The sequence below is a fragment of the Collinsella sp. AF20-14LB genome (assembly GCF_003459505.1).
GTDB lineage: Bacteria > Actinomycetota > Coriobacteriia > Coriobacteriales > Coriobacteriaceae > Collinsella.
The window spans coordinates 21,459-65,575 of record NZ_QRWD01000015.1 but is presented as its reverse complement, the minus strand read 5'-3'; the positions used below and the strand labels follow the sequence as shown (position 1 = coordinate 65,575).

Annotated in this window: 48 protein-coding genes; 2 read left to right on the top strand and 46 right to left on the bottom strand. The window is 58.9% G+C overall.

Annotation, left to right across the window (positions count from 1 at the left end):
- Both DWX63_RS08390 and DWX63_RS08385 read right to left on the bottom strand, forming a co-directional pair.
- The coding region (locus tag DWX63_RS08390; protein ID WP_117843420.1) for a hypothetical protein at positions 1–2,427 on the bottom strand (2,427 nt) is incomplete at its 3' end.
- Positions 2,420–2,851 carry a hypothetical protein gene (locus DWX63_RS08385; protein ID WP_117843419.1) on the bottom strand — a complete coding sequence of 144 codons (432 nt, stop codon included), beginning with the start codon at positions 2,849–2,851 and terminating at the stop codon, positions 2,420–2,422. The genes DWX63_RS08390 and DWX63_RS08385, both read right to left, overlap by 8 nt.
- Before the next feature lie 167 nt (positions 2,852–3,018).
- Between DWX63_RS08385 and DWX63_RS08380 the strand changes: the two genes are divergently transcribed.
- Positions 3,019–3,228 carry a hypothetical protein gene (locus DWX63_RS08380; protein WP_158559662.1) on the top strand — a complete coding sequence of 70 codons (210 nt, stop codon included), beginning with the start codon at positions 3,019–3,021 and terminating at the stop codon, positions 3,226–3,228.
- A 23-nt stretch (positions 3,229–3,251) separates the two neighbouring features.
- On the opposite strand, the gene DWX63_RS08375 is transcribed toward DWX63_RS08380, so the two are convergent.
- From DWX63_RS08375 to DWX63_RS08215, 33 genes are all read right to left on the bottom strand, one after another.
- Positions 3,252–3,680: a hypothetical protein gene (locus DWX63_RS08375; protein WP_117843417.1), complete on the bottom strand. Its 429-nt coding sequence runs from the start codon at positions 3,678–3,680 to the stop codon at positions 3,252–3,254.
- A 2-nt stretch (positions 3,681–3,682) separates the two neighbouring features.
- Positions 3,683–4,318: a DUF3846 domain-containing protein gene (locus DWX63_RS08370; RefSeq protein ID WP_158559661.1), complete on the bottom strand. Its 636-nt coding sequence runs from the start codon at positions 4,316–4,318 to the stop codon at positions 3,683–3,685.
- Positions 4,318–5,517: a hypothetical protein gene (locus tag DWX63_RS08365; protein WP_117843415.1), complete on the bottom strand. Its 1,200-nt coding sequence runs from the start codon at positions 5,515–5,517 to the stop codon at positions 4,318–4,320. The genes DWX63_RS08370 and DWX63_RS08365 overlap by 1 nt, the downstream gene beginning before the upstream one ends.
- On the bottom strand, positions 5,514–6,008 hold the full coding sequence (locus tag DWX63_RS08360; RefSeq protein ID WP_117843414.1) for a hypothetical protein: 495 nt from the start codon (positions 6,006–6,008) through the stop codon (positions 5,514–5,516). The genes DWX63_RS08365 and DWX63_RS08360 overlap by 4 nt, the downstream gene beginning before the upstream one ends.
- A gap of 10 nt (positions 6,009–6,018) precedes the next feature.
- A complete protein-coding gene (locus DWX63_RS08355; protein ID WP_117843413.1) occupies positions 6,019–6,774 on the bottom strand; it encodes a hypothetical protein in 756 nt (251 codons plus the stop codon).
- Between the two features lie 150 nt (positions 6,775–6,924).
- Complete coding sequence (locus DWX63_RS08350) at positions 6,925–7,434, bottom strand: hypothetical protein (protein ID WP_117843412.1); 510 nt, start codon at positions 7,432–7,434, stop codon at positions 6,925–6,927.
- An 85-nt stretch (positions 7,435–7,519) separates the two neighbouring features.
- The gene (locus tag DWX63_RS08345) at positions 7,520–7,957 is read right to left on the bottom strand and encodes a hypothetical protein (RefSeq protein ID WP_117843411.1); all 438 of its coding nucleotides are present in this window, start codon (positions 7,955–7,957) and stop codon (positions 7,520–7,522) included.
- 2 nt (positions 7,958–7,959) lie between these two features.
- Positions 7,960–9,168 carry an ArdC family protein gene (locus DWX63_RS08340; RefSeq protein WP_158559660.1) on the bottom strand — a complete coding sequence of 403 codons (1,209 nt, stop codon included), beginning with the start codon at positions 9,166–9,168 and terminating at the stop codon, positions 7,960–7,962.
- A 229-nt stretch (positions 9,169–9,397) separates the two neighbouring features.
- On the bottom strand, positions 9,398–10,495 hold the full coding sequence (locus DWX63_RS08335) for a hypothetical protein (RefSeq protein ID WP_117843409.1): 1,098 nt from the start codon (positions 10,493–10,495) through the stop codon (positions 9,398–9,400).
- Positions 10,496–11,017: 522 nt separating this feature from the next.
- Entirely contained in the window at positions 11,018–11,461 is a 444-nt protein-coding gene (locus DWX63_RS08330) for a DUF5684 domain-containing protein (protein ID WP_117843408.1), read from the bottom strand.
- 15 nt (positions 11,462–11,476) lie between these two features.
- Positions 11,477–12,364 carry a type II secretion system F family protein gene (locus DWX63_RS08325; RefSeq protein WP_117843407.1) on the bottom strand — a complete coding sequence of 296 codons (888 nt, stop codon included), beginning with the start codon at positions 12,362–12,364 and terminating at the stop codon, positions 11,477–11,479.
- An 11-nt stretch (positions 12,365–12,375) separates the two neighbouring features.
- On the bottom strand, positions 12,376–13,305 hold the full coding sequence (locus DWX63_RS08320; RefSeq protein ID WP_117843406.1) for a type II secretion system F family protein: 930 nt from the start codon (positions 13,303–13,305) through the stop codon (positions 12,376–12,378).
- A 2-nt stretch (positions 13,306–13,307) separates the two neighbouring features.
- Positions 13,308–14,621, bottom strand: a complete 1,314-nt coding sequence (locus tag DWX63_RS08315) for a CpaF family protein (RefSeq protein WP_117843405.1) — start codon at positions 14,619–14,621, stop codon at positions 13,308–13,310.
- Positions 14,622–14,623: 2 nt separating this feature from the next.
- Positions 14,624–15,511, bottom strand: a complete 888-nt coding sequence (gene cpaB / locus DWX63_RS08310; RefSeq protein WP_158559659.1) for a Flp pilus assembly protein CpaB — start codon at positions 15,509–15,511, stop codon at positions 14,624–14,626.
- A gap of 54 nt (positions 15,512–15,565) precedes the next feature.
- On the bottom strand, positions 15,566–16,177 hold the full coding sequence (locus tag DWX63_RS08305; protein WP_117843403.1) for a hypothetical protein: 612 nt from the start codon (positions 16,175–16,177) through the stop codon (positions 15,566–15,568).
- On the bottom strand, positions 16,178–16,654 hold the full coding sequence (locus tag DWX63_RS08300) for a TadE family protein (protein ID WP_117843402.1): 477 nt from the start codon (positions 16,652–16,654) through the stop codon (positions 16,178–16,180).
- On the bottom strand, positions 16,651–17,127 hold the full coding sequence (locus DWX63_RS08295; protein WP_117843401.1) for a TadE family protein: 477 nt from the start codon (positions 17,125–17,127) through the stop codon (positions 16,651–16,653). The genes DWX63_RS08300 and DWX63_RS08295 overlap by 4 nt, the downstream gene beginning before the upstream one ends.
- Before the next feature lie 4 nt (positions 17,128–17,131).
- Positions 17,132–17,944: an A24 family peptidase gene (locus tag DWX63_RS08290; protein ID WP_117843400.1), complete on the bottom strand. Its 813-nt coding sequence runs from the start codon at positions 17,942–17,944 to the stop codon at positions 17,132–17,134.
- A gap of 89 nt (positions 17,945–18,033) precedes the next feature.
- On the bottom strand, positions 18,034–18,291 hold the full coding sequence (locus DWX63_RS08285; RefSeq protein WP_117843399.1) for a Flp family type IVb pilin: 258 nt from the start codon (positions 18,289–18,291) through the stop codon (positions 18,034–18,036).
- A gap of 222 nt (positions 18,292–18,513) precedes the next feature.
- The gene (locus tag DWX63_RS11290) at positions 18,514–18,687 is read right to left on the bottom strand and encodes a hypothetical protein (RefSeq protein WP_158557012.1); all 174 of its coding nucleotides are present in this window, start codon (positions 18,685–18,687) and stop codon (positions 18,514–18,516) included.
- A gap of 11 nt (positions 18,688–18,698) precedes the next feature.
- Positions 18,699–19,079 (bottom strand): helix-turn-helix domain-containing protein, encoded by a 381-nt coding sequence (locus tag DWX63_RS08280; RefSeq protein WP_117843398.1) that lies wholly within the window; start codon positions 19,077–19,079, stop codon positions 18,699–18,701.
- Between the two features lie 180 nt (positions 19,080–19,259).
- Positions 19,260–19,475, bottom strand: coding sequence for a hypothetical protein (locus tag DWX63_RS08275; protein WP_117843397.1), 216 nt, complete (start codon positions 19,473–19,475; stop codon positions 19,260–19,262).
- A 12-nt stretch (positions 19,476–19,487) separates the two neighbouring features.
- Positions 19,488–19,883 (bottom strand): HNH endonuclease, encoded by a 396-nt coding sequence (locus tag DWX63_RS11530; RefSeq protein WP_117843396.1) that lies wholly within the window; start codon positions 19,881–19,883, stop codon positions 19,488–19,490.
- A gap of 235 nt (positions 19,884–20,118) precedes the next feature.
- Positions 20,119–21,213: a DUF6273 domain-containing protein gene (locus DWX63_RS08265; RefSeq protein ID WP_117843395.1), complete on the bottom strand. Its 1,095-nt coding sequence runs from the start codon at positions 21,211–21,213 to the stop codon at positions 20,119–20,121.
- 433 nt (positions 21,214–21,646) lie between these two features.
- Positions 21,647–22,213 carry a hypothetical protein gene (locus DWX63_RS08255; protein WP_117843393.1) on the bottom strand — a complete coding sequence of 189 codons (567 nt, stop codon included), beginning with the start codon at positions 22,211–22,213 and terminating at the stop codon, positions 21,647–21,649.
- Positions 22,214–22,221: 8 nt separating this feature from the next.
- The gene (locus tag DWX63_RS08250; RefSeq protein WP_117843392.1) at positions 22,222–22,734 is read right to left on the bottom strand and encodes a hypothetical protein; all 513 of its coding nucleotides are present in this window, start codon (positions 22,732–22,734) and stop codon (positions 22,222–22,224) included.
- A 21-nt stretch (positions 22,735–22,755) separates the two neighbouring features.
- The gene (locus tag DWX63_RS08245; RefSeq protein ID WP_117843391.1) at positions 22,756–23,307 is read right to left on the bottom strand and encodes a hypothetical protein; all 552 of its coding nucleotides are present in this window, start codon (positions 23,305–23,307) and stop codon (positions 22,756–22,758) included.
- A gap of 9 nt (positions 23,308–23,316) precedes the next feature.
- Entirely contained in the window at positions 23,317–23,526 is a 210-nt protein-coding gene (locus tag DWX63_RS08240; protein ID WP_117843390.1) for a hypothetical protein, read from the bottom strand.
- 105 nt (positions 23,527–23,631) lie between these two features.
- Positions 23,632–24,168 (bottom strand): hypothetical protein, encoded by a 537-nt coding sequence (locus DWX63_RS08235; protein ID WP_117843389.1) that lies wholly within the window; start codon positions 24,166–24,168, stop codon positions 23,632–23,634.
- Between the two features lie 10 nt (positions 24,169–24,178).
- Positions 24,179–25,327, bottom strand: a complete 1,149-nt coding sequence (locus tag DWX63_RS08230) for a hypothetical protein (protein WP_147336080.1) — start codon at positions 25,325–25,327, stop codon at positions 24,179–24,181.
- Positions 25,328–25,593: 266 nt separating this feature from the next.
- Positions 25,594–27,576: a hypothetical protein gene (locus DWX63_RS08225; RefSeq protein ID WP_117843387.1), complete on the bottom strand. Its 1,983-nt coding sequence runs from the start codon at positions 27,574–27,576 to the stop codon at positions 25,594–25,596.
- Positions 27,577–27,752: 176 nt separating this feature from the next.
- Positions 27,753–29,081: a hypothetical protein gene (locus DWX63_RS08220; protein ID WP_117843386.1), complete on the bottom strand. Its 1,329-nt coding sequence runs from the start codon at positions 29,079–29,081 to the stop codon at positions 27,753–27,755.
- A gap of 2 nt (positions 29,082–29,083) precedes the next feature.
- Positions 29,084–30,037 carry a hypothetical protein gene (locus tag DWX63_RS08215; RefSeq protein WP_147336079.1) on the bottom strand — a complete coding sequence of 318 codons (954 nt, stop codon included), beginning with the start codon at positions 30,035–30,037 and terminating at the stop codon, positions 29,084–29,086.
- Between DWX63_RS08215 and DWX63_RS11145 the strand changes: the two genes are divergently transcribed.
- A complete protein-coding gene (locus DWX63_RS11145) occupies positions 30,008–30,841 on the top strand; it encodes a hypothetical protein (RefSeq protein ID WP_147336078.1) in 834 nt (277 codons plus the stop codon). The genes DWX63_RS08215 and DWX63_RS11145 overlap by 30 nt on opposite strands.
- Positions 30,842–30,887: 46 nt before the next feature.
- Here the strand turns inward: DWX63_RS11145 and DWX63_RS08210 are convergent, their stop codons facing one another.
- From DWX63_RS08210 to DWX63_RS08165, 11 genes are all read right to left on the bottom strand, one after another.
- Positions 30,888–31,133: a hypothetical protein gene (locus DWX63_RS08210; RefSeq protein ID WP_117843384.1), complete on the bottom strand. Its 246-nt coding sequence runs from the start codon at positions 31,131–31,133 to the stop codon at positions 30,888–30,890.
- Between the two features lie 59 nt (positions 31,134–31,192).
- Positions 31,193–31,834 carry a hypothetical protein gene (locus tag DWX63_RS08205; RefSeq protein ID WP_117843383.1) on the bottom strand — a complete coding sequence of 214 codons (642 nt, stop codon included), beginning with the start codon at positions 31,832–31,834 and terminating at the stop codon, positions 31,193–31,195.
- A gap of 112 nt (positions 31,835–31,946) precedes the next feature.
- A complete protein-coding gene (locus tag DWX63_RS08200) occupies positions 31,947–32,489 on the bottom strand; it encodes a DUF5067 domain-containing protein (RefSeq protein ID WP_117843382.1) in 543 nt (180 codons plus the stop codon).
- 121 nt (positions 32,490–32,610) lie between these two features.
- A complete protein-coding gene (locus tag DWX63_RS08195; RefSeq protein WP_158559658.1) occupies positions 32,611–33,240 on the bottom strand; it encodes a CPBP family intramembrane glutamic endopeptidase in 630 nt (209 codons plus the stop codon).
- Entirely contained in the window at positions 33,237–33,659 is a 423-nt protein-coding gene (locus DWX63_RS11285) for a hypothetical protein (RefSeq protein WP_158559657.1), read from the bottom strand. Before DWX63_RS11285 ends, DWX63_RS08195 begins: the two co-directional genes overlap by 4 nt.
- Before the next feature lie 69 nt (positions 33,660–33,728).
- Positions 33,729–35,828, bottom strand: a complete 2,100-nt coding sequence (locus DWX63_RS08190; RefSeq protein WP_117843380.1) for a DNA topoisomerase — start codon at positions 35,826–35,828, stop codon at positions 33,729–33,731.
- Complete coding sequence (locus DWX63_RS08185; protein ID WP_117758858.1) at positions 35,794–36,177, bottom strand: helix-turn-helix domain-containing protein; 384 nt, start codon at positions 36,175–36,177, stop codon at positions 35,794–35,796. Before DWX63_RS08185 ends, DWX63_RS08190 begins: the two co-directional genes overlap by 35 nt.
- Positions 36,178–36,182: 5 nt before the next feature.
- The gene (locus tag DWX63_RS08180) at positions 36,183–37,373 is read right to left on the bottom strand and encodes a type IV secretion system protein (RefSeq protein ID WP_117843379.1); all 1,191 of its coding nucleotides are present in this window, start codon (positions 37,371–37,373) and stop codon (positions 36,183–36,185) included.
- The gene (locus DWX63_RS08175; RefSeq protein WP_117843378.1) at positions 37,370–38,263 is read right to left on the bottom strand and encodes a hypothetical protein; all 894 of its coding nucleotides are present in this window, start codon (positions 38,261–38,263) and stop codon (positions 37,370–37,372) included. The genes DWX63_RS08180 and DWX63_RS08175 overlap by 4 nt, the downstream gene beginning before the upstream one ends.
- Before the next feature lie 24 nt (positions 38,264–38,287).
- Positions 38,288–41,284, bottom strand: coding sequence for a phage tail tip lysozyme (locus DWX63_RS11280; RefSeq protein WP_158559656.1), 2,997 nt, complete (start codon positions 41,282–41,284; stop codon positions 38,288–38,290).
- Positions 41,285–41,392: 108 nt separating this feature from the next.
- Positions 41,393–44,117, bottom strand: a 2,725-nt coding sequence (locus tag DWX63_RS08165) for a VirB4-like conjugal transfer ATPase, CD1110 family (RefSeq protein ID WP_199411162.1), incomplete at its 5' end; no start/stop codon positions are given.

Genomic DNA, 44,117 nt, shown 5'->3' with positions numbered 1-44,117 from the left:
ACATTTGTCGAGCAGGCTCATGTCCTGCCCCTCGTCGCGCATGACCTGCTCGAGCGCCGCGCGAGCGTCCGAGAAATCGCCTTGGCGCTCGCTCGTCCTGTAGTCGGTGTTGAGCTTGATGTAGACCGTGTGCACCTCCTGCGTATTGCCGAGGGTATCGACCAGCATAAAGTGGACGACGGACTGCAACCGAGTCGGAGGATTGGGCGGTTCGTCATCCTCAGTCTTCGGCATACCGCTACCGACCACGACGGTACCGAGCAGGCGGTCGCTCCAGAAACGTTTCTCATCTTCCGGTAGGGTCGTGATGCCCATCATCGCCGCCGACCACAGCCAAACGGCATCATTGCCCTTGGAGATATCCTCGGCGATTTTAATCGTGTCATCGAAGGAAAACTCCTTGACCACGCGAGCCCCGCGCGGCTTGCGGATGAGATGCACGTTGAGGCCGCACATCTTTGCGGAACCAATGCTACCGCAAGACGGTGCCGCCGATCCATCGTTATCGGAATGACCGCAAGAATAGACGGTATCCGTCCACTTGCCGTCGAGCGGGATGGAACGATAGCACAGGTCATAGTTCTCGGCCAGCTCGCCGGTAAGCCAGATCTTGACCTCAGCGATAGGGGAGCCACAGATCTCCGCGCCATCCCGACCAGTCACCCAGACCGAGGAATCCCAAGCCCTAGCCGCGTAGCAGATCGAACCCGCGAATTGCGACCCCTCGACATGCAAGGCAAGGTTGTAGATGGAATGCCCACCGTGCGGATATCCGATATGGCGGTGTGCGGCGGCCTCGGTCTGCTTGCCCCAAGTAGATACCCAGCAGCCTGCCATGATGACCGCATCATCGTCATCGGGGATATCGACCACATCGCGGGTCACATACCAGCGATACATCGGCTGCGGCGGCAGCTCCTTGCGGTTTGTGACATTATGCGCCCATCCGTTAGGAGACAGCGTGGGTGTCTCATTTGAATCGGGCATGAACCCGACACAGGTGACGCTATCGCCGATCTTGGCGGTCTTCTTACTGTTTTTCACGTAGCCGCCGCAGCGTGCCTCGATAAGTTTGAACTGGGCGTTCTTCTGACCACCCCAAACGCCTGGGCAAGCATAGCTCGACACGCGGACGGCAGCGCCGTTCGCAGAAGCGCCGAGGGTGTCGAGGCGCTGGCCATCAGCATCCGAGGTGAGGAAATAGCACGTATGGTCGGTTTCGTTCGTGGCAGACGGTTCATGATCAATCCACCAGGAATTTTCTCTACCTGCTGCCTTTCGAATGTCCCAAATGACGGCACTGCCCGTCTCCATAGTACCGTTTTTCCAAGAGCTATTGGCGTTAACATGACCGTTATTGTTGAGCGTCTGGACCAATTTGGGACCGATGAGGCTCCCGAGGGCGAACGTGAAGGCGCCCACCCCGTCATCGAGATAAGGCTTGAAGGCCCACATCTGGTTGGCGCCATCGTAGTCCTTCCAGAAACACAGTCCTCGACCGTTGCCCCATTGGGTAATAGGCTTACCGCTGACATAGCCGCCCTGCCCGACATCCACCATGGCGTTGGGGAACGCCAAAGGCGAGAGCTTGAAGACACCGCCGTAAAGCGTCACGTCGTTCCTGATATTGATTTTCTCGGTATCGATATCGATGTCACCCGTGACCTCGCGGAGGTCTTTTTCGTGGTCCGGCGTGCCATCCCTGTTGTTCCTCATCACGTTTTTGACGTCGACCTCGGCTCGAAACGTGTTCACGGCCTCGTTGGCGCAGCGGCGCATGAACAATTCCGGTTTTTCATACGAATAGTCATCGTACCCGACGATATACCAATGCCCGTTATTCTGGCTGACTCCCGCGCCCGCGTCCGTATCGAGCATGTCTCCGCGAAAAGTCGAAAGCCGGTTGTTGTTCAGGAAAAGCTGGCCGTCATTATCATCGGCATGAATGTTCTTCCACAGGCGGTTCGCAGTTTGGCGGTTTATGTCCGCGCAGGCCATATAGGGATGCGCTTTGATATGGTCGTACAGCTCGTTCGAGTAGTCGCACTCGACGAGCAGGCACAGGGAGTAGCCGAGCGCTTGGAGATAAGGGCTATCCCAGCCTTGATAGGTAAACCTATCGGCGGAAACCCAAGTTATCCATCCGTGTGCGAAGCCGCGGCCGTAGTTATTCGCACCCTGTGTTCGGTCTGGATGCGTAACGCAATGTGTGTAGCCGTTGGAAGTGAAGCAGCCGCCGAAATAATACGAATTCGGCTGCGGGCTGATGTGCTCACCGCGAAACCACAGTTCCTTTGCCATGGCAGACCGTGCAGGCACCGCGCCGAGGCCAGCAACGACCGCCAGCGCCGCGAACAACCCGCGGCGCGAGAAGGAAATGTCTTTATACGGGTCTTTTGCGAGATTCTTACCGTTGCCCTTACTCATCGATATCCCCCAAGTCATTAGAAGCGGCAGTGTAATTCGAAATGCCCAACACCGCGACCGCCGCGATAATCAGTTCGAGAAACGCCTGCGTGTCCAAGCCGCGGTTGATGTTGATGACGGCACCGGCGACCTGAAGGCAGGCGATCGCGATGCGCGCCGCCTTGTTATTCCTCACTGCCGGCACGAGCAAAAGAAACCCCGTGAGCGGAAGCCATAGGGTATTGATGTTCGAAACGGAAATCATTCCCGAGATTCGTCCTTCGCCTAGACGGCCGTCCGTGGCGAAATCGATGCCATGGGTGACATTTATAAAGAGGTACTCGGCACCCAACCCGATCGTCGGTAGAAGTCCGAAAAGACTGGCCAGAAGCCCTCCCTTGAGGGCATCAGGGCTTGAGATATACCTTTTGAGATTGAATTTCATATCATCCTCCGCTAGCTCTGGCGATTATTCCCGAGGATACTCATTGCTCAACCGCCCCGCTCAGACTTGCCGCTGCGGCAACACCCGTGCCTTCCGCAACCTGCCGAAACTGCTAGAATGTGCTCGAAATAAGATTCACTTGGAGGAACTCGTTGGCTTACATCCTCATGGCGGTAATCGTCCTTTTAGCAATCGCCTATATCGTCTACCTAATCCTCGACCTCATGTCGCGCAGAAAGTTTGCCGAGCAGTACAGCACATGGAAGCCAGACCTTGACAGCTACTACAAGCAGGAGCTTGAGAGGGAGCAGCAGGCCAAAGACGCGAAAATCTGTGAGATTCTAGAAGACCTGCTCCGAAAGCAGGGGATGATATAGGGGGCGGATCTCTGCAAATCCGCCTACCGGCAGCCTGACTCCCTCACTAGCCCGACTTCCTCCGATAGCCCCGCCTCTACGCTTTTGGCTTCAAGTAATCCGTCTATTCCAATCTCATCTCGCTCGGTAACTTGATCTGGTCCCACCTCGGGGAAGGCCGCGCAGACCGCATCCTCATCCAATCCGAAAAACTCGGTCCCGCGTGCGAACCGCCCCGTATGGTGCCAGGACTTATATTCGAGATACCTATCGGCGAGCTGCGCCCTGGTCATCGACTCGATCTTAGAATCGTAGGCAAGGTCGAAATCGTCGCAGTAGTCCTTGATGGCCGAAATGATGGCGCCGCGCGTCCACTTCGACATCGGCATCTCGCCCGACTCATATGCCGCCCGGGCGCGGACGCTCATGGAGGTTCCCACGTACCCGGCCTGTCCGTAGCTCACAGCACCCATGGCTACCACTCCGTATCGTCGTACGAGTTCTGCCAGCTATCGTCGTACGAGTTGGAATATTCGTCCTCGAGACGTTGGTTGTACAGTGCCGCCTCGTCCTTCTTATAGCAGATGAACTCATCGATCTGCGAGGACTCGTTGTTCCACTCGTCCTGCTCCCTGAGCTTTGGGTCGGGTTTCATGCATTCCATATAGCCGAGCGCCGACACGCCCGAGTACGGGCCGCCGCGACCGCTGAACAAATCAACGACGTCCTGCACTTCCTTATCGGAAAGGGAGCATTCCGTCCCCTCATACGGGTCATAGCCCACCACAACGAAATCGCCGTACAGCACATCGGCCGGGTCGCCCGCCACTACGGTCTGGCCGGTGAAAGGGGACTTACGATCCTCGTCCGCCATCTCCTGGGTGGCCCAGATTGCACGGTTGGCAGGACAAGCCGCCCGCCCTTCAGCATTGACATAGACGCAGACCGCATCTCCCAAAGACTTGTCGGGCAGCTCTTGGGATACATTGACGGCCCGCTCGCCGACAATTCCCTTGAGTGCGGCGCCACAGCTCCCATTCTCATCGACCGGCAGCTCGACTTCGCGGCATTCGGCATTAACGGGAACCAGCACGGCGCGAATCGTATCCATCATCGTTCACCGCCCGCAAGAGCGTCGGCGCCGATAGTCCCGATACCCTCATTGACCATCTCCGCCTCATCGCCCTTCGCTTCAGCGAGGTTATCGAGGCACAAATCCCCATCTGGCGCCCCCTGCGAAGCAATCATCTTCTCAGCGGACTCGATGATGGCGTCGATGTCATAGATCTCATGGTCGTCATTGTAGTAGAAGAGCTCCCCGACGCTGAGCTCGGGGTTGTCCACGACAATCTGCGCGAAACGGTTCATATCGGCAATTGAATCGTCCGAACCGAAATCATGCCAGGAATATTCACGGAAGCGCCCGTGAAGTTCATAATCGCACATGACGAGCTCGCCAGCATCGACCCCCTCCATTTCCGCTATGTCCTTGAGGGTGCCTTCGAGCTCGGCGGCATCCATCGGCAGTGTCAGCGGCAGGGAGATATTGAGTCCCAGATCGGCAGCTTCGCGATCCTCAGCATAGACGACGATACGGTCGGCCGCGAAATCGCGGTCGCCCTCGAAAGCCGCCTGCTCGAGTTCATCCAAATCGAATTTCATCAAGTCGACCTCATTGGAGTTGCGGTCGAAATAACCGCTATGCCCGAGACACACGTCCCCGCCAGCCGCCATCCTGGCACCCAGCGCCTCGGCAGGCACATTGCCGAGCAACTCGCCGATGTTCAAGAGGCTGGCCTTCGAGGCAGGGGAGAGACGATTGTCGTTCACGCACGACTCGAGCTCTTCGCTGGCTTGGTCGAGGAGCGTGAGGCCGTATGCCCGCCACAGGTCGCTGGGCAGCGAAGCCTCGCTATCGACAGCGACCGAATAGCCGCAAAACGGCATCTCATCGGCCTGCATGATGACGTTGCCGACCATGAGCGGGTCGACCGGGACATCGAAGTTATCGCAGTAGTCGCAGACGGCATCGTAATCAATGTCGGGATTGCGCTTAACGCACTCCGCCATGGCGTTGAGTGCTCGCAGGTCCACGAGCTCGTCCTCAGCGAAGTGCAACTTGTCGAACTTGCCGGAAGTCCGAATATCCTCGATGGCATAGTCGTGCCTGCCGAAATAGGTCACCTTGTCGATGACCTTTTGCAGATCATCAGGCGCCATCGGCAGGGTAATGCTGTCATGCGGGGCGTAAGCGTAATAGGCCGCATCGCTTGCTGCGACGTCAACCCTGATGTTTCCGATTTTGCTCATCGTCCGCTCTCCTTATGCTCGAACTGCCCATCGCGGTCAGCCGTCCCCTCGGCCAAATCCGCTTCGGCCTGCTTCTCGTCGCAAAGTTCATCCAGCCCGCGCTCGCTGCCGCCCTTGATCGGCTCCAGGCGAAGCGTAGACCCGTCGATTATGATTGGAGTGGCATCCACGCGACCGCCCTCGGGCATCTTCGCCTGACCGCTCGCGATGGCGATGCCCTGGGCGCAGGCGTTCTCGATGCACATGTGTCCGAACTCGTGGGCAGACTCGTCGACGTCGATGCGAATGCTGGCCCTAGGGATATCGAAGCCGGCGCTGCGCAGGGCGCAGCGGATAGCTGCCTTCTCGCACACGCGAGCGGTGTTGTAGCCGACGGCTCCGTGTCCGTGAAGTCCGGTAAAACTGATGCTGGGCATACTCGGACTGCCGCCGATACTGACGGAGACCTTTCCCTTGCCCTCGATATAGAGGCTGCAAGACCCACCGTTCATATCGTCCTCCTTATTTTTCGTTTTCGATTCCTACGCGCTCGACCTCATTTCCGTCAGAAATAAGGGCAGCTTCCTCGCTTTTCGCCGAACAGATATCATTGAGACCCTGTTCCCCTCGTTTGTCCTCGATATATCCCATCTCCAGCCCCGCGTTGAATGCGATCCCCGCGGCGAGATCGTCCCGTTCGATGCGCTGTTCTGCTTCCGCAAGACTAACGGCTACCTTCTCGAGGGCGGCAGGTTTGAGCGTCTCTTTCATATGCTCGGAGCCGAGTTCGTTGACCGTATCCGCTACATCCTGAACGGAGACGAAACCGATGGGGAACTTGATATCGGGATTGACTCCGGCAAGCGCATATTCATCCGCATCACGACAGCTCGATTGCAGTTCAGACATGCCGAGATCAGAAAGCTCAATAAAGGCTCGAGACTTGAACTCCTGATCGAAATATTCAATATCAGCTCGAGCTTGAGATGCCGCACCAAGAGCGATAGCAGAACCGAGAATGAACTCAGAAGAAATCTTGCCGCCGCCGTGGTCCTCGGCAGTCAATTGAGAATCGAGGACAGCAGCATAGTTCTCGATTATTTCGCAGCATCTGGAATCCGTATAGCAGTCGATGTTTTCGGATGCGAGTGCATATACCGAGCTACGGGTATCGCCTTTACGTTTATCCAGCTCGTTGTGGGCAATTTTGTTGACGAGCCACATATCCAGACCGCCGGACTCATACAGCTCCGAAATACTCGGCTTGACCTCAGGCATAGCTACTCCATCTCTCTAGGCTTCTGATGTATCCCAGCGTACTTTTGACGTCCCGCGCACGCCGCAAAGGGGACGAAAGTAGCCTTTGCGCCAAAAGAAAAGGGGAGAGACGGAATTCCGTCTTTCCCCGCATCCAATGGCTATCGGCGATTAGCGCTGGACGTTCTGGGCGCTGCGATCCTGAGAGCCGCCATCGCGCTCACTGGCCTCGGCGGTCTTCTGCTCGCAAAGCTCATCGAGACCGGTCTCCTGCTCCTGGGATCGGTCGTGGCTCTGGTGCTGCTCGCGGTACTCCGCACGGGCGGTCTCGACGGCATCGGAGAGCTTCTGCGGCTCGACGGACTCATCGTGGCGCTGGCCGTCCTGGTCGTACTTGAAGAGGCTCACATTGCGATCGGCATTGACGAAGACGCCCGTGCCCTTGCCGGCCTCGATATCGGTCTTGTTCCACGGCTTCTGGAACGTGGTGAAGCTGAAGCCGGAGAGGTCCTTGCCATCGACCTTTGTGCCGCTAGGAAGGGTGCACTTGACGGCAGGCCAAGACTCGCCCTTGCCGTTGGAGATGGTATACGGCTCACCGTTGGCCTTCTCAGCAGTCACCCACTTCGGCGGGAAGTCAATGCGGACCTTGCCCTTGTTCATGTTGTTCTGCTCGCTCATGGTTCCTCCATCACGCGAATTGATAACTTAATGACTAGCATGAAGCCCTGTCCGGCCGAGTCGCCCCAGGGGACAGAAGTAGCATCTACCTCGGGATGCCCTCCGTATCGCGCGAGCCGCAGCTTTCTTGGCAAGCACCCTCATCGCCATACGCTTCAGCAAGGTCGTCGAGACTCGTCTCTTCGCAACGAGAGTCATGACGCGCATCCCGCACGCACTTGACCTCGGCTTTGATTTGCCCCCAAGCCACATCGTTGATGTCGTCATATCCACCCGAGTTCCATAGGTTCTCGTTGGCGTTATCGCGCACTTCGCGGGCTTCATCGAGCGACAGGTTCGGATAGTATTCCTTGATGTCATTGGCGGATATGGCGAGAAACACGTTGTCGATATCCATGCAGAGGACTTCGAATCGCTCCATCAGGTAATCTGCCGCCTCAGGTGAAGCCGCGCCATTGTGCAGAGCCTCACCTAGTGCGGTTTTCAGATCATCGAACGAATTGATTTCCAGATCCTCAAGCATGGCTATCGTCCTTCCTCATAATTAACGGATGCCGTATCGCTCCGCCCAGTGCCGTTGGCGATGTCCGCTTCATCGCATTTGGACTCACACAGCTCGTCGAGACTGAACCCATCGTCTCCCTGCTCGACCTCAGCCTCAGCGTCGCGTTCCATATCGACGTCGGCTACCGCCTCGGTAGCGTGTTCCGGGGACTTGAAGTAGTCCTTGCCGAGCTTCGGGATGAAGCAGTCTTCCACGAGGTAATCGGTCGCCTTGCTCGCCCGCGATGCGGCCTTCAGTAGCTCGCCGCCCGGATCCTTGAACTCCTGGGACCAACTCTTGAGGTAGGCAGCCGAGTTCGACATGGCATCGACCTCGTTGGCGGCAAGGGGTTTGTCGTCGTCGACGTTACGGAGATCGAGACCGATGGCGTTCGCGGTGAACACACTCGAGAGCTCGGCGATGAGTTCCTCGAAGGCGTACTTCTGCCGATCCTTCTTCAATCCGCACTGCTCGCGGTTGTTTCTGCTCGGATGGCCCGTGGCGTGCCCCATCTCGTGGAGCAGCGTTCGGCAGAACGACTCCACGTTCGTAAACTGGTTGCGCTGCGGGACGTAGATCTTGTCTGCGCCGGGCAGGTAGAACGCCTCGGCGTTCGGCGTCTCGATTACGGGGCAGGGCGATGCCTTGACGATGCCGTCGGCCACGCGATCGGGCTCGATGGGTTTGAAGCCCTCAACGGAGACGAGGTTTTCCGTGTTCTCCATCTGCTCGGCATTGAACACCGTGAACGTGCCGACGCAGCGCGGCTCGGCCTTGTATTCGGGATTTGCGAGGGCGATATCCCATTCCTCTTTGGTCTTGGGCTGCTTGAGGCGGGCGGTCGGGTCCGTCCTGCTTACGAGCATGCGCTTCCAGCGTTCGATGGGGTAGCCGTGCGACCCCTTGATGATATGGCAGCCCTTATCCGATGCCATCTTGAACGTGGCGAATCGCGGGTCCCTGAAGCCTCCGTCCCTCATGGCGTACATGAGCATGGCGGTATTTCGCGGCCCGTAGCCCTCACCTGTAGCGCCGTTCATGGGCGGGTGTGGGAACGACCACTCCTTGACCCATCGGGAGCCCTCGCGCTCCATGTCCGCGAGAAGCGCATCGAAGAGCGCCTGACGGGCATCCGTCAGCTTCTCGGTCGGACTCTTTCCTTGATATTTGCCATAGGTTCTCTTGGCCATAGGTAGCTCCCATTCACGCTCGGACAATCCATCTCGAACATAAACGGATGTCTCCCCATCGACCCACTGAGGGACAGAAGTAGCCTTTTCCGGGGACTTAAGCAACCACATGTCTATCTAGCTACGCAGCTACCGCGCTACACGGCTACACGTAAAACACCCGGTAAAGCAAACGGGACGTCCCCAAAAGACGTCCCGCGTCAATGCAGCTTGTTATTATCCTTATTCCTTAGCGTTCCCCGTTGGATACGTCCAGGTCCTCGCCAAGTTCGTTTCCCTCAGCTACCTCGACCTTCTGCTCCATGAGATCATCGAGCGACTCGACGTTATCGCGAACGTCAACAACCTCCGGTCCGTTAGGGAAGTCATGAGTAAGCGACTCCCTCAACTCGCCATACAGACCGTTTTGGACAACAAGAGCGACCTCGCGCCCGCTGCCGCGGGGGCTTTCGCGCTGGAAGTAATTCATGACATCCATCATCTCGCCATCGGTGAGAGACCTGTCACAAGCGCGGTCGGGATCGAAGCCATTGACGACGATATTTCCGTAAAGCACGGACATGGGCAGACCGGCGACCACGGGTTTGCCATCAACTGAAGAACGGCAGCCTTCTTTTTCCATGCTCTCGGTTGCATAGAAGGCACGGTTAGGCTGACAGTTAGGCTGAGGAACGGAAAGAGACCTATTAGGAGAGATAGTCCTACCATTGACGTATATCGAGACATTGAATGGAAAGACATCCAACGGCACGATTCCCTTACCCCTATCGCAGGGCATGTTTCCCGTGGCCTCGTTAAAGAAACCTCCAACGTGATTCATAATGTCTTGCCCGCTGCTGATTCCAATGGCAACGGGATCGGAGCCCACAGGCACAAGTACGGCTCGGAATTTTCCAGATGCTTTTTCCGTTTTCCCAGTTTCGAGCTCCGGGATATCCCCACCGAGATACTTCTCGATTTCAGCGCGACACGCCTCTGCGTTGCCCGCATGGGTCAAATCGACAGGCGCATAGCGGGCAAATAGCCGTACGACCGTACTGGCCAACTTATCCCCGATCATTTGCTCGAACCGCCTGAACCCATCGAGGTCGTTGTCTTCAAATAGCTCACCTGCGGATTTCAAGAGCGTCTCCACCGAAACGCCGTTCAACTCACTTTCGAGACTGAGTTTCTTCGGTACCTCCATGGTGAGGCTGCGCCAGCCGCCGGCAGAAGCTGAAGGCCATGCCATCGCAACGCGAACCGACTCGCCGCAATCCACCTGGTATCCGATACCAGGGTATTGGTCTCCGCAGATAGAGGGGATTTTAGTGATTTGAGAACCCATCCGGCTCATCTCCTAAATCAAGGGGATTCATTTCCTCTCTCGATTCTCAAACCCCACTCATGCCGTCAACTTGCGCGGGACACAAGTAGAACCTGCCAAGCATCTATCCCGCCGACCGTCTTTCACCAAGATAATTTGCCCAGCTCCCTGACATCAGATAGATATATAAGGCGGACAACCGTCTGTCACCGTGCAAAATCCGGATTACCTAGCTACACCGCTACGGCCCTACACTCATCCATCTAGAAGCCACCATGCCAAAACAAAGGGGTGCCCATCATGGCACCCCGCAGGATAGCTACTTGTTATTATCATTTTTCACCCGCACATCCCCGAACCTCTCTTTGTCTTTCTTCTTATTATTCTTCTTATTATCCTTGTCCTCATTCACCAACCTACACCGCTACCGAGCTACGCACCTACATCCCTACACAGTCTCCCGCCAATCACCCAGCAAACCAAACGGGGCGCCCCTAATGAGCGCCCCGCAGCAAAGCAGCTTGTTATTATCCCTCATAACCCCTAGAACTCATCGTCCGCATCGCTATCCAGATTGACAGGCTCGCTGGAACCAAACCCGAGCATCGTCCAGAAGATGAACCCAGCGATGGCAAGCCCGATCGTGTAGCCGGTCTCCTTCCCGAAAGCATGGGACAGATCGTTAAGCACGATGATATTCATCACGAGCTGGACCAACGCAAGCAAACAGCCGACCGTATCGACCCAGCAGAACGCCCACGAGCAGATAAGCACGATGAGGTACGCCATGAGAAACGTCCTTGTACCGTCGCCGCGGTGTACGCGCTCGCATAGCTTGTAGTCTGCATAGACCGGGACAATCGAGTACCAGCCGGGCATACCGAGCTTCCCATAGACCTTCCATTTGCCGGCGATAGGTACGAGCCAGATAAAAGCCAGCAAGACAAAGAGAAGAACGAGCAGAGCCGATTCAATAGCATCGAGCATCTGAAATCCCCTTCCCTACAGGCTGCCCATAGCCTGGATAGCCGACATGGCCGCAGGCGACAGAAGCACGCCGAACAGGGCGGGGAAGATCAGGAAGATGATCGGGATGAGCATCTTGGTGCCGATCTTGTTGATTTCCTCCTCCAGCTTCTGCCTGCGGTACGTGCGCACCGTCTGAGCCTGATTCTCGAGCACCTCGACAAACTCGGCTCCGGTCTGGCGTGCCTGGATAAGGGAGGCCACGAAGATGGTGAGCGGCTGCACGCCGGCATTGGAGGCGAACTGCTTGAGCGCATCGGTGATATCCATGAAGCGGGCGTTGGCCAGTACGTCGCGGAAGCCCTCGGCAAGCGCTCCCTCGGAGTTCTCGGCCACCGTGCGCACGGCATCGTCGAACGTTGAGCCTGCGGCCATCGAGATGGACATGAGGTCGAGCGCATTGGGCAGCTCGCGCTCGATGTTATTGCGCCATTCGCGGCGCTTCTGGAGCAGGTAGAGCTCGGGCAGGATATACCCGACCATGCCGCCCAGACCGCCAGCCGCAACGGTCGCAAGTCCGTTCAGCTTGGTGCCGATAAGCACGCCGACCATGATGCCGACGGCGATGCAGATGATCTTGGAGGCCCAGAACATCAGCGCCGAGATTTTAAGGCCCGAGCGTTTGATTGCATCTCGCTGGCGCTCCTCCTGCTCGCGCGACATGGCACCGAAGAGGGCAGACCCCTGGAACGGCTGGCCGAACTTGAAGCGGTCCTGCATCTCCTCGCTGCGCTGCTTGAGCGTCTTCTGGTTGAGGTTGCGCACCTCGATGCCGAATTTCTTCTGCACCGCCAGCGTGGTGCTGAGACCCGCCGCGAGCGACCCCGCGCCGATAAGGCCGATAGTTGTTCCGTCTACGATCATATGAACCACTCCTAGTCGGTCTTGATGTCGAGCATCTTGTTGGCGATGAAATAGCCGAGGACCTCGAGCAGGGCGCAGATGCAAATGACGACCAGTCCCATGGCGCTCGAATAGAACTCGCGGTACATGTCGTTGCCGATATAGAAGACAAGTCCCAGCGCGGGCGGCACGCAGACCATGAGGATGGCCGTGAAACGCGCCTGCGAGGTGCGGGAGCGCACCATCTGGCGCATCTCGCAGCGCTGCTGGATGGTGTTGCCCACCGAGTCGACGATGTCTGCGAGCGAGCCGCCGGTACGCATCTGGGCGCGGACGGCCGAGGCGAACAGCTTGAGGTCGGCCGATTTGTTTCGCTCGGCCAGCTTGTCGAGAGCCTTGTCCACGGGCATGCCGCGGTCCATATCGCGACGGAGCTGTTCGAACTCGCTCTTGATGGGCTCGTCCATGTTCTCCGCGACGGGGCGGATTGCCTGCGACAGCATCGCGCCGCCGCGAAGGTTAGCCGAGATGAGCGGCATGGTCTGACCCAGAAGCTCCTCGAATCGCTTCTCGCTGTGCTTTTTCTTGGCAGACAGGAAGAACAGGGGCAGGAACGCTCCGAGTGCCGCGAGCAGCATGACGACGAGCGCGTTCATACCCATGACGATGCCGAGCAGGGGCGGCACCGCAGTGCAGGCCGCCCAGATGCTCATGAACTCGTTCAAGGAGAACTTCACGCCGCTGCCCTCGATATGCTGGCGTGCGACCTCACGGAGTTCGACGAGGATGCTGGAATGCTTCTTCTTGGAAACCTCTTCGCCCTCATGGTAGACGTTGCGGCGCTCGGAGAGGACGCGCAGCTGCCTGGAGACGAGAAGCGCCATGACGCATAGCGTCAGCACCGCGATGATCAGGACGTACGTGACGCCGTAGAAGAAATAGCTGACCAGAGTTTGGCTCATGGCTACCACAACCCTCCGTTGTCGAACCAGCTGGGCTTGATCTCGACGCCGTTGGAGTAGAAGCGCTCCTTGTGGTCCTCGGAGACGATGCGCGAGCCGGTGGGGCGGAACTCGCCCTTGATGCGGCCGTTGGAATCGACGCCCGTTTTCTGGAACTTCATGATGGAACCGACGGTGGGCACATTGCCCTGCATGCCGCAGACCTCGCAGATGTTATTGACGCGGCGGCTGCCGTCGGGGAGGCGCTTGATCTCGACCACGAAGTCGACGGCCTCGGTGATAATCTTCATGATGGCGTCGGGGGGCATGTTTGCGCCTGCTCTGCTCATCTGCACGAGGTTTTGCAGGCGGTCGAGGGCGGCGCGGGGATTGTTCGCGTGCGTGGTCGTGAGCGAGCCGTCATGACCCGAGTTCATGGCCTGGAGCATGTCGAACGCCTCCGGTCCTCGGCACTCGCCGACGACGATGCGGTCGGGGCGCTGGCGCAGCGTGTTGATGACCAGCTGCTGGAGCGTGATCTCGCCCTTGCCCTCGTTGTTGGCGGGGCGGGACTGGAGCGACAGGACGTGGCTCTTCGCCAAGTTGAGCTCGGCGGTGTCCTCGACCGTGATGATGCGCTGGCCGTCGGGGATGAAGTTGGAGAGTGCGTTGAGCAGCGTGGTCTTGCCCGAGCCTGTGCCGCCCTCGATGACGATGTTCATGCGTGCGAGGACGAGTGCCTGCAGGAAGTCCGCCATGTTCTCGTCCATGGATCCGTTGGCGATAAGCGATTCGGGCGTGAGGGCGTCGTTGCGGAACTTACGGACGTCGAGCGTCCAATGTTTTGCGATACCGAAGGCCACGGCGTTGACGCGGCTGCCGTCGAACGGCGCCCCCGTGCGGTGCAGCATGCAGTCGCAAAGCGGGCTCTGGTTGTCGCACCTGCGCCCGTCCGAGGAGACGATTCGCGCGATAGTCCTCTGGACATGCTCCTCATCGAAGAAATGAACGCCCGAGAGCGTGATTTTGCCGCGGCGCTCGACCATGACCTGATCGGGCGAGTTGACCATGATTTCCGACACTTCCGGGTCCCAGAGCAACTCCTCGATGGGGCCGAGCTGGAACAGGTCGTCTACGACGAACTTGGCCGCTTGGCGCTTCACGTCCTCATCCGCGTCCTCGAAGGCCGGCGAGCGGCTGACGTATGCGAGAGCGCGGTCTTGCAGGCGCTCGATGCCGTCGGACACCTCTCCGACGAGGGCCACCTGATTTTGCAGGTCGTTGGCGCATCGCGACATGACCTCGGCGACGGCGTTGTCGTACATCTTATCGAGCATGTTTACTCCTCAGCCGGGGTATCATCTGCGTCCACGACAGGCGCGGTGCCGGAATCGCTATCGCTCTGCGCATCGAGGGCATCGGGGTCGGAATCGTCCTTCGGGTTCTCACTGAGCGGCTGGGCGGCGAGGCTAATGGAATCGGCGGTGCCGATTTCAGAGAGTTGCTCGGGCGTCAGCTCAAGGGTGACGGTCGAGTAGCCGGCACTCTGCGAGGAGCCGTCGGAACTCTGGAGCGTGGCATCGGTTGCGAGGACCTTGACGTTCTGGTAGGCGACGGTCTGCTGCGTGGAGCCGTTGCCGGACTTGAAGGTCGCGGTCACGGTGACATAGTCACCCGGCTTGAGCAGCGGCGACATGCTGGCAGCGGCATCGAGCGAGAAAGTTCGCGCGACATGGCCGGAAGCGAGAGCGAGCGAGATGGACGACGGGTTGGACGAACCCTGCACGGTACCCATGGAGATCGGCACGCCGGCCGACAAGTCGCCGACGGGAGCCTTGCCGATAAGATCGGACTTGCTCGACCCATCGGCCGCATCGGCGGGCACGTAGCGCTTGGGCACCTGTGCCTCCTCGAGCATGTCGGCGGTGATGGGGGTTCCCGCCTTGATGGTCTCCTTGGGAACGACGATTTCGATCATGTCCGCCTGGCTTTTGGCGACCGTATCCTGGGCTACGGTGAACTCCACGGCCGCAAATGCCAGCGAGCCGACCGCGACCGCAGCGCACGCACCGCAGAGCCAAGAGAGCTGGCGGCGGCGTTTCTCGGGCGTCACGATTTTTGCCGCAGGGTCTTTCTCCTTCTTGCGACCGAACGCGGGGAATCCCTTTTTCTTGACCTCCTCGCCCTCCAGAGGCTCAATGGGATCCTTATCCTTCTTGTTGAACATGGTGTTCCTTTCCGGCGCCGCGAGCGCCTGTCTCATCGCTTATGGCTCCGGCACTCACGAGAGTTCCGCGAGTCCCTTGTTAATTGCATCGTTCAGCGCATCGGAGATATCCGAGGCCATGCTGAGCGTCGTATAGGTTTCCTGACCCACCGACTTGTCTGCAGACTTGACCAGCCTGCAGCCATGGCCGGCGGAGTTCTGCCGCCAGACCTCGGTAGATGAATACGGGTTGATGGTGAACGTGATGGTGTTCTTGACGGGGACCGAGGCGAACCCGAACGTCTGGGCGAAAACGCACCTGTACGTGCCGGTAACCGAGACCTCGACTCCGATAAGCCTGTTCATGCTACCGGTCTTGGTTTCGGGTACCTCCCACGAGGTCACGGAGACCTCTGAGCTGTCGAGGCCGCGAAGGTTCTCCGTCAGGGACGAATAGATGATCTCGTCGAGGGCGCGGGTCGAATCCGTGGCATTGAACTTGATTTCGTTGCTGCGCGAAAGGGCTGATTCCTTGGCGATTTCAATCGCATCGTTTTGACGCTGCGATTTCCACCAAGCGCCCGACGCATCGATCGCCAACCCCAGCACCATGACGAGGACGGCGGCAACTAGGACGAACATCACGAGCGCCTGCCCGCGTGTGGTTCCCTTGCCGAATCGTTCCATCTATGCCACCTCCCAACGACGCTCGACGGTGAAGCTCTGCCTGACGGATCTCCGGTAGGGGATACCACCGGCACCCGCAAATCCGATACCTCGACCCAGGTGGACGGTGATATCGGCGCAGATGTCGAGATAGCTGGCGGTCGTCGTCTTCAGCTCGCTTCCGAGCTGCACTGCAGTGCTGTTGCCGAGGTCGGTACTGCCTTTGTCCTCGAGATGAATCTCGGCGGAGTTGACCTCGATATCGTCCTCGGAAAGCCCCGAGGCGGCCGCGACGCAGCTCTTGACGACCCGCTTGGCATCCATGGACTCCCAACCGCTGGGAAGCTCGTCTGCCATATGCGATACCTGGTAGTCGAATGAGGACTTCTGGAAGGTGATGAAACCGAAGCACAGCACGGCCATCATCAAGAGGATGAGCCAGATGCCCGCAAAGGCGAACTCTACGGTCGTCTGGCCGCGAAGGTGATGGAATCTCATCGCAGCACACCTTCTTCCGAGGAGCTGCCCACCACGGTCGCCGTGGCGGTGGCGGTATTCCCCTCGCCGAAAAGCGAGGGCAGGAAGGTCTTAATGGTCTTCTTACAGGTGAACGCCTTGCTTTTCGTAACGGTCTTCACATCCGCAATCTTCCAGCCGCTGGACTGCTTGACGCGCATCGTATAGTCGCTCTCCGTGGTGCCTGCGTCCTCCGCGCTGAAGGAGAACTCGATGCCTTCGGTTCCCTTGACGCAAGCGAGTACATGGGCCTTGACATCGGCATCGGATGCATCGGGCTGCTTCGTGTAGAACGTGGCCGCTTCGGTGGCTGCCGTGCGCACGCACATGGCGCTGCGGTAGTAGGCCGACCCGTCGAGCAGGGCGAACAGCATAATGATGAGCAGCGGGGCGCACAGGACGAACTCAACGAGCGACTGTCCTCCGCATCGATGGCAATTTGGAAAACGTTTCATGGCATCACGCAGCTAGGACGAAGGCGAGAGCAGGCAGAAAGGCGAGGGGAGCGAAAGGCAGCGCCGTATCCGATTTCCTGATCTTCAGCACGGCGAGGATAATGGAACATTCGGCCAGCAGGGCAAGGCATGCGGCCAGAAGGGCGCTTGAACTGTACACGGCCGATGCGCCCACTGCTCCGAGCAAAAGGACATCGCCTAGGCCGAACGCCTCTTTCCCGCAAACCATTTCCGCGCCGCAAGCTGCCAGATACAGGACCACGGCAAGGCAGACCCCCTGGGCGAGCCTCTGCGGGATATTCGCGCCGCCGCCCATAAGAAGTCCGAAGAGGGCGAGAAAGGCGATCGAGTAGAGGTCGATGCGGCGGTACCTGAAATCATTGATGCAGATACTGATGAGCGTGGCGACCCAGAAGCCGAAGGAGGGCTCTGTCAAGGCGCTGGCGATGGCACCGGCGGCGACGCCGCCGACAAGGCCAACCCCCAGCAGCCAATCCGAACAACCCGTATCGAAGCGGCCGTCTTCGCGGCCGCCCCAGAACTTATAGGATTTCTCGATACCCACGAGGTCTTCATCGCTGAAATCGCAGACGGAGCAGGCGGCGCGGGCGACAGAAGGGCTGACGAGCCCCTTGAACGCCCCGTCGCGGATCTCCTCGACCCACTCGGCGTCCGTCTCAAGACCGTTCTCGATGGCATGGATCTGTGCGGTATCGACTTCCTCGGCATCACGATTCTTCGCCGCGAGCGAGAAGATGGCGGCGGCAAGGATGAACGCCGCGCCGATACCTCCTATTACTCCATTGATTGCGGTCATAGGGTCTCCTGTCAGTCTCTGTCTAAAAAGAAAAGGCACCAGCCGTCTTTGGGAAACGGACGGTGCCAAATATGCAAGCAGCTCAGCCACTAGGCACCGAAGCCGGTACCGGTACCGGTGTTCAAGGTCTCGGAAATCTTAGTGAACTGATTGCGGATGGCGCCTGCGACGGCGGGGCCGGCGAAGACGACAACGAGCGAGATGACGGCGATGATCAGGACGTACTCGATGAGGCCCTGGCCGGACAGCTCACCGGCCTTGGCGGCGCGGAAGTCACGCACGAGCTTGTTCTTGAGCTGGTTCTTGGCGACCACGGCGTGGGCGCAGGCGGAGTTGACGAAATCCATTGAATGAATCCTCTCAGTAGAGAACGATAGAAGGCGAGGGGCGCGCTCCCTCGGCGAACATAATCGAACTCCGTCAAGTGAGAAATTATGTCGTGCCGCAGCGGCAATCACATTCCTTCATAACTTGGTGGTTTTAGAGAACCGCCTGAAAGGGGAGCCGAATAAAAAACGGCCGACCGTATCGGCCGACCGTTAAAACACTGTTATTAAAATCATCTCGCGCTATTCGGGCTTAATGCCTTTTCCCTTGTCGCGCGACTCGAGAAATGCCTTCATGAGCGATTTGGCGCTTGCCAGATCTGAGCAGATACCGACAAGCGGGCAATCGTTCGGCTCTCGTTTGATGGAGATATATGGCAGGCCTTCCTTATTGACCAGAACGAAATACTTCTTCACGAGATCGCTTCCTATTTGTAGAGGTTGATGTCATCCGGTTCAGGGTTGCGCTCGCCATTCGGACGAGACGTATCGACCTTGTTCCCTTGCTTTGTCTGGACTGAACCCGCAAATTCCTTACGCGGGCGATGCGCAGGTGGCCTGAACTCGTCAAGCGAGACGTCGAGCACCGTGGCAATCCTCTCGATATTCTCGAAGGAGGTCATTCTGCGGCCCGTCAGTAGGCGAGTGATAATGTTCTTGGATACCCCAGAGGCCTCTGAGAGCGAACTCTGGTTCATACCCTTTTTTCGCATGATTCGCCAGATGCGGACTCCGAGTTCCGTGTCCCCGGATTCGATGTCGCGTCCTGCGATTTGTTCCCTGCGGGTCACGTCCTTGTAAGTGTTCATAAGCAGCCGCCCGTTGAGTTGAGATTTTGCACAAGCCAAAACTTAACCCAGCGAGCCGTAAAACTTAAGTAGGGTCATTCTGACCCCCGTTCAATATGATTCCACCCGTCCCGAAGATAACATCAGAGCAGAATCAACATATCGTACGATAAGAAACAGATCTGTAGCGGCAAACCGCGCCTACAGCATCCAGTCGAACCCGTTCTTGCCAATCGTCTGGCGCATGTTCCCGATCTGCATCTCGGTATGCACACCGCTCTCATCGATAACGGTATTCATGCCTCCGAACCCTGGGATGACCGTCTTGACGTCTCCCGTGGTGAGGTCGATTCTCTGGTTGCCGAATTGCCGTTCGAGATGCAGTTTGCCGTCCGAGCCGATTACCGTTTGATACATAATCCGATTCTCCTATTCAACGTACTTGTTTCCCTTGCCGCAATTGCAGTCCTCGCAAAGGGTTTGGAGGTTGTCCATAACCGACTTACCGCCGCGCGAAACGGGGACCACATGGTCGACGTGCAGCTTCACCCCATCCTCACGGCCTCTCCCGCACCGCACGCAATGGAACCCATCGCGCCGAAGCACGTCATAGCGCATCGCGCGGGTCACCTTCGCATGCTCGGCATCGTTCGCCATACGGCGGTCTTGGTATTCCCGCCGTCGCTTCTCCCGCTTTTGCTCACGCTCACGCTCGCGCTTGGCCTTCTTATGCTCGCGCCAGAACATATCGAACACGGTCTCTATGCCAAACAGGACAATTGCAAGCGTAAAGAACGGCATCATGGCATCGGTCATTTGTTCCATGTCTATCCTTTCGGTACATTGAGGGCCTGCCGTGCCAAACATACCGAACCCCGATACCCACCCATAACGTACTGCCGCAGCGGCAACGATATGGGAGGGCGGCAGGCGCTCTGAGGGCCGCTGTATGACCCTATTTCTCCTCAAGCCGATTACCTGTGCCATGTACCCCAATTTGTTCGAGTAATCGCCAAAAGAAAGGCCCGCGCGATCCCGCGCGGGCCTTTCGCTAGACAAGCTAGAAGCACCAAGCGGGGCAGACGTAAAGCGAGGCCTTCTGGTCGCAGCTGTCCGACGGATTGCCGTTGGCATCGACATTGAGGAAGCCCGTAGAGGAGCAAGGATTTACCGTACGCTCCCACCACTCCCAACGGAAACCTTCGCTGTCAAGCTGCAGACAAGCGTTGTTCGAATACCTCTCCGTTACCTTGCCTTGGAAGGCCTCGTACTGGGTGCCCTCGGAGGAAGTCCACGGGTACTTGTAGGCCCAATTGTGGGTGGGGCCGCCGATGGGGGTTCCGGGGAGGCTTGGGATGATTTCCCCTTCTCCGTGGGCAGCTGGGACGATTTCGGAATAGCTGAGCAGAAACAGCTTGTCCAAGGTAGCCGTCGCGGAGATATTTTTGTTCTCCTCATCGCCTAAAATCTCCTCACCGCTGCCGGCGTTGTTCGTCAACTTCTTTACTCTCTTGACTTTTCCCTGGAACTCGGTCGGCATCAGGTTCCAGATCTCGCCGGAGTTCATCTTCTGACGGAGCTCCGACTTCTCCCAACCGCCGGCGTTAGATTTCGAACCCTTGTAGCACATGTAGGACGAGATGGTCGGTGAGGTGGTGAGAAACGTCAGGCCCGCCTTACCCGAGCCGTCGGCCAAATCGTCGTGGTTGATGCCGATGATGCGGTACTTAAGAATATCGCTGTTCGTCAATTTCATCGAGAATTCGGTTCCGGCATCCATCGCAGCCTTCGCTTTGGCGTAGGCGGGCGAGGCCTCGCCCTTGGCCGCGATATCCTCGGCCACGGCCTTCTGCTCGTCGAGCGTCCAGTCCTTGGCATCTTTGGCCACAGCCGTCTGGACGATCGCGGAATCGGCCCCAGCGGAGCCGCCACCGGATGCTCCGCCGCCCTCGATGCCTCCGCTCGTCCCGCTGTCCAGGGTGTTGCAGACCAGGTTGAACTGGTTGCGAATGGCACCGGCGACGCCGGGTCCCGCGAATACGATTACCAGGCCGATGACGGCGATGATCAGGACGTACTCGATGATAGACTGGCCTCTGAGGCGGGTCGTCTTAGGAACGACCCCCCCCCGAGGCGAAAATGCCGCTGCATGCATATGCGGCTCCCTTCGCTCAGGGTTTGTAGATACGGCGCAATCGTAGGGGTGGCGCGGAGAATTGGGGAGGTCTTGCCGCTGCGGCGCTCAAAGCAACTAGCACCTCATCTAGAACAGCAAGCGGGACGCCTTTCTTGGCATCCCGCAGAACAGCAACTTGTTATTATTCTCATCCTTCCAAGATGCCCGTACCGCATACCTCGTGCAGCCGCCCCGTATCCGTCCAAGGCCCTCAGCGCCCGACCATCCATCCAAGCCATTACCCCTCACCCCAAAACCCGCACGAAAAAAGCCGTGCCAGATGAAATCACCCGGCACGGCGCCCCAAACACGATGGAGGGCGAGACAGGAAAGCTCTAAAGCATAACCCTCCATCTGCTCAAGTATCCCAAACGGCGAGAGGTGGCAACCCCTCGTGCCACAAAGGCACACCTCAACGCTCCAAGGCAACTTCCACCTCATCCGCCTCAGCTTGGTTCCCATACACCTCTGCCAGCTCATCGAGCGAGACCGATGGCCCGTCCTGCTCACGCGCCGTAAGCCCGCGGCGTTCATCCATATCCTGGTCGGCGTTGAGCCTGATTCGTCTAGAGACCTCATCGCCTGTCACACAGTTGGGCAGCTGATCGATGCAGATAGCGAGCGCGATGAGATAGTTCGTGTCATGCTCATCCACGACTTCCTCGAAGACGTTGTAGGGGATCATGCTAGAGGCACCCGACTCGCTGGCAAGTGCCTCGGCAAACCGTGCCGCATCGTGCGCATCCCCAAGCGACCCGTGCTCCTGAAGCGCCCCGCCACACGACCAGATTCCCGCCTCGTCGCGGCTCCAGATCGTCACCTGCAAGTCCCAGCCGCGCCCGAGTGCGGAATCTTCGACGGCATGGCAATCGACGAAGATAGGGGAGCGCTCAGGCTGCTTCACGACCCATGCGGCGCTATGGTGTACGAGGTCTTCTTTAGCCTTTTCCAGAAAATAGGGCTGATGGTGGGTTCCCATGTCGACTCCTAACGCTCATCGCTCGAAAGTTCGCAGTCCGCACCGCGCTCGTCCCGGCAAACAGGTTCAACGCTTACAGACCTTCCGCCCTCACGCCCGAACCGCTCATACACATCGGGTGTGATATAGATGCCGAAACGCTCGGCAAGCTCATCCTCGATACCCGAATCGGCATGCTCGATACCGACCGCGCACACGCCATCTGGCAAACTGAGCTCGCCCTTGCCGGCATGCTTGACATTGATATCTCCCCACGCATGGCCGCGGTGAAAGGTAGTGAGCTGGAGCGTGTAACCCGGATGGGACGTACGGGAGAGCATGTGCGAAACGCTGCGCCCGCTCGACCAGCAATACGCATCCATGGCGCCGTTCACGAGTCTCGAGATCATGGCCGTCTCCATGACCGTGTTGCGGGCGATGATCTCATCCGCCGCTTCAAAATCCCCAGACTTATACGCTTCGATAATGAGATCCCTGACGGGCTCGAAATTGATTGTGTGGATGTTGCCGAAGTTATCCATGCGATGGCTCCAAAAGTCTATCTAGATGCCTATGCGCAACAGCTCCATTGCACGGTCGCGGTCGAAAGAGGCGGTGAGCTTGCCAAAGCGCTCGATATAGCCGATATGCTCGAGCCGCTTCACCAAGCGGCGGAACGGTTCGTACTGGACGCCTGCCTGATTCGACAGCTCTCGTATGGTGACGCGCTGCCCGACTGACTTCTCGAGGGCATCGAGAGCCGCCATATAGAATTCCCGTTCCGAGGGGGTCAACTTGAAGCGACTCGGATCGCAGCGATCCGAAATCTCATCGGCGGCCGCGTCTGCGCGTCGGTACGCCTCGGTCGGGATGTGCCGTCCCGCCGCCTTCTCGAGAAGAGCGAAGACCCTGATCGACTGCAATGCGGTGAGGGAGAGGGAGAATTCGCAGCCTGTCGCACTCACGGAGCATTTCTTGACGATCAGCTTGGCGATCTCAGTGGACGGCACGAGATTGAAGGAAGAATAGCCGCCGTCCAGCAGGTACAGCTTGGCGAGCAACTCGACAAGCTCATCGCGACTGAGCGCTATATCGCAGGAACCTTTGACTATCATCGATACCTCCTATGCAATCGCCACATTGCCGTAAGAATCGAACTCGATGAGCTTCTTGACCTCAAGGGAAGTCAAAATCGACTCGAACGTTGATTCGACCGGTGCGGCCATGATGCCATCTCGAAGCTCAGCGCGGCTCACGGTATGGTCTCTGTTCTCGTATAGGTAGAAGAGAACCTGTTGTTCGGTCCTCTCGAAAAAACTGTCCCGTTCGTTCATTTGGTCTCTTTTCATAGAAGCCTCTCTTTGCCGAACAGGATACGGAGACACGCGCAGGCGCTGACCTTCTTGCCGCTGCGGCAGGTCTACCGGATTGGCGGAACCCTAGCGCCCCACAGACTGGATCATATTGCCAATCTCATCGCCGGCGCAGCACTCGTCCATGCGCTCGGCGATATCGTCCAAGCCCTCCTCGAGCCTGAACCCCTCGGGGACGTCCAGCGCCCCGATGGAGCAGAGCTGCGTGATGGTCAAATTAAGGTAATCCTCGCCGCCGTCCTTGGAGAATTTGCCGAGCCAAAAAGGGGAGTTCTCTAGATCGGGCGTCTTGATGGCCATATCGATGTTCCAATCACTCGCCTCGATCCCCCTGTCCTCGAGAATGCCCGCCACATCGGAACGCTTCCATTTGACGGTGGCGCCTTCTATGATTTCAGGGTCGGCGATATCCCATGCGACCGACAGGTCATCGACGCGAACGGAATCGCCCGTCCACTCGCCGGTCTTGCTGTCATATCCCTTCACGACCATAAACGGCTCGTCACCGCCGCAAAACAGTATCGCCGTCGAGCCGAACCTCGTGAGTTCGACATTGTCCCTCGGATCGGGTTTGATTTCCGTGCCTTGGATATCGATATCCATTTCTTCCCTCCTAAAATCCAGCTTTATCCCTGCCGCCGCGCCCATAGGGTTGCGCCGAATCGAGCTCGACGGCCTCCATGAGGTCATCGAGCGATTCCATCCTCCCGTTCCCGGAGAAATTCCAGCCGAATACCGCGCAGATATCCCGCTCGACGCATGCGACGTCGCCGCTCATCTCAGCTAGGCGCACGACAAGGTTCTCTGCAGGAAGACCTCGGCGCATGCGCAGGCGGGCCATCTCCCGCCCGAGCTCGTCATTTTCCATGGCAATCACCCTGTCGCTCAGCGACTTGGCGATGAAGAGGACCTCATATTTCCCGTTGCCGTGTGCCATGCTCGGTGTCTCATCGAGGATGAGCTTGCCGCCCTCCACGACAAGCTCGAAATCCCGCGCATCGTCGTCGAGCCGATATCGCCCAGCGGCGAGTTCGGCCGCGAACTCGCCGACGCTGCGCGGCTGCGCCCTGATGAAGGACTCGGTATCTGAAAACAGGTATTCGCAAAAACCCGAAGCCGAGTCCTTAAGGATGACGATGCATTTGGACGTGTCGATACAGTCGAGCAGGACGCGGACGTTATCGGTCGCACTCGAATCGTAGAACTCGGCTTCGGATTCGAGGTCGCAACTGAAGGCAGAGCGGATGACGTCGCACGCAAACCCGAGATCCGCGCAAAAATCCTCATAGGCGCCCTTGTCTTCGCCCGCCGCAGTGCGTGCACTGTCCAGAATCTCATCGGTCAGCCCGCTCGGAATTTCGACATCCGGAAAGTGTGATGGGTCGGCGATTCGTGAGACCGCCTCGCGTGCCCAACTCACACCGATGTCGTCGGCGAGCTCTTCCATCCGTGCCGGGCCATGTGCCAAGACTATATGCCTGTCGGTTCGGATAGGTACCGCCGCGGCAGCCTTGGGGACAACGGCTGCGAGACGGGCGAGGTTGATGAGCTTATGGCTCTCGACTGCCTTGCCCAGTAGCATCTCGTAGCTTTTCTCCGATGGGATATTTCGAAGCTCGCGGACCTTTTCCGTGATGGAGAACAGGCTGCTCGGGATGGCGGAGATTCGAGCAGACGCAGTGTGGCCTCCATCATCTGAGAGAACGAGCTGCCCGTTTGGCTCGGGGTAGAGCCGCTCGGAATCTCCGACGAGGCTCGACACAAAGTCACCCGCCCGCGACCCGTCTTTCTCCGCTACCCAAGAATCTCCTCGGCGGCAGAGGAGAACCGCATCGGGCACCTTTAGGCCTTCGAGATTGTCTATGGGTATTTCTCGCATCGGCGGCGCTCCCATCATGTTCGGTATTTCTGCGATCGTATATCCTGACTTTACGAACATGTATGGCAGACAACCCTTGCGGGGACAGAAATAGACTTGGAGGGCGACCGAAAACGGCTCACCCTCCGCAAAGCTCTGCCTTCCTCGCTCTAGAACTCGACATCCTCGTCGTAGAGCTCGGGCTCGGGTCCGGTGATTACATAAGGCTGATCGCCTTGAACCTCGGCCGCCTCGCTGCTCTTCACATCGCACAGATCATTCAGCGGCGCGTCCTCGCCGCCGCCCGTCTGGTGGTATTTCAGGGCCGCGGCCTTGCTGCCCTGGCGCGATGCAGCGGCATCACGATCCTCGAGCATCTGCTTGGCCTCGGCAGCGGCGGGATTCATTTCCTTACCGGCCGCCGCTAGTTTGTCCTCGTAACCCTGGGCGTTGAGCAGGCGTGCATCGTAGGCGTCCTCAATGCCGGCGACCAAGGCTCCCGCGCTGAACTCCTGCGGGCTACGGTAGTCATAGTCGAAGTTGTCGCGGGAATCCTCGCCGCTGACAGGATAGACGCGGACGGGCAATTCAGTTTTGAAGCTCGCCGTGAAGGGCTTACCGGACTGCGCATAGGGCAACTGTCTGTCCGTGAGGAACTTGCTCACGATCATGCCGCCGAGATCTTGATTGCCGACCATGGTGTGGGGAGGCAGCTTGCACAGCAGGAAGTTCTTATCGGGGCCGTCCTCAACGGGAACGGTCTTGACCTTCATATCGCAGGGGGCGAAGGTGAGTCCCGTGTATTTGTAGCTCGCGCTGCGCTGCGGCTCCGGCTTGGTGACTTCCTTGCCCTGATAGGCCGCCGACACGGCGGCGGCCAAGTCACTCGGCATGATTGCCGCATCGCCCTCGCCGGGATAGTCGATGCGTTGGTTCTGCTCATCGTACTTGAAGAAATGCATCTCGCGGTCGGAGCGGAAACCGTACTTGACCGCCTTTCCGGCATCCTTGTCCTGCTTCATGAACTCGCGAGCGGGCATGGAGACCTTCATGCCGGAAAGGTCCTTATCCCCGACAACGGTACCCTTCGGCATCGTCATGTTGATGCGCAGGCGCTCTTTGCCGTTACGATCCGTATACGGCTTCACACGGACATCCTTGTTCTCGAAGCTGATATTGATGTACTCGGGCTTCTTCGACTCGGATTCGTCTACCATATCCTTCTCCTTTTCCTTTTTATTCTTCTTCTCTTTATCCTTGTTCTCCTTGCCCTCTTCCTCATCCTGCCCGTGGGTTTCCACAGCCTCCGACTCGGCGGGCTCTTCCTCGCGAGCACCCACCTCATCGCGGACGTCTTTGCGCCTGGATGCGGCATCGACTTCCGACTGAACCAAGTCGCCCAAACTCATCGTCTTACCCGTAGGTTTCCTGACCGTCTCGATATGGATGCCGCCATAACCGTCTTCCAGGGCGCGTTCGACCATACTCTCGAGCTTTACGCGCATCTCGCTTCCCACGGGAAGGGACTTGATGGCCTCCTGCACGCTGATCGTCGCATTTTTGAAGCCAGCGATGACCTTCTCGCAATCGGGGGCGACATCGACCTTCTCGACACTCTTTACGGGATGCTTCTTGCGGTCGAGCGCAACCTCGCCGCGGACGATGTCGATGATGTCGTGGTACCCGTAATCGAGCTGTCCGCTGATTCGCGGCCTGACCCCGCAATCCCTGAGAAAGGACCTGAACTGAGCAAGGGTATGCTCGGTAAGGCTGCCGCTGGGGACAAGCTCGTACTGGGCGGCATCCAGCTCAAGCGCCGTCTCGATGGCGGCACGGTAGAAGGAGTCCTCGCGGTTGCCCTTATAGCCCCAGAAGCTATCGACCACAGGTCCGCAGACGATCACCGCATCCAGATCGGGGTCGATGGAGCGCCGGTTACGTTCAGCCTGCATGGACGCGAGCTCGACACAACTTTCGAGGGAGCCGTCCGTGAGCCGGATCGCCTGCTCATTGCCGCTCAATGCAGCGAGCTCCATCTCTCGGCGGCAGGACGGTACGGCGGCGGTACTGTAGCCCATCTCCGCAAGGGCGCCTGCGGTGAGATTGCCGAGCGTGTTGGTATTCGGGCCGTGCAGGTTGATGACAAAGGCCATGGTGGCTCCGATCGTTCTTACATTCGTATTGATTCAAAGTATGGGAGCCCAGGAACGGGCGACGAGATGATGGGACGGAAGTAGAGGATGGAAACCGGTCTTGAAAATCTTCCGCCGAAAACATAAAGGGGCGCACCCGCAAATCGGGTACGCCCCTTTATCAATCCAGCCAAACCCTAGTAGTTCGCGAGATGCTCCGCGGCATCGAGCATCGGCAAGCCCACGCCCTCCAGGCCGTACCTCATCGATTGCGCCTCGTCGGTCTTCTCCTCGCAGAGCGAATCGAGGCCCCGCTCGCAACCCGGCAATTTGTCGGGATCCATATACGGCTCGGTCGCTACGGTCACGACCAGCTCGGCGAGCTCGCGGTTCTCATCGATCGCAGTCGGCAGCGCGACATTCTCGATATCGCCCTCGAACCCATCGGGGCGGAAAGGCTCCAAGATAACCGAGTCGTAATCCTCCGTACTTCGGGTGCTGTTCGGGCGGTAAAAGTAGCAGGACTCGCCCTCGATCGTCACCGTTCCTTCAATGAAATTGTCGTCGTTGGTGCTATCGACCTCGACTTGAATATCCGGCAGGCCCGTGCGGGTGCATTCCTCCGCCCGTGCCCGATCGGCGAATGCGGCACGTTCCTCGGGTTCGATGCCGAAACTGTCCGCCATGATGTCGAGAAGCTCTGGGACGGATTGCGTGCTGATAACATCGCTGCCGGACAGGAGCATGGCCAAGTGGTGGGTGATGCCTTCAGCGATTACGGACGCGCCGCCAAAGTTCTGAAAGGTCCTTCTTAGGTGGATGGGGTCGACAACGGGCCCGCTATAGAGGATGTCGGCCACGCTCTCGAAGCCATGGAACAGTTTCCCGTAGGCGAGTTCGGACGGAAAGACGTTGAATATGGCCGTCTGGGGAGCATCGAGACCATCTGGGACGAGCTCCGTGGTCGCGACAAGAAGATTGAACTCGGGGAAATAGCTTACCGTCTCACTAGCCGTGAGCTTGTCGAGCAGCTCCTTTACACCCGTCCCTAGAGATCTCTTCGACATCTCGGGCAGCGGCTTACCATGCGACAGCTCGAAATTCTCTCGGTCGGACATACCTTGTTTTTGATAATACGAGGCAGCATGGATCATATCGGGAATGCTCTCGGCATCGATGGTCGGGCTCCAGGAAAACAGGTCGGCCAACATGGCTATCCTCGAATCATAGAACTTGCCTCCATCGGCATCCTGTTCAAAGGAATCGATGATGGCGACTGCCTCGCACTGTCCTCCTTCGAAAACCATGTCGGACAAGTAATCACAGCGCTTGAACAGATCACCGCTAGAGATATCGGAGATCTTGGCGTTAAAGATGGCCGTCTGAATCCTTAACGGCTCCTCGCTCGGATCGTAGCTGGAACTGACCACGAGGAGGTTGAACTCAGGGAAGAACGTCATGCTGTTCTCCTTGACGAGCATCTCGAGAAGCTGGTCCTTGTCCTGGAAGCCATGGACTCTATACATAGCTACTCTCCGATTTCCGAATTGTCGTGATTGTTATATTCCTGATCGCGATTGTCCGTATCGACATCCTGCGCAAGAGAGGCGACCTCGCGGCGGTCCTCGCACATATCGTCAAGGCTCTCGCCAAGCCCAACCACACTATCGGCAAACTGCTGGCAGAACCCGTGCGCCTCATCGAGATCGGCGCAGAAGCGTCCGTTGCCGCAGTCATGCCCGTCGGTGAGAACCTTCACATCGAACCGCGCTCCTTGGTCATAGGCGAACGAATCCTCCTTGACCTCGGTAATCTGGAACTCTGTTTTCACGCCATCGTGAAACATGATGTACTCCTCGGTGGGCATATCAAGTGCCTTCTCGGCAAAACGCGGGCGGGAGCACATCTCGGGATTGTCCCACAGGTCATGCAGGAAGGCACTCTCATCGCCATCTCGGTAGACGAACCCCATCGCCTCGATGCCATCCTTGGGAAGATGGAACCCGTCAACTGTCAAGTGATCCAAATAGAGGCGCCCGCCCTTGTCGGTCAGCTGGCGCATCTCCGCGCAGGCGTGTGCACCGAGGAGCTCACAGATTGTGGCGTGTCCATCGGGGAGCGCACCGGTCAGAATCAGCGAACCGTTTTCATCCCAGATGCCGTCGATTTTGCAGTCGGCGAAGATGTTGTCCCCGCCGGTGTCGGACGGAGAGGTGTCCATCGCGTCAACGAAGTCCTCATAGGCGGTGAGTACGCAGGGCGTATCGCCATATCCATCGCGACCGCCCTTGACGAGAATGGGGTTTCCCCAGTTGTCGTTGATGAACTCAGATTGGCCGGTGCGGTCGGTATCGAAGAAATTATCGAGCTGATTGACCACCTCAAGGTAGCTATCGCCGACCCTTCCGATCATCCTATCGAAAATGATGCGCTGCTTGGGCTCGATCTCGGCATGCTTCTCGATGGCACGGTCGTTTTCCACATCGAAGCCCATCTTATCGAGGGCCGATGCGATGTATTTACATTCCGAAGCCTCATTGGCAAGTGTCGCACAATACGTTTCGCTGCAAAGCTCGACATCGAAGAACTGCTCGAGGGCATCGATTTCGTCATCATTCAGCACCTGCTTCAAGGCATCCATATTCTTCTCGCAGGACTCCGTCAGCTTGTTCGCACGCGGGACCGACAGCCTGCGCCCGTTATCCTCGAAAAACTGCGCCTGAACTTCATCGGTACTGCTGCCGTCTGCATACCTGTCAAAACATCTGACCGTTGCGTACGCCGCATTGGCGAGGTTAACATCAGCCGCATCGATAATGTTGAACTTGGAGAAGGAGAGCGTCGCACTGTCGCTTCCGCGGCTCAAGTCAACCTCAATGGTGTCTTCGGCTTCGCGCACGGAGCAATCGACGGCGTTGATTATCTCAATAGGATCCTCCGCATCGATAAACAGCTCGACATCGGAGCTAATACCTTCAAGGTCATATCGGCTGGCACCTTCGAGCCAATCGATGATATCGTCGATGCGGTCGCGGGCATCCTCGAGCAGACTCTCGTTGCTGACGGACTCGAGGTGACCGTATCCGTTGAAGCGGTAGCAGTCGGCGTCCTGCTCGACGTGGCGACTCTCGCTGAGGGCAGTCGCTACGTCCTAGCCGCAGAGCTTGGCGGCTTCCTCCACGGAATCATATGTATCGAAATGCCCGTACTGATTCGCGGCATCGTACGCCTTCGCGCAGTCCAGCAAATCGTTATCATCTGCATGGTTGAGCAGGTAGTCTTTTAAGCCGACACGGTTCATGGTTTCCTCCAAGCAGCTAAATTCGTTACATTCAAATCATCGCAAGCAAGCCAAATCGAAACGACTGCAGGACATAAGTAGCCGCCGCGATTGCGCAATTTGCTTCTACATATGCGTCACACAGTTTGATAGGGAACATCCGCACGACATGACCGCACACCTGTCCGCTCAAGCCGTCCCGCACGTTCTTGCGCTTTGCCTGAGTCTTTTTGACCCAGCTCTTCTGATTCTTTTTCTTCTTTTTATTTTTCTTCTTATTCTTCTTGTTCTTCTTCACATCCGTGTAGCTCGGTAGCGCCTTATGCGCCTACCGAGCTACACGCAAAGCCGTGCTCGTCAACGGTTTTGATCGGCACGCTCTTCCAAATCCTCTCCCGCATCGAGCGAGAACTCTTCGACCTTCGCAGCGACAAGCTCATCGAGCGATTCGCCCGCAGGAGGCTGCGCCTCGAGCTCGGCAAGGGCATCATCGACCTTCAGCTCGACCTCCAGAAGCGTGAGCATCGAAGGCATGGTGAGTGTCTCATCGCCGAAAACCTTCTCCACCGCCTCACTAGGCACATCGGAGAAGAAGCCGTCCTCATCGCGGAGCAGATCGAGACCCGCGGGCGTGAGCTCATGGAACGTCAGAAGGGTCGGCGGCTCGCTGTAAGCCTTACATGCGAGCTCGCCGTTGCACTCGCCCCAAGACGCCCCATTACGCGAGAAGGGGAGTTCGTCATTGATGTCCTCGGCATCACTGAGAAGAAAGTAATCCTGTTTTCCCTCACCACCGGACGTGCGCTGCACGGCGAAATACGTCTGGCAATCCAAAGGCCTCTCCCCCTGCTCGTCCATGGGAAACATAATGTCATCCAGTGCGTTGATAACCGCATCAGCGATGCTAGTTGGGATTGCTAGTTCATCCTCCTGATATTCGTATTGTGCTTTGCCCCCAAAGGGAACGAAACCATCCATCTTGTTCTCAATCTGACTCATAGCAGGTCCTTTCAAAGAGGTTTACCGCTTTCATCCTCAACGTTTACCGTCCACCCGCTCGGCAGTGGGACGAAAGTAGCCGTGGCGATTCCCGATAACGCTTTACAGCTGCCTACTCAGCTCCATCTTCCGTGAGCTTGCTCGGCATGATCGTCAGCGGGACCTCGCCGCCGCACTTGAATTTGATTTTCACAGGTGTCTGCAGGTCGTCGATATTCCAGATGGCGATTCCGCTCGCAGTCTGCCCCGGTTCGACCTCGACCGACTCGGGGTTCCGATAGTTGCCCTCATCATCGTACAAAGCCCCGAACTGCAATGTTTCGCCGCCCTGCACCGCAGACAGCAAATCGATTGGCGAGATGACCATCTTGGTGTCTGATTTGTTCGTCAGCAGCAGGTCGCAGACGAGTACCTTCTGCGCTCCGAGAGAGCCGGACGAGGCTCCCGTCTCCGTCGAGGCATCGACCTCCCAAGACCCGCGTCCCAAGCGATATCCGGCAACGCTGATATTCACCGAGGAATCGCCCGGTTCCAGGCTCGCAGATTGAATGGTATTTGATTGATTGACCTGTGTGTCCGCTCCGCAGCCGGCAAGGCCGGCGCTGAAACCGAAAACGGCGACAGCCGTCATTGCGGAAACGATAATTCGCCTCATGTCTTCATCCTGTCTGTCTCAAAGACCGCTTGGGGTACGGCCTTTGACGAAATGATAACACGACGATAAACCTTTGAGAGAACTGACGGCACACCGACATTATTTCCCTCAATGCCTTTCGCTAGGCGAAGCGGGCGAGTACAATCCCGAGAAGCAACCCCGACAAATTGCAGACACAATGCGCGATGATGCTCGAGCCGATCCCGTCGCGCTGCCTGAGACCGCCCAAGACCAGGGCGCAGACAAGGGCATAAGCCGACTGCACGACATTGAAATGGAAGCAGGCGAACAGCACGGCTTGGATGAGGTTCGCAGCCCAGAACGGCAAGCCGCGCCGCCCCAATGCCGTCGGCAAGACGCCGCGAAAGCACAGCTCCTCCGCAACCGGATCGATAACGCAAAGCCGTAACAGATAGGGGAGTGTGATGGCAACCGTAGCCGCGGTATCGATTTTAGAGACTATCGCGATAGTGCCGATCGAGACGGCTTGCAGCAAGACCCCGGCACTGACAGCGGAAAGCACGGCAACGACCCCGAGACGGTTGAATCCGAGCCCGAAAGACCGGCACAGCCATGCCATGGCCGCAAGTGCGACCAGCGATGAAACGGTATGCGCGATATCCTCGGGCAGACCCGCCGAAAGGGTCAACAGCCCCGCGCCGAGAAGCGAGATACCGAACAGCGCGGGCGCGATGAAGGCAAAGCGCAGGGAGATTCCGTTATCCTCGGACTCGGCTTCGACTTGGTTCACGCGAGCCTCCTTGCAAACAGATGCCTGCCGATGGCGCGGATGCCCTTCACGCCGGCAAGGATGCCGCCCGCCACGACTGCCGTGCCCGCGACAAGTGCGACGACCCCGAGGGCGACCATGCCGGCATCGATTGGCACCTCGTCCTCGAGGACTTTCTGTGCGATATAGCCGGAGAACCCCAAAGACCCCAGGCATGAGAGTCCCGCCATGATGGCATCGCGCTCCGTGCCGTTCCACGATTCGGTGCGGGGGCGAATGGAGAACAGGAACCCGTCCTCCAAATCGATCGCATCGCCGACCTCAAGGCCATTAGTCTCGAATAGAGGGCGAATAAGGCGAAACGCCTCCCCGTCGGTCACATGCCGCTTGGCATCTGCCTTCCTGACCACGATAACCGTGAGTTCATTCATGTCATCCATTGCCTTACTCCCTGTCATCGAGGGCATCTCGAACGCCGCCACGACCAGCCCGCCCGATCATTTCCCTTTTCACTTCTCATCGAACACGAACTCGATTCTGCCCGACCTATCTGCAGCCAGCCTGAGCTTCGCACTGAATTCCTTACCGGTTTTTGACTTGAACCCCGAGATCTTCGCGGTCGTACCGCCCTCGAGAAGCTTGCCCAACTGAGCCGCCGTCAGCTTCTTTCCCGCAACGCTCTTCCAAATCTCGAATCCGCACCCTTCGGTTTGGACCCATTTGCCGCACTTATCGCGCTTTCCCTTGTTGGAGGAGCAGCTGCACGTCTTGGCCTTGCCGCCTCGGTCGATGACGTCTGCACCGCATCGCGGGCATTTCCCGACGACCTTGGATCCAACGGGTCCCAAGCTGCCGAGATTCTCGCCGTTTTTCTTCATGACCTCGATATCGTGGACAACCATATCGGTGACGGAGTTCACCACATCGTTCGCATCCAGCTCGAACCTGCCGACAGCCTCCATCTGGTTGAAGAGCCGCTCGGTGGCTTCAGGCGACGCTATCTGACATCCTCCGAGCAACTTGTAGGACACTGCGCCGCAGTCGGTGAGGGACAGCGTTCCCTTCTTCTCCCTCATGAGGGCGCGGTCCTCGTCCTTGGTGATTTCGGCGAGCGTGCTGGTTCGCGTGGCGCCCGTGCCTACGTTGTACTTCTCGAGGCGCTTCGTGAGCCATTTCATGGTCGGCTTCTGCGGGCGCTTGTTGGCGCCTTCGAAACAGAAAGGCGCGGCGGTCTTGCCGAATTCGGCGGTATTCTCCTTCTCGGCACCCTCCTGGGCTTCCTCCTGCGATGCATCGGAATCGAAAATCGCCTTGAATCCCCGCAACAGCGGTATCTGCGTCGACCCCGTGAACTCGGGAAAATCCTTCACGTGCGCCTTCACGAGCTCATACTCATAGTCCTCGGCGAGCATCGACAGGTAATTCTTGGCGAGCACGACGTAGATATCGCGGGCGCATTTGCCATATGCATCGAGCGCGGCGAGGGTGGCGGGGACGTTGGGACCGGGACGGTTCGAACCGTGAGCGCCGCCCTCCTTGACGTGCGTCTTGCGGGCGGTCCTGTGGGAGCAGATGGCGGGATCGACCCCGACGACCGCGCAGATCCTGTCCACGAGGGGCAGCAGCTCGTTGAACTGCTCGGGCGTGATCTGCTTGTCCTCGGTACGCGGGTAGCTGACCACTTGGTCCTCATACATTTTCTGGTAGCAGGCCAAGACATCGGCGGGCTTGTGTCCGCGGCGGGCGAGGATGCCCGATAGCCCTGCGAGGTCGAGCAGCTTGCCGGGCGCGGTATGCTTCTTCGCCCTCGAGTCCTCGACCACGGCCGACTCATGGAGCGCGGCCAAATCGACCTTCTCGGCGCTATCGAAACGCCACGTGTCCCCGTCCTCGTAGGTGCGTGCGAAGACGTTCCCGTTCCCGTCGCGGAAACGCGCCTCGAAGAACGGCTTCTTGACATAGCCGTTGTACGCCTCTAGCTGGTCGCCCGTGAGCTTCACCATGACGGATTTCAGGCGCCCCTCGCGCACGACCGTGCGGAAACCATGGTCGCGGGCGATGCAGGTCGCGGCACGCACGAACTGCATAGATGCGAGGTCCCACCGCTCACGCACGTGGGCCTTGACGAAGTCTCCGTCCTCTTCCATGGCCCCGAGCATCTTACGGCCCTTGAAGGCCTTCTGGACGCTCGCGGGAGCCTCGTCGGTGAAGTACATGCGGCTCGTCTTGCCGTGCCAACCGCACTTCTCGAGCGCCTCCCATGCCAAAAGCTCACCCTCGCCGGAAGGGTCCACATCGGTCGCGATGCAGACCTCGTCCACCTCGGCAAGCTCCCGCTTCAGCTCCGAGATGACATCGGAGCAGCCCTTGAGCACGCCCTTCTTCCATGCGAATTGCCCGAGGTCCCAGGGAAGCCCCGCCAGCGACCATTTCTGCATGGCTTCGGACTGCTCAGCAGGCACCTGCTTGTCGGGCGGGAGCAGCCCCATGACGTGCCCTCGAAGGGCGCAGATTTTATACTGCACGCCGGCATAGGAGCCGGAGGTCCCGCTGAGCGCCTTTGCGAAGTTGCGCTTAGCACTCGGCTTCTCTGCGAGTATGAGAATCATTGCGGCTCCTTTCACGGGAGGGGAGGGTGGTAACTGGACTCTTCTTTTTACAGGCGCAATCGATATCTCGCGCTTTCAGCACGGCTCGGAGCATCGGCCCCTCATCGCTTCCCATGAGCCAGTCGCAGGGTACCCCCAGTGCCAGCGACAGGCGCAGGATGCATTCGTAGTTCGGCAAGCGCGTCCCCGACAGGTATTTCTTAAAGGAGTCCTTGCTGATGCCGCAGACGCGGCCGAGCTGATACAGGTTTTCGTAACCGCACGCCTCGGCGGCCCTGCGCAGGCGCACCTTGAAGCGGGCCTTGCGCAGGGCAACCGTGCGGTCGGTATCGGGATCGACCGCGACCATGGCTATCAGCCGCCGAGAGCGGCGCGGGCGAGCTGCGTCGATTTAGCAAGGGTCATGGCAACTACGCCACAGCAGGCGATGATTTTGACGAGCGTGTGGGCGACATTCCCGATGCCGCTCAGGCCGGTTCCGATATCCCCGACAACCGATACGACCAGATAGGGGAACATATAGAGGACCACGACCATCACGACGCCGGCGAGACACAGCGAGAGGAACTGTCGAAGGTATCCCCACCCCCAGCTACGGGTCTCATCGAAGCCCATGAGGGCGAACGGGATGGGTGCGAACATGGCGGTGAGGTAGATCTCGATGGCGCGACCGATCATCATGGCGTACGAGATAATCAGGGTGAACTGTGCGACTATATAGGCAATGGCGACTTCGAGCAGGATGACCAGGCTTTCGATGATATTGCCGTCTTCGGGGAAGACGATAAGGTTGTCCTTGCTCCACCAGTCGGTACCGGCATTGGCTCCAAGCGAGCTGGCGGACGTGCTGGCGGTCTTGATGATTTCCAAGACGATGGAGTACAGGTCTTTGACGATTCCGACGCCGTTGCGGACCATGTACATCATGACGGCGCACCAGACGAACAGTGCGACGACCTCGCGGACCGAGGGCATCATGCCGCCGCCTTGGTCCATCTTCTTGGCAATCTTGAGGAGCTGGAGCAGCATGCCCATGGCGAGAAGGGTGGCGGCGACTGGCTTGATGGCGCTGTCGGACACGTTGGTGACCAGGGCGGCGAGGTTGATTTTTCCGCTCGTATTTCCCAAGAGATGGTCAAAGTCGCAGAGCAAGTCCGACGCCGAGACGCAATTCTTTATATCGCCCAACGTGCACTTGAGCATGAGGTTGGCAATGGGTTGGACTAAGGTTCCGTTGAGGAACTTCATGATGCCCTGACCGATGGCCTCGGTCCAAGAGCCGATCATTTCCCCGACCTTGTTGACCAAATCATCCAAGCCGAAAGCCGCGGCGCAATGCTGGGTCAGCAGCATGAGCAGCAGCATGATTCCGAGCGCCAGCGCGAAAGACGCGCCCGCACGTCCGGCCGATGGGGACTTGATGCCATCGAGCTTGCACTCAACAGACTTTACGGCCGCAACGAGGTGATGTTTCGCCTTGTTGAGGACGCCTTCATTGCGGGCGTAATCGAGGGCTTCGACCCTGATGGCGGCTACGTCCATCATTGGACATCGACCTCCTCGAACTCATGGGTGTCGGTGTGGTAGATGACGAGAATGCTCGGCAGGGAATCCTCGGCTGCGTTCGTGGCGTTCTTGATGCCAAACGTCAGGGTGCGGGTGGACTCGATGAAGTTCTCGATGACCGTGCCGTCCCACGTCAGCTCGGTCGTGGTGGAATGGTTTGCGAGCAGGTATTCGATAACGGAGCGCTTGAACTCCTTGGTGTGGCCGTCGATGGCCTTTTTGAAGTTATCGCCCTCGATGCCGTTGAATTTGGCGCTCTCGGCGCAACGGTTGTTCGAATAGCCGTTCTCATTGTGGAACATATCGCACTTGAGCTCGAAATAGGTGTCGTTGCCCTCGCCGGTGAGTGCGGCGGGATCGACCCTGCTGAGGGTCATGATGTGGTCGTTGCCGGACGCGTCGATTACGGAGAAGACCACCCAGCTTAAAGCCCCTGTCTGGTCGCCGGCGATGGTATCCACCGCCGTGATTGCAAAGGTCTGGACTTGCTTTTTGGTCTTCTTGTCCGAGCCCTTGGACTCTCCGTAAGACTCGGTGATGATGCCGTCCCTGATCGTCATCGAACCGCTGCCGTCATTTGCCGCCCATTTCGAATTCTCGATCTGCTCGACGATTTGCTTGGTGTCCTGGTCGTAGTCCTTGATGGCGGCGCGCTGGCGCTCGGTCAGCTCGGTTTTGGTGCCGGGGTCGCTGCCTTTTTGAGGCTCCTTCTCGCTTTTCCGCTCGATCGCGGGAGACCCGGCGTCATCGCCCGCGTTTCCCTTCGCGACGCAAGACGTGATACCGTTCATCGCAATGAACAAGACGATGCCCGCCGCGACCGCGACGACCGCCGTGTTGTTCTTGAGGAACTCCATGAATTTATCCATCCTGTCTCCTTCCCAGTCTGAGGTTTATTTCGAAAGGTCGATTCCGCCGATCCAGCCCCACTTGCAGCCGGTGCCGGCGCCGTAGAACCTGATGAAGCTATCGAGCGATTTCACCGTGATGGGACCCTCGTTGCTCCTGACCCTGTTGTTGCCGATGTAGATGCCGACGTGTCCGTACGTGAGTCCGGGAGCACCGGTACCAGGATGCGAGACATCGGCGATGATCATGCCCACCTTGAGCTCCGACCTATTGGAGCTATGGCACCAGGACCGGCACATATCGCAGGCGTTGCCGCCGAAATAGCCCACTCCCGCCGCGCTGAAGACGTTGGTCACCCAGGCGGCGCACCAGCCCTGCCCGGGAGACGGGGTGGCGTAGGCCATGTTGACGACAGCCTGCTGGCGGGCCGACGCACCCGCAATTTGCGGGGCGCCCGTTCCGTTGCCATGGTCTCCATCGCCGTCCGATGGGTTCGTAAGCAGCTCGTAATACCTGTCGGCGGCTTCATAGCGCACCTTCAGGCGGGGGATTCCAGCGCCTTCCCAGCCATAGCAGAATTGCCTGACGGCGTCCTTCAGGTCGGTGGATGCCAAGAATGCCCGCTTGCTTCCCGAGACCAGGGTTCCCCCGACGGGATCGAGCGAACGGTTCTCGGAGCCATCTGGGCCGTGTTCGGACCTGATGGTATAGGCGCGGCTCCAGTATCCCCAGCTGTCGTGATCCCAGAAGAAATCGAGCTGGACTTGGACCTCCGTCCAGGACTTCCCGATGGACTTTGCATAGTTCACGAGGTTCGTATGACGCCCGTTCGTCCATTGGCAAAGGCCGATGCCGTTGGCGTTCGTGCCGCCGCCTTCCTCCGATCCCGGATTCATGCCGCTCTCGGCGTACATGTTTCCCATGATGGCGGCGATTTGCAGGTCATCGAGCCCCTTCTCCCTGAAGAACGATGCGACCTGCGATTCCACTTCGTTCATTCCCTGAACCTCCTGATCGGCGCTGCCGCCGGATAGAGCCAGCAAAAGGATTAGTACGGGAACGGCGGCGAGGATGAGCATCCCGAAAGTCGAGCCGCCGATAGCGGTCGCAAGGGAGCCGACTGCTCCGGCGACAGCGGCGGCAAGTGACTTCAGGAGGGCTTGGAGTGCCGCGACGGCATGCTGCGCTGCCGCCTTGAGGCCGGCGGTGAGCTTGCCGATGAGCGCGGCCTTCTGCTCGGCCTCGACGGCCTCGCCCGCCGCGGCCTTCGCCCTGGCGATCGACATGGAGCGGCGCTGCATCGATTTAGAGAAGGCGGCACGCTGCCCGTCCTCCGCCGCCCGCGCAGCCTTCTTCTCGGCCTGCGACATGAGCTGCGACTTGCTGCCGCCCTTGGCTTTGGCTCGGGCTGCCTTGAAGTCCTGAGCCTTGCCGCGCACATAGTGTCCGGCGCGTACCGCCTCGTCCGCCTTCTCGACCCCGTCGAGACTGCCCTCCTCATCGAACGCGAAAACCGCCGACTTGGCGGCCTCGGCGGACGAGGAGAAGAAGCCCCGCGCCCCAGCTTGCTTTCCGGCGGCCCTGCTGGCCCTGATTGAACGGCCGGCGGCGACCGTGGCGCGGGCAGTGGAGCGGATGGCCGTGCCGGACACGGAATCGTCCCCGATGGATGCGACGGCTGAATTCACCAAGGCGTTTGCCGCAGCGGATTTGAATTTCGCGGCGGTCTTGGCGCGTTGCTCGGCTTTGGTGATAAATGCCGAGGCTTCCCTGTGGGCCGCGACCATATCATCGGAGGCCGCCCGGACGTGCTCCTTCTCGGCGACCACCTTTCGCGCGGCAGCGCGGACGCTATCGGGGGCATCGGCGACATTGGATACGGTACCCGTCACATCGCCATGGTTGTCCCCGCCGCGGGGCTTACCGATACGCGCGGCGGTTCCACCCGCGCCATCGCGCTCCGCCTGGGTCATGAATCCGAAGTCACGGGAATCGGACACCCCGGCTCGCTCGATGCCGTCGGCGCTCGTTCCGAGTCCGTCCTTGAAGCCCTCGGCTCTCGATGCGGAATCGGAAAATGCGGATGCCTGGACGCCCGAGTTCCATCCCGAGGCGTCGAGCGTCTCCAAGGCGTCCTTCTCGGCAGCAGCGAAGTCCTGCTTAGCCTGCGAATAGGCGGCCCTCGAGTTATCCAGGTTTTCCTGAATCTTCTTGCTGAGGTGTACGTCGCTCGCCTTGCCGCCGGTGAACATATCGGCAGATGCCCACGATGCGGATGAACCCTGGTGCGATCCAAAACCGATTGCCTCCGATACGGCTTCGGTTTTTTCCTCCGCGCCGCCCGTGTCGGCGGCCATAGGGGAGGCACCGCCAAAAGGTTGCTGACCTCCCTGCATAGGCGCCTGACTCTGCCCCGCACCGCTCGCGGACTTGGAAAATCCCGCCGCGCCCGCATCATACGCGCCGGAGAAGGCATCGCGTGAATCGGCCTGCACGGACACGGCAGCGCCCTCGATGAAATCTCGGGAGCCGCCGATACCGGCCGCATCGATGCCGTCGAAAGAGGTCATCATGTTTCGCTGCGCGGCGGCGGCACGGTCGGCACCGCCCTCAAACTGGGTGGCAGTACCTTGCTGCTCCATGCGGGAGGTAAAGGCGCTGGGGACCTGTTGGATTGGCTGCGCGGCAGTCGGGGCGGCAGGACCCTGAGATGCCGCAGCAACGAAACCCTGTTCCACGCCGCCTGTTTGATGGCTAGGCCCCATCACGCCGGCGCCATAGGCGCTGGGAACAGCATCGCGGATAACGGTCGATACTGCGCTGGGCGTTCCGGCTGCATCGGCGCTAGCGGAATATCCAGAACCGGCCACATCGACATGGCGGGAGAAATCTGCGCCGGCCCCGGCTGTGCGTTGCAAGGCATCGTCATATGCCGCCGCGGCCTGCCGCCGGCGCTCTGCCGCAGAGGACATGCTCGCCGTGCTGCCATCTTTCAGGTTAGACGAGGAACTTGCGTTTCCATATTTGGAATCGTCTGGCAAGATGTCCTCCTTCCAAAATCATTTGGGTTACGGTCTCGAAGTATCGACCCGGCAATCGGTAATAGACGGGCAGTTGCCGCAGCGGCAACTGCCCGTCTCCATATTTGGCTACACGTCCGAGCCGCTCTCAGAACTCTGGGAACCCTGCTTCGGCTCGTTGCGCTTCTTCTTGCGGCCGCGCACGCGCTTGCGGCGGCGGAACTCGTCCTGCGGGGCGACATCCTCGGCCGTACCGCCGTGCTTTGCCACATCGAGCGCCTCTCGAGCCTTCTTCTCGGCCCACTCGTTCGGGTCCGTGGAGAACAGCTCATAGAGGTGGTTATCGGTCGGGAACTCACCCTTGATCGGCACGCGGGCCGACCCGAATACGAGAAGGCCCCAACCGCGAGGGGCGCCCTCGTCGATGCAGGCGACCTCGAGCGGCGACAGTCCCAAGGCATCCGCCCAGTAGTCGCGGTCCTCCTTGGACTGCTTGAGCAGCATGATGAAGTCGGAGTTCTTGACGATGGCGTTGGCGTCCTGGTTGCGGATCATGGATTCGGTCGACTGCGTGATGCCCGTCAGGTACATGCCGAACTTACGGCACTCGTTGGCGAATCGGCGGAAGTAGTTGAGTACCGAGGGGTACTTGAACAGCGACTCCATCTCCTCGATGTAGAGCCATGTCCTTCGCCCGTGGTCGAAGTTGCTGTACATGATGTTTCGCACCGTCTCGCAAAATGAGATCAGCGCAAAGACGAGCATCGAGTCCGGCACGTCCTTGAAGTTCAGGCCGACGGTGCGGGCCGTAAGGTCGATATCGGTCTCATGGTTGAAGAAGTTGGAGTACCCGCTGACGAAGCGCTCATAGCGCAGGGCGATGTTCTGCGCCATCGGCTCGGGCTGGCGCTTCAGCTCCTCGTAGAAGTCCTCGAGGATGGGCTCGCGCCCGCCCTCCATGTTGTAGCGGCGGAAGATGTTCTCGACGCAGCGCTGGATGATGGAGCGCTCCTCCTCGGAGAATACCGTCATGGTCTCATTGGCGGCGGCGGCCGCCTGCGCGATCATGGCGTCGGCCTTGAAAGCCACCTGCGTGCCGAAATCCTCGGACTCGCGGCGCTTGTCCATACCGAGCGGGTTCAGGTGGGCATCGAGTCCGACTCCGAAGGAGGCATAGGTGCCTCCCGCATGCTCGACGAGCAGCTTGTACTCGCCGGCGCGGTCGAAGATGATAACTTGGTCGTCGGGCTTCGAGAGCAGCGTGCCCTCGATCTCGTTCTTGGCGAAGAATCCCTTGCCCGATCCCGTCTTGCCGGAGATGAAGCCGACGGGACTTGCCAGGTTGGCTCGGTTGCCGAACACGAGGTTGTTCGACAGCTTGTTCTGGTAGTACCAGCTACCGCCCTCCTGCTCGAGCTCCTGGGTGGCGAAAGGGACGAAGATGCACGCCTCCGACGTGGTGAAGGGTCGCGAGATCTCGATATGGTTGAGGCCGAGGGGCAGAATCGAGTTCAGGCCCTGGCGCTGGCGGTACTCGAGGGTCTCCACCTGCACGCCCGCGGAGGACGCGACGTCGAGGATCTGCAGTACCTGCTCGGTCAGCTTCTCGGGGGACTCAGCCCACGTGAAGATGAGGCCGGAGAACATGAAGAGGTGCTGCTGCTGGCCTTGGAGCTGCGTCAGCAGATCCTCGGTCTCCTCGCGGGAGTATCGCAGCTCAGAGGGCAGGATCGAGTAGTCGTAGCCCTGCTGCACGGCCTTCTTCTGCTCCTCGATGGTCTCGGCATCGATCCACGCGCGGCGGGTCTTGACGAAGTTGATCGCCTTGGACTTCTCCATGGGCTGGAGATACCAAGTCACCTCGATGGGCATCGACATGTTCACGAGGTTCGCGACGACCGTATCCTCGAGGGGGGAGTCGTACTTGCGCATGACCAGCACCTGGCAGTACTTGTCATCAACCTTGAAGTACATGTTCGAACCGTCGGGCTTGAAGTTGATGCTCATCGGCGCAATGAAGTCCTTCGAGCTGTCGGGACTGTAGATCGACAGGTCGCGCTCGTAGTCGAACGTGAACTTGCGGTCGGGGCGCAGCAGGGATTGAAGGACGGACAGGCGCTCGAGACCTGTCATCGGCGTGACATCGCAGCGGATCTGCTCGAAATTGCCCGTCAGGTCGGTGTTGATTCGCGAGAAGCGTGTTCGTGCCTCGATGGGGTTGTTCGCGTGGATACCGATGGTCATGTAGCGAGAGCGCTTGATGTTCGAGACACCCTCGGCGAGCTTGTCGGAGAGGACCTCGTTCATCGTCTCAGCGTCCTCCTTGAGGACGTCGTTCGCCTGGCGCGATGGGTCGTAGAACTGGCGGTCTCGGATCTGGTCATGGCGCAGCGGCGTGTTGACGACGGAGAACTGCACCGTGGTGTCGGCGGGGAAATAGTTGTAGATATCGCACATCGCCGCGAGGATGGTCTTCTGGTCGTCGTCGCGGGCGTTCTGGTAGGTGATGTCGTCGAAGGAAAGGGTCTCGGAGTAGTAGCCGTCCTCGACCTCGCAGATGCCGTTCTCGAACATTCGGTTATAGCCGATGGCATCGACCACGTTCTTGGCGTTGTCTCGGCGACGTCGCTGCTCGGCGGTGAGCTTATCGCTCTTGGAGCTGCGCTCCTTGAGCTTCTTGGTCACCTCCGCGGCGCTTTTCGCCTGCGTGCGCTCCGCCTCCTTCGCCGCGGCGCGGGCGTCGCGGATTTCGCTGCGCTTGCCGGCGAGCTCGCGGTCGAGCTCCTTATGCACCTTCTTGACATAGCGCTTGCGCTCGCGCTTGCTCATCTTCGCATACTCGGGGTCGAGCTCG

Excerpts from the sequence above, each read along its gene's own strand:
- DWX63_RS08385 (WP_117843419.1), bottom strand. The coding sequence starts at position 2,851 with ATGAAATTCAATCTCAAAAGGTATATCTCAAGCCCTGATGCCCTCAAG.
- DWX63_RS08350 (WP_117843412.1), bottom strand. The coding sequence starts at position 7,434 with ATGAGCGAGCAGAACAACATGAACAAGGGCAAGGTCCGCATTGACTTC.
- DWX63_RS08345 (WP_117843411.1), bottom strand. The coding sequence starts at position 7,957 with ATGCTTGAGGATCTGGAAATCAATTCGTTCGATGATCTGAAAACCGCA.
- DWX63_RS08235 (WP_117843389.1), bottom strand. The coding sequence starts at position 24,168 with ATGGATATCGATATCCAAGGCACGGAAATCAAACCCGATCCGAGGGAC.
- DWX63_RS08205 (WP_117843383.1), bottom strand. The coding sequence starts at position 31,834 with ATGAGTCAGATTGAGAACAAGATGGATGGTTTCGTTCCCTTTGGGGGC.
- DWX63_RS08245 (WP_117843391.1), bottom strand. The coding sequence starts at position 23,307 with ATGATAGTCAAAGGTTCCTGCGATATAGCGCTCAGTCGCGATGAGCTT.
- DWX63_RS08240 (WP_117843390.1), bottom strand. The coding sequence starts at position 23,526 with ATGAACGAACGGGACAGTTTTTTCGAGAGGACCGAACAACAGGTTCTC.
- DWX63_RS08255 (WP_117843393.1), bottom strand. The coding sequence starts at position 22,213 with ATGGGAACCCACCATCAGCCCTATTTTCTGGAAAAGGCTAAAGAAGAC.
- DWX63_RS08375 (WP_117843417.1), bottom strand. The coding sequence starts at position 3,680 with ATGGGTGCTGTGAGCTACGGACAGGCCGGGTACGTGGGAACCTCCATG.
- DWX63_RS08320 (WP_117843406.1), bottom strand. The coding sequence starts at position 13,305 with ATGAGCCAAACTCTGGTCAGCTATTTCTTCTACGGCGTCACGTACGTC.
- DWX63_RS11530 (WP_117843396.1), bottom strand. The coding sequence starts at position 19,883 with ATGGAACAAATGACCGATGCCATGATGCCGTTCTTTACGCTTGCAATT.
- DWX63_RS08285 (WP_117843399.1), bottom strand. The coding sequence starts at position 18,291 with ATGGATTTCGTCAACTCCGCCTGCGCCCACGCCGTGGTCGCCAAGAAC.
- DWX63_RS08335 (WP_117843409.1), bottom strand. The coding sequence starts at position 10,495 with ATGGGTTCTCAAATCACTAAAATCCCCTCTATCTGCGGAGACCAATAC.
- DWX63_RS08315 (WP_117843405.1), bottom strand. The coding sequence starts at position 14,621 with ATGCTCGATAAGATGTACGACAACGCCGTCGCCGAGGTCATGTCGCGA.
- DWX63_RS08180 (WP_117843379.1), bottom strand. The coding sequence starts at position 37,373 with ATGATGGACGTAGCCGCCATCAGGGTCGAAGCCCTCGATTACGCCCGC.
- cpaB (WP_158559659.1), bottom strand. The coding sequence starts at position 15,511 with ATGTTCAACAAGAAGGATAAGGATCCCATTGAGCCTCTGGAGGGCGAG.
- DWX63_RS08300 (WP_117843402.1), bottom strand. The coding sequence starts at position 16,654 with ATGAGATTCCATCACCTTCGCGGCCAGACGACCGTAGAGTTCGCCTTT.
- DWX63_RS08185 (WP_117758858.1), bottom strand. The coding sequence starts at position 36,177 with ATGGTCGCGGTCGATCCCGATACCGACCGCACGGTTGCCCTGCGCAAG.
- DWX63_RS08330 (WP_117843408.1), bottom strand. The coding sequence starts at position 11,461 with ATGCTCGATGCTATTGAATCGGCTCTGCTCGTTCTTCTCTTTGTCTTG.
- DWX63_RS08280 (WP_117843398.1), bottom strand. The coding sequence starts at position 19,079 with ATGAACACTTACAAGGACGTGACCCGCAGGGAACAAATCGCAGGACGC.
- DWX63_RS08225 (WP_117843387.1), bottom strand. The coding sequence starts at position 27,576 with ATGGCCTTTGTCATCAACCTGCACGGCCCGAATACCAACACGCTCGGC.
- DWX63_RS08295 (WP_117843401.1), bottom strand. The coding sequence starts at position 17,127 with ATGAAACGTTTTCCAAATTGCCATCGATGCGGAGGACAGTCGCTCGTT.
- DWX63_RS08370 (WP_158559661.1), bottom strand. The coding sequence starts at position 4,318 with ATGGATACGATTCGCGCCGTGCTGGTTCCCGTTAATGCCGAATGCCGC.
- DWX63_RS08340 (WP_158559660.1), bottom strand. The coding sequence starts at position 9,168 with ATGGCCAAGAGAACCTATGGCAAATATCAAGGAAAGAGTCCGACCGAG.
- DWX63_RS08275 (WP_117843397.1), bottom strand. The coding sequence starts at position 19,475 with ATGTATCAAACGGTAATCGGCTCGGACGGCAAACTGCATCTCGAACGG.
- DWX63_RS11145 (WP_147336078.1), top strand. The coding sequence starts at position 30,008 with ATGCTTCTCGATGGCACGGTCGTTTTCCACATCGAAGCCCATCTTATC.
- DWX63_RS08305 (WP_117843403.1), bottom strand. The coding sequence starts at position 16,177 with ATGGAACGATTCGGCAAGGGAACCACACGCGGGCAGGCGCTCGTGATG.
- DWX63_RS08355 (WP_117843413.1), bottom strand. The coding sequence starts at position 6,774 with ATGCCTGAGGTCAAGCCGAGTATTTCGGAGCTGTATGAGTCCGGCGGT.
- DWX63_RS08365 (WP_117843415.1), bottom strand. The coding sequence starts at position 5,517 with ATGAGCAAAATCGGAAACATCAGGGTTGACGTCGCAGCAAGCGATGCG.
- DWX63_RS08175 (WP_117843378.1), bottom strand. The coding sequence starts at position 38,263 with ATGGATAAATTCATGGAGTTCCTCAAGAACAACACGGCGGTCGTCGCG.
- DWX63_RS08250 (WP_117843392.1), bottom strand. The coding sequence starts at position 22,734 with ATGGATAACTTCGGCAACATCCACACAATCAATTTCGAGCCCGTCAGG.
- DWX63_RS08265 (WP_117843395.1), bottom strand. The coding sequence starts at position 21,213 with ATGCATGCAGCGGCATTTTCGCCTCGGGGGGGGGTCGTTCCTAAGACG.
- DWX63_RS08200 (WP_117843382.1), bottom strand. The coding sequence starts at position 32,489 with ATGAGGCGAATTATCGTTTCCGCAATGACGGCTGTCGCCGTTTTCGGT.
- DWX63_RS08380 (WP_158559662.1), top strand. The coding sequence starts at position 3,019 with ATGGCGGTAATCGTCCTTTTAGCAATCGCCTATATCGTCTACCTAATC.
- DWX63_RS08360 (WP_117843414.1), bottom strand. The coding sequence starts at position 6,008 with ATGAACGGTGGGTCTTGCAGCCTCTATATCGAGGGCAAGGGAAAGGTC.
- DWX63_RS08290 (WP_117843400.1), bottom strand. The coding sequence starts at position 17,944 with ATGACCGCAATCAATGGAGTAATAGGAGGTATCGGCGCGGCGTTCATC.
- DWX63_RS08220 (WP_117843386.1), bottom strand. The coding sequence starts at position 29,081 with ATGTATAGAGTCCATGGCTTCCAGGACAAGGACCAGCTTCTCGAGATG.
- DWX63_RS08190 (WP_117843380.1), bottom strand. The coding sequence starts at position 35,828 with ATGATTCTCATACTCGCAGAGAAGCCGAGTGCTAAGCGCAACTTCGCA.
- DWX63_RS08325 (WP_117843407.1), bottom strand. The coding sequence starts at position 12,364 with ATGATCGTAGACGGAACAACTATCGGCCTTATCGGCGCGGGGTCGCTC.
- DWX63_RS11285 (WP_158559657.1), bottom strand. The coding sequence starts at position 33,659 with ATGGATGACATGAATGAACTCACGGTTATCGTGGTCAGGAAGGCAGAT.